The following is a 57,184-nucleotide window of genomic DNA, read 5'->3' as shown; positions in this document are numbered from 1 at the left end:
CTGTACGTCATGTCCGCAGTCTTCAGGCGGGATTGCCGTAGGTCTACTTAGATCTGCTTCGCCGGATCGTGAAGCCACGCTGAACCGTCCCGGTGCCGTCCCGCATGGACGGGTGACACGGGGGTACCCGGGCACCCCTCATGCGATGTGGACAAGGAAGGTGGTCGGCTGTGGCCGTAGACGGAGAACCCTCGGTCGGCGAGCTGGTCAGGCGGGCCTCGGAGCAGATGTCCGACCTGGTCAGGCTCGAGGTGCGGGCCGCGCGGGCCGAGCTCGCGGAGAAAGGGAGGCGCGCCGGGGTCGGCGGCGGCCTGCTCGGAGGGGCCGGTGTCGTCGCGCATGTCGGCCTCATCGCCCTCGCCGGAACCGCCGTGGCGCTCATCGCGCTGGCGCTGGAGGTGTGGGCCGCCGCCCTGATCGTGACCGGCGCGCTGTTCCTCGTCGCGGGCCTCATGGCGCTGGTCGGGCGCGCCCAGGTGCGGCGGGCGGTGCCTCCGGTGCCGGAACGGGCTCTTGGCGGGGTGCGCGCGGACCTCGACGCGATCAAGGAGGGGGTCCACCGATGACACGGCTGACACGGGCCGACGAACTGCGCCTGGACGCGGTGGCCAAACGGCAGGAACTGGCGAACACCCTGGATCAGCTCGTGGCGAAGGCGGACTGGCGCTCGCACGTCGCCCGGGGGCGCCGGAAGCGGATCGTCCGCGCCACGGCCGCCACCGTGGGCGTCGCCCTGGGCGCGGCGGCCGTCGCCGTCGGGGCGCTGCGGCAGGCCGCGCGGAGCCGTTCCGTCGGGGGCCGGGGTGCCTGGAGGGGAAGGCGCGGGCGGTGACTTGACCTCAAGTTAACTTGAGGTCCAACGATGGAACGTGCCCGGCCGGACCATGGGTTTGCGGCCGGGCGCGACCCGTCGAGGAGGACCCCATGTCCGTATCCCCGCACCCCTGCTCCCGCCCCGGCCCGACCGTTTCCGACGCGGGCATCGTCATCGTCACGACCTGGCGGGTGGGGACCCCCGAGCGCCAGCAGGCGGCGGTCGACGCCATCGCCCGCACCTGGGAGGCCCGGGACTGGCCGGTCGCCGGACTGCTCTCGTACAGCGTCCTCACCGGCGAGGACGGGGACACGCTCCTGCACTACTCGCAGTGGCGCTCGGAGGAGGACTACCACGAGATGGTCCGCACCGAGCGGGCCGCGCGGAACGCCGAGATCGACGCGGCCGTCCCCGGCATCGACCGGGCCACGTTCGCCGTGTACGAGTTGTACCGCGGCGGCGCCCGGGGTGCGGAGGACGCGCGCGTACCGGGCGGTGTCGTCATCGTGGACGTCGAGTTCGACGGGCCCGGCCCGGCGCGGCAGCGGGCCTGGGCGGACGCCTTGTCCGAGGCGCTGGGCGGCGACCGGGAGCAGTGTCCGGGAGTCCTCTCCGGCCACTTCCTCGTCAGCCTGGACGGGACCAGGGCCCTCCACTACGCAGAGTGGGAGAGCGCCCACGCCCACAGGGACGCGGAGGCCGTGCCCGGGAGCGGAACCGGGGCGGACACTCCGTGGGGGCGCCGGGTCCGGCCGTACCCCGGGCTGGTGAGCGGCACCGTGCGGCGCTACACGCCCGCGCTGAGTCTCAGCCCGGGCGTGCAGCGTCCGTCCGGCCCGTGAGGGTTACGGGCGGAAGCGCAGGATCTGCGGGTCGTGGTCGCTGTGCTGGTCCGCGAACTCCGCGTTGATGTGCACGCTGTCGTACTCGAAGCGGCGGATCCCCGGGCTGGTCAGGATCTGGTCCAGCACCTGGCTGTTGCCCTGGTACACGTACGAGTAGCGCTCGGCGGCCGGGAGCGAGGTGATCGCCGGGTGCAGCACACCGCCGTCCGTGAGGAGGCGGGTCGTGTCGGAGAACTCGAAGTCGTTGATGTCGCCGAGGACGACGACCTTCGCGTTCTTCTGGACGGCCAGGATGTCCTTCACGAAGCTGTTGACGGTCTTCGCCTGCTGGTGGCGCTCCACCTCGGAGGAACGATTCGGCGGCTGGCGGTGCGAGACGATCGACTCGTCACCGCCCTTCGAGCCGAAGTGGTTGGCGATGACGATGACCGGCTTGCCGCGGAAGTAGAACTCCCCGGCCAGCGGCTTGCGGCTGTTCTCCCAGGCGGCGTTCGCCGGGTCGATGCGGCCGGGAGACAGGGTCAGGGACGCCTTGCCGTACCGCTTCACGACACCGGTCGCCGTCGTCGCGTCGCCGCCCTTGCGGTCGAAGAACGCCACGCGCTCGGGGTTGAAGAGGAACACCTGGCGGATGTTGCCGCCGGGCTGGCCGCCGTCCTTGAGGTCCTCCGGGTCGATACCCCGCCACTCGTAGGCCGGGCCGCCGGCTGCGACGATCGCGTCCGTGAACTTCTTCAGCGTCTCGTCGGCGGCGACCGTGCCGTCCTTCGTCGGCCCGCTGTTGTCCTGGATCTCCTCCAGGGCGACGATGTCGGGCGAGGCGAGGTTGTCGACGATGCCCTTCGCGAGCGCGTCGAACTGTTCCTGCGGGTCGCCCGGATCGAGGTTCTCCACGTTGTACGTGGCGACCGCCAGCTCCTTCCAGTGCTGGCGGCGCGTCCGCTCCGGCCGCAGGCCCCGGTCCTCGACGGTCAGTGAGGTGCGGGAGACCAGGGTGTAGCCGCCGTACTGGTTGAAGTCCAGAGGGCCCTCGGCGCCGCCGGTCAGCATGTCACCGACGTTCGCGGCCGGGAACGGCTCCTCCTTGAGCGGGATCAGCGACTGGACCTTCAGGCGCCCGCCGTTCTGGGCGTCGTACGCGCCGTAGACGGTGCCGCCGCGCGGGGTGGGGTTCTCGCCCGGCTTCACGGTGACCCACAGCTCGGCGTACCTGGTGCTGGGGCCGACGATCCGCACGTCACCGATACGGGTGTTCATGCCCTCCAGGGACTCGTAGTAGTCCAGGGCGTACGAGGACGGCTGGAGGGGCAGCTTGTTGACGGAGCCGCCGTCCGCCGGGTCACCCTCGGGCGTGTACGCGGCGGGGACGTCGCTGTCGGTGATGACGACCGGCGCGGGGACGTCGTTGCCCGAGGAGACGACGGTCACCGTCGGCTTGGAGATCTGGGTCAGGGACTGGTTGCCGGAGTTGAGGCCGCCCGGGACGTACTCGGTGATCCGCCCGGAGACCGTGACGGCGTCCCCGGCCGAGACGGTCGGGGCCGAGCCTGTGTAGACGAACAGGCCCTCGCTGGTGGCCGCGTCGCCGTCCCCCTCCGCGTCCTGGAACCAGAAACCCTTCGAACCGTAGGTCCGCACGCCCGTGACGATGCCGGGGACGTCCGTGACCTGACGGCCGACGAGCGGGGATATCCGTGTGACGCCCTGGATGTCGTGAATGCGGGTGGTCGCCGCGCCGTACGCCGTGTCGCCGCCGGTCTCGGCGGCGGAGGTGGACGCTCCGGCGAGCAGGCCGGCGGCCAGCGCGGAGGCGACGACGGCCGAGACGGCTGCGGTTCTCGGCAGGGAGGAAGCCATGGGTGAGCTCCAAGAGGTGGTGGGAGGTGAGGTGTTGAGTGGCTGAAACCGATGGGTGGCCGCTCTACGCGCGTCAATCTCTTAAGCGGGAGCCCAACTTGTCAAGGGTTTCCCGGTGTAATGGGCCTGACAGGCAGATGAACCGCCGGAGATGCCCCCGATTGCGTCTACGCTGGGGGCCGCTTGGCTCATGTTTCCGAGGAGAGAGACCCTGATGTCCGAAGACCGCCCGACCCTGCCGCCGGTGCGGCTCCCCTCGGAGGCCGAACTGGCCCGGGACGCGCTCGCCGCGCCGCTCATGTCGCGGGCCGTGCGGCTCGCCCGGTGGGCCGGGCCCGGGACCCGGGTAGGAGCGGGCGGCGAACTCGTCGACGAGCAGCTGCCGGACGCGGCGCGGGAGCTGGGCCTCGAAACGGACGAGGACGGCGAGGCCTACGCGAGCGAGGCGTGGCGGGTCGCCGTCGACACGGGACTGGTGACGGTCCATGACCCCGAGGAGGCCGAGGGCGCCGGGGATGGCACCGGCGACGAGGGCGCCGCGGAGCCCGGGGACCTGCTGCCGCTGGTGACCGGGGGCGCCCCGCAGGACGTGCTCGCGCTGTGGCTGGACGGGCTGGAGACCGTGTGTGCCGACGCGGCCACGCCCGTGGTGGACGACATCGACGCGCTCGTGGGCGAGGACGGCGAGCTCGACCTGTCGGCGCTGGACTGGGACCCCGAGGCCGAGGCCGAGTTCCTCGACAGCGTCCTCGGCAACCTGTACCTGCTCACCGTCGGGGAGGGCGGCGTCGACGACACGCCCGTGCCGCTGCCCGCGCTCGCCGCGTCGGTCGTCGTGCCCGAGGACATGGGGGAGCCCACGGACGCGGTCCTGGAGCAGGTGTCGGAGGTCATGATGCGCCTCGACGACCAGTTCCGGCTGCTGGAGCCGATGGGAGTCGTCGAGTACCGGCCGGTGGACGAATCCCTGCTGGTCGACGACGAGGACGCGGGCGGTGCGGCGGAGCCGGTCGGGGACGACGAGGACGTCTCCCGGTACGGGATGGTGCGGCTGACGCCGCTCGGGCTGTACGGCATCCGCAGCCGGCTGCTGGAGGCCGGGGTCGACGCGCCCGTGGTGGGCGAGCTGGCCGGGCGGGACGCACGGGCGCTGCTCACCGCGGCGGGGCGGTTCCCGCAGGCGGCCGCGCGGGCCGAGACCGAGGCGTGGCTGGCCGTGCGGGAGCCGTCGGAGGCGGCGCGGGAGCTGCTGGCCGCGGCGAAGGGGACCGACGAGGAGTCCCCGCTGCGGCGGCTGCACTGCCAGCAGGCCCTCGCGCTGGCCGGGCCGGCCGCGGAGCCCGCGGTACGGGAGGTGCTGGACGACCCGGAGCTGGGCGGGCTGGCCCGGGTGTGGCTGGCCGAGCAGGGCGCGGCGGATGTGCCGGTGCCGCCGGAGGAGATGGTGTTCTGGCTGGCCGTCGACACGATCGCCGCGCAGCTGGCGGCGGACGGGGATCTGAGTGAACTCCAGGACCTCATCGAGGGGTTGACGGGGCGGCACAGCGGGTTCTTCGAGCAGGCGTGGCGGGTGTCGCATCCGGCGACGGCGGAGGTGCTGGAGGCGGTGGGGCGGCTGCACCGGGACAAGGGCCTGGCCAAGGAGGCCCGCAAGGCGGCCTTCAAGGCCCGGTCCCGCGGATAGGGACTGGCAGGCGGGCCGTGCCGCGTCCGGGACCGGTGCGCTCTCACCCCCGGTGGCCGGTGCCTGCGGATGCCCGACGGCGCGGGTGTCGGCGAAGGCTCCGCCGGTGCGGATGCGCCCCCTGACCGAGTGCGGCCGGGAGCCGGGAGCCGGGAGCCGGCGGAGGGCGCGCCGGTCCTCGCGGCCCGGGCGTGCTCCGCCCGGACGCGACCCGGCCCGCGAGCCGGGGCCTGCGGGGTGCCCCGCGTCGGGCGGGGCGCGGGCACCGCCGTGATGCACGTGCCCGAGCCGGGCGGCAGGTCGGCGGTGCGGGTCACGGCGCGGAGGCACCCGCGGCGGAACCGGTGGTATCGGCCAAGTACGGGTCCCGGTGTTGACGTGTGCTGTTCAACGGCTGTTCAGTCGGGGGCGGGAGCGTGTCGGGGCAATGCCGGGCCAGTAGGGAGCCGTGGGATGCCGCTCAACCGAAGAGAGTTCGCCAGGCAGTCCGCCGTCGTCGGGGGTGGGCTGGCGCTGACCGGGAGCGTGGGGGCGCTGGCCACCGCGCCCGGCGCCGTCGCCGCCCCGCAGGACGCCGCCGCGCGCTGCGGGTACGGACCGCTCGTCGACGACCCCGAGGGCCTGCTGGCCCTGCCCGCCGGGTTCTCGTACCGGGTGCTCACCCACAGCGGGGTCACCCGGCTGGAGAGCGGTGAGTTCACGCCGGGGAGGCACGACGGCACGGCCGCGTTTCCCGGGCCCCGGGGGGTGACCCTGCTCGTCAACAACCATGAGCTGAAGGGCCCTCGGGCCGGCTGGGACCACCCCGTGCCGCTCAGCGAGGGGCTGGTGTACGACCCGGCCGCCTCCGGGGGCTGCACCGTCGTCGAGGTCCAGCGCGACGGGCGCACCGCGGAGTGGGTCGGGATCGCGGGGACGTCCACCAACTGCGCCGGCGGATCCACCCCGTGGGGCACCTGGCTCACCTGTGAGGAGAACTCCGACCGGGCCGGTGAGAACGGGATGACCAAGGACCACGGGTACGTGTTCGAGGTCGACCCGTACGACCGTCGGGCCAACCGGCACCCGAAGCCCGTCAAGGCGTTCGGGCGGTTCGACCACGAGGCCGTCGTCATCGACCCGAAGCGCGGCCACGCCTACCTCACCGAGGACGACTCCCGGCCCAACGGACTCTTCTACCGCTGGGTCCCCCCGCAGGGCTTCCGCCACGGCCGCGGCAGGCTGCGCACCCTGGCCGACGACGCCGGGGTCCTCCAGGCACCCCGCTGCTTCGACTCCGGCGGCCGGTACGTCGACGACCTGTCCCGCGCCACCCGGATCGGCATCGTGTACGGCGTCGACTGGGTCGACGTCCCCGACCGGGACGCCGTCGCCGTCGCCGTACGGGAGCAGTTCGGAGACGGCGAGATCACCCGCGCCCGGAAGCTGGAGGGCATGTGGTGGGCCGACGGCGGGGCGTACATCGTCTCCTCGTACGCCCGTGACGAGAGCCCCGGCGCTCCGCACGACGGGCAGGTCTGGTTCTACGACCCGAGGCGCCGCACCCTCACCCTCAAGGTGCTGCTCGGCGTCAACCGGGACCCCGAACGGGACGGCGCCTTCGACGGGCCCGACAACATCACCGTGTCCCCGTACGGCGGGCTCGTCCTCGCCGAGGACGGCGAGGGCGTACAGCACCTGTTCGGCGCGACGGACAGCGGACGCACCTACCCGATCGCCCGCAACGACCTGAATGACTCCGAGTTCGCCGGAGTCGTCTTCTCGCCCGACGGCAGGACCCTGTACGCGAACATCCAGAAGCCCGGTCTGCTGCTGGCGATCACCGGGCCCTGGCACCGCGCACCGCGCGCCTGAGGCGACGGGCGGGGGCCGAGCCTGCCCCGGGGCGGCCCCCGCCCGCTCTCACAGCGCCTGGGAGGCGGGCTTCACCATGCCGCGGACGGTGCGGGAGTGCACGAAGTCGCCCAGCGCCGTCATCTCCCACTCGCCGGAGAACTGGCGGATGAGCTTGCACATCATGACGCCGGTCTCCGGCTTCGCGCTGGTGAGGTCGAAGCGGACCAGCTCCTCCCCGGTCGCGGCGTCCAGCAGACGGCAGTACGCCTTGGCGACCTCGGTGAACTTCTGCCCGGAGAAGGAGTTCACGGTGAAGACCAGGCCCGTCGCCTCCGCCGGAAGACGGCCCAGATCGACCGTGATGACCTCGTCGTCCCCGGCGCCCTCGCCCGTCAGGTTGTCACCGGAGTGCTTGATCGCGCCGCCCAGGATCGTCAGCTTGCCGAAGTAGCAGCTGTCCAGGTGGTTGCGCTGCGGTCCGTACGCGATGACCGACGCGTCCAGGTCGATGTCCTTGGCCCGGTAGGCGGGCTCCCAGCCGAGGCCCATCCGCACCTGGGAGAGCAGGGGCCGGCCGCCCTTGACCAGGGACACCGTCTGGTTCTTCTGGAGGCTCACCCGGCCCTTGTCCAGGTTGATCTTCCCGGTGGCCGCGGGCGGCGCGGCCGGCACCGGCGGCGGGGCCGCGGGCATCGGAGGCGCGGCGGCCGGCGCCGCGGGGGCGGGAGCGGCGGCCGGTTCCTCCTCCACCGTCACGCCGAAGTCCGTCGCGATCCCGGCCAGTCCGTTCGCATACCCCTGACCCACCGCGCGGGCCTTCCACGCGCCGCCCCGCCGGTAGACCTCCATGACCACCAGCGCCGTCTCGGCGTCGAGACGCGGCGGGGTGAACGTGGCGAGGACGGCGCCCGTGGCGGCGTCGCGCACGGTGGCCGTCGGCTCGATGCCCTGGAACGTCTGGCCCGCCGCGTCCGGGCTGGCGGTGACGACGATCCTCTCGATGTCCGCCGGGACGGCCGCGGTGTCGACGGTGATGGCGTCCGGAGCCGTACCCCCGCCCGACCGGTAGCCGACACCGGGTCCCGACGGCTGGTTGTAGAAGATGAAGTCGCTGTCCGAGCGCACCTTGCCTGCGGCGGTGAGCAGCAGGCCCGACACGTCGAGCCGTACCGGCGCGGCGACGTCCACCGCGACGCGTGCGGCGGACAGGGGGATGTTCGAGCCTGGGGTCATTGCTGTCATGTGAGGCGTAACGAACAGGTCCGCTTTACCGTTCCCTTACCCTGGCGACCCGTGACTGGAAGGACCACTTTTCATACGGGGGACGTGGACGAGGCGCGGCAGGAGATAGCCGCCCGGTTCTACGCCAATTTCATGGACGTCATCGAAGGAGAGGGGGAAGAGGAGGGGCCGCGGGGCGGCGGCCGCGGCGGGACGCGGCGGTTCGCCGCGCGCTTCGAGACGGTCGCCTTCGGGCCGTTCACGGTCGGTGACATGCAATGCGGCGCCGATGTGCGGATGAGATTCGGGGACCTCGGTGCCTACCACGTGAACCTGCCGCTGAGCGGACGGCTGGAGCTGCGGCAGGGCCGCGCGCCCGCCGTGGTGGCGACGCCCGGGCAGGGCAACATCCTGGACCCGTCCGGGGCGGTCGTCGTGGACCGGTGGGCGGGGGACTGCCGGATCGTCGCCGTGAAGATCGCGAAGGCCGCGCTGTGGGAGCACCTGGAGGAGCTGCTGGGGCGCTGTCCGCGCCGCGGGCTGTCCTTCGCACCCGCACTGGACCTGACAGGAGGGCCCGGGCGGGAGTGGGCCGCGCTGCTGCGGCGGGTCGCCGCGGAGATGGGGCAGCCGGAGGGGCTGGCCGGGCATCCGCTGATGGCACGGCCTGTCCAGGACGCGCTGCTGACGGGGCTGCTGCTGGCTGCCGGGCACCCTTACCGGGAGGAGCTCGACCGCCCGGCGGGCCCGCTGCGGCCCGCGCCGGTCAAGCGGGTCATCGACGCGGTACGGGAGCGGCCCGAGCACCCGTTCACCACGACCGAACTGGCGGCGCTGGCCCGGGTGAGCGCCCGGCGGCTCCAGGAGTCGTTCCGGGCCCATGTCGGGACGACGCCGATGGGCTACGTCCGGGACGTGCGGCTGGAGCGGGTACGGGACGAACTGCGGGCGGCGGAGCCGGGCGGCGGGCTCACGGTGAGCGAGGTGGCGTGGCGCTGGGGGTTCACGCACCTGGGGCGGTTCGCGGCCAGCTACCGGGAGCGGTTCGGGGAGGCCCCGTCCCGGACCTTGCAGGCCGGGCCCCCCGCGCGCGGCTGACGCCGGCACGGCCGGCGCCCCGGCCGTGCCGGGCGCCCGGCGGTGCTCCTGTACACCTGACGATGCCTCAGCGGGCCGCGCATTGCGGACCGGGGGCCGCGCGAAGTGGATCACGGACGGCCGCCGAGGCCTCTAGGGTCGCTTGCGGTGCGGACGCGGACGTATCCGTCCCCCGTGGGTGCACCGCCCCCGCACCACAGCTTCCGGCCGGGCCATCCCCCCGTACGGCCCGGCCGGAGCGATGATCTGCCGGGCGTACGCTCCCGGGGCTCACGCCGCGGCCGCCGCCTCCCGCCGTGCGTCCTGCCGCAGCGCCACCCAGGTCGCCAGCGCGCCCAGGCCCTCCCACAGGCCCACACCCAGGAACCCGTCGGGGGCACGCCCCGAGACGACCGCGAGTGTGAACACCGCGCAGGTCAGCAGCCGGAACGGCACCGTCCAGCGGAAGAACGCCCGCCAGTCGGCCAGCGCCGCCAGCAGGTAGTACACGCCCATGTTCACCGCCGCCATGGACGAAGCGGTGAGCAGTGTCGGCGTGGCGTCGACGACGCCGTCCGGTATCGGGCCGAAGCAGGCGAACGGCGAGGGGTCGAAGCCCATGGCCGTCAGCAGCACGCCGGGCGCCAGCAGCCCCACCACCCCCAGCGCGGAGGCCAGGAGCCCGAAGACCGCCATGGTCCAGCCGGACAGGGAGCGGGGGCGGAGCCGGAAACGATCGCGGGCGGGCATGGCGGCGGGACCTCCGGGTGGGGGGAGCGGGGCGGGACGTACGTCTGTCCCTGCCTATCACCCCGGCCGCGGCGAACCTCGACCGGCCCCGGCAGCCGACCCCGGCCCCAACACGGCTTCCGAGGAACCTACTTGAGTGCCGCCTCCATCATCGCCCGCGCCACCGGCGCGGCCAGTCCGTTGCCGCTCACCTCCGAGCGGGCCGCGTCCGAGTCCTCCACGAAGACCGCGACCGCGACCTCCTTCCCGGTCCGGTCGTCCTTCGCGTACGAGGTGAACCAGGCGTAGGGCTTCTCGCTGTTGTCCACCCCGCGCTGGGCCGTACCGGTCTTGCCGCCGACCTCGGCGCCGTCGATGCGGGCGTTGCTGCCCGTCCCGTCCTCGACGACCGTGACCATCGCGGAGCGCAGCTGCCGGGCGGTCGACGCCGACACGATCCGCCGGGTGTCCCCGTCCCCGTACGACTCCAGGGTGTCCCCGTCGGCGTCCACCACCTTCTCCACCAGGTGCGGCGAGGCCAGCAGCCCGTCGTGAGCGAGAGCCGAGGACACCAGCGCCATCTGGAACGGCGTCGCCGTCACATCGAACTGTCCGATGCCCGACAGCGCGGTCTGCGCCTCGTCCATGCCGGCCGGATACACGCTCTCGTACGCCCGCACCGGCATGTCCTGCTGCTCGTCGTTGAAGCCGAACCTCTCGGCCATCGCCCGGACCCGGTCCTGGCCCAGGTCGACGGCCATCTTGCCGAAGACGTTGTTGCAGGAGTACCGCAGCGCGGTGCGGATCGACGCGTTCCGGCAGGGGGCGGACGGGTTCTCGTTCTCCAGGACCCGGGTGGTGCCCGGCATCGTGTACGGCTGCGGGCTGTCCGTCGCCTCGTCCACGGAGCCGTACAGCCCGTCCTCCAGCGCCGCCGCCGCGACGACCAGCTTGAACGTCGACCCCGGCGCCACCGGCTGCCGGATCGCCCGGTTCACCAGAGGCTTGTCCGGGTCCGCCTCCAGCTTCTTCCATGCCTCGCCGCTGCCCGCGCCCGCGATCACCGACGGGTCGTACGACGGGGTGCTGACGACGCCGAGGATCCGCCCCGTCGCCGGGTCGAGGGCGACCGCGGCGCCCTTCTTGCCGCCGAGCGCCTCGAAGCCGGCCTTCTGCACGGTGGGGTCGACGGTGGTGAGGACGGAGCCCGGCTCGGCCCGCTCGCCGGTGAGCGCGTCCAGCGGGTTCTTCAGGCGCGGGTCGGTGCCGTCCAGCACCTCGGCGTAGACGCCCTCCAGCTGCGTCGCCCCGTACACCTGGGAGCTGAACCCGGTGACCGGTGCGTACAGCTCGCCGTCCGGGTACGTCCGCTGGTACGCGAGGTCGCCGCTCCCCGTGCGCGCCGAGCCGGTGACCGGGGTCCCGGCCACGACGATGTCCCCGGGCGGCCGCGCGTACCGGGCGATGGTGTTCCGCCGGTTCTCCTCGTGGTCCGCGAGCGCCTTCGCCTCGTAGCCCTGCAGCCAGGTCGCCCGCAGCAGCAGCGCGAAGACCAGCAGGAGGGAGAAGACCGCGGCTCTTCTGATCGTCTTGTTCATCCCGTACGGGACGACGAACCGCCGCGGCCGGAACGTTCCGCTTCGTGGTGATTCTCAGCGGATCCTCATGTTCGCCCCGCTTCGATGAAGCCCGACTCGTACGCCGCGATCACCGCCTGTGTACGGTCCCGGGTGCCGGTCTTCGCCAGGACCGCCGCCACGTGGGTCTTCGCCGTCGCGGCGCCCACGCCCATTCGCGCCGCGATCTCCGCGTTCGTCAGCCCGGTCGCCAGCAGCCGCAGCACCTCCGCCTCCCGGTCGGTGAGCCGCGCCGCCCAGGGCACCCGGAGGGCGCCGGGCTCCCGGCGGCCGTGCGACGCGGCCAGGGCCCGCACCGCCGCCGGATACAGCAGCGAGTCGCTGCGCGCCACCAGCCGTACCGCCGTCACCAGGTCCTCGGCCGCCGCCCGCTTCAGCAGGAACCCGGCCGCGCCCACCCGCAGCGCCTCGTACACGTACCGGTCGTTCTCGAAAGTGGTGACGACCACGACGCGCGGCGGCGCGGGCATCGACGCGAGCAGCCGCTCGGTGGCGCGGATCCCGTCTACCTCGGGCATCCGGACGTCCATCAGGACGACATCGGGCCGCAGCTCCCGTACGACGGACACCGCCTCCGCCCCGTCCGCCGCCTCGCCCACGACCTCCAGGTCCGGTTCGGCGTCCAGGATGACCTTCAGGGCCGTACGGACCATCCGCTCGTCGTCGGCCAGCACGACACGGACCACCGGCCTGCCCGCGGCCGTCACCGGCCGCCTCCCACCGGGCGCAGCGGCAGCCGCACCGACACCCGCCAGGCCGCCCCGTCCGGCGCGGGACCGGCCGCCGACCGGCCGCCGAGCAGCGCGGCCCGTTCCGCGACGCCGCGCAGCCCCCGGCCGCCGCCGGGCCGTACCACCGACGCGGACGCCCGGCCCTCGTCGCCGGGCAGCGGGTTCTCCATGGTGATCTCCAGTTCGTCGTCCGTCGTCCGCAGCCTCAGCGCCACGGGTGCGCCGCTCCGCCCGTGCCGCAGGGCGTTGCTCAGGCCCTCCTGCACGATCCTGTACGCCTCCCGGGACACCGGCTCCGGCAGCACCGCCGTATCGTCCGCCCGCTCGCAGTCCACTCGCACCCCGCTGTGCGCGAGCAGACCCCCCAGCGCCTCCAGGCCCGGACCGGGCAGTTCCCCCTCGTCCTCACCCTGGCGCAACATCCCCAGTACGGAGTCGAGTTCACCGACCGTGCGGCGGGTCGTCTCCTCGATCGCGGTCAGTGCCTCCCGCACGAACGCCAGGTCCGGCTCCCCGGTGCCGAGGACCCGCCGCGCGGCCCCCGCCTGGAGCGTGACGGCGCTCAGCGCGTGCCCCACCGAATCGTGCAGCTCCCGCGCCAGCCGGTTCCGTGCGGCCAGGTCCGCGGCCCGCCGCTCCGCCGCGGCCAGCCGGTCGGCGGGCGTCGGCCCCAGCAGCAGCGGCGCCTGCCGGGCCAGCAGGGCCCCCGCTCCCGCCGCCGCGGCGGCCAGCGCCAGCAGCATCAGCAGCCCGGCCGGTACGCCGAGGTGCACCAGCCACCGCGCGTCCAGTCCGTAGAGCACGCTCAGCGCCGACTCGCGCAGGCTGCGCGAGAACGGCACCGCCATCGTCGCCACCGCGAACGGCGGCAGTGCCAGCGACGCCCCGCTGACCAGCCCGCCCGCCCCCAGGTGCAGGGTGAACCAGCCCGCCGTCCGTGCCTTCGCGGAACGCGACCGGGCCGGGCCCTCCGCGAACCGCTCCGCCGGGACCCCGCACAGCGCCCGCGCCGCCGCCACCGACATGGGCCGGGTCAGCGGGAACACCGCCGTGACGGCCGCCATCGGCAGCGCCAGCGCGTACGCCGCGAGCTGCGGCGCCAGCGCGCCCCCGATCATGCCACCGCCGGGCACCAGTGGCGCCAGGAGGACGGAGGCGAGCAGCCAGTACGGCATGAGCAGCGCGCCGCCCAGGACCAGGTGCGCCCAGCGCATCAGCGCCCGGCGCCCCAGCAGCACGCCCCCGAGGCGCCTCACGCCGGGCTCCCGGCACGTCCGACGGCCCCCGGACGCCTCACGCCGCGCGCCTCCGCAGGAAGACGGCCACACAGCCGGCCAGTACCGTACCCGTGATCATTTCGCCAGCGTAGGCGAGGAGGAGCAGAGCCGGGGGCTCCATGCCCGAACCGGCCGCCGGCGTCATGGCGGCCAGCAGGATCCACCCGCCCCAGCAGGCCACCGCACCGGCCCCGGCCCACGCGAACCCCAGCGGCAGGGCCACCGGCAGGGACCGTCCGCGCCGGAACGCCAGCGACAGCACACCGGCCACCGCCGTCATCGCGTACAGGGGCCGCAGGGCCTCCTGGACGTTGAGCGTGCCGCCCGTGCCGTCCGTCGTGGAGCCGGGCCCCCCGGCCAGCCCCAGCGCCCAGGCCAGCTGGAGGCCCGCGAGCAGCAGCACGGCGAGCGAGGCCACGGCGGCGGTGACGCGCAGGACGGTCCCCGAGACGGCGGGGGAGAGGTCCCCCACGGTGCCCCGCCACACCCGGCTCCACCGCTTCCCCGCGTACCGCACGAACAGCGTGCCGAGGGCGAGGGCCTGCAGGATGAACCCGCCGTACACGACGGTGAAGACCCACGGGTCCAGGAACGTTTCCGGCGGTCCCGTGGTCACCGGCCCCTCTCCGCCCGTGGCCAGTCCGACGACCGTGTCCACCGGGTACCCGACCACGATCGGCAGGAGCAGCCCCGTCGCGACCCACATCGGGAACACGAGCAGTGCGGCGCGCACCCTCAGTCCCCAGCGCTGGGTGAGCAGCAGCGCCAGCACCACCAAGGCCGCGTCCATCAGCAGCGTCACGGAGTTGGCCACGGCCATCACCCCCGGGCGCTCCAGCAGGACGCTGCCCTCGGGGATCCCGACACGGCTCCCCGCGATCCAGGCCGCCTTGAGCCCCATGTACGGGACGCAGGCGGCGATGGCGAGGGCGCGCAGGGCACGGTCGGCGGGCGTGGGCGCCGGTGCCGGGGCCGGGCGGGGCGTGAGGGGAGTCGTCGTCATGCGTCCCACGCTCCCGCCCCGGACGCCCCGCCACGTCCTGCGCGGCGACGATCCGCCTCCGCCGCGCGGGGGAGGCGGGCCGCCGTCCCGGTGGAGACGGAAGCCGCCCCGGAGCGGCCCGGCCGGGTCTCAGAGGTGACGGGTCACCGGGGTCAGCCGGTCGCGGGCGTCGAACAGGGCCTCCTTGATGCGCTGTTCGTGGGCCTCGGTCAGCCGGGCCACCGGCACCGAGCAGCTCACCGCGTCCCGGGCCGGGACGCGGTAGGGGACGGCGACGGCGAAGCAGCGCAGCCCCAGCGTGTTCTCCTCGCGGTCCACGGCGTACCCCAGCGCCCTTACGGCCGCCAGCTCCTCGATGAGCGCTTCCCGGTCGGTGACCGTGTGCGCGGTGAACGCGGGCAGGGTCTCCGGGAGCATCCGGCGCACCTCGTCGTCGGCGCGCGTGGCGAGCAGCGCCTTGCCGAGCGCGGTCGAGTGGGCGGGCAGCCGCCGCCCGACCCGGGTGGCCGGACGCAGATGGTGCGGGGACCGGCGGGTGGCGAGGTCGACGACGCTGGTGCCGTCGAGGCGGGCCAGCCGGACGGTCTCGGAGGTGTCGTCGGCGAGGAGGTCCAGCGTGGCGCGGGCGGCCGTGACGACCTCGTCGCCGTCCAGGTACGAGGTGCCCACGAGCAGAGCCCGCACCCCGATGCCGTACCGGGTGCCGGTCGGGTCCGTCTCCACCCAGCCCAGCTCGACGAGGGTGCGCAGCAGCATGTACAGGCTGGACTTCGGATAGCCGACCGCCTCCTGCACGGCGGCCAGTGTGTGCATGCCGGGGCTACCGGCGAAGAACTCCAGCAACTCCACCGTCCGCACCGCGGACTTGACCTGCCCGCCGCCGGCTTCGCTCGCAGACATCGCGCTTGACCCCTTCAGACGTACATCCCTAGAGTCCCGAGCGTATGCGTTCAGCATCAGGAACCTCGTTCAGAATACTGAACGAAGAGTCGCCCGAGTCGAGAGGACGCCGCGGTGTCAGCAGCAGAAGTCTGGAGTGTGGACCCCCGAACCGGGGACCGGCGGGAGCGGGTCGCGGCCGAGGCCACCGCCGCCGACGTCGACCGGGCCGTCCGCGCGGCGCACGGCGCCCGCGCCGCGCTGGCCGACCGGGCGGTGCGGGCCGCGTTCCTGCGCACGGCCGCCGACCGGCTGGAGGCCGCCGCGGAGCGCCTCGTGGCGGCCGCCGACGCCGAGACCGCCCTGGGCGCGCCCCGTCTGACCGGCGAACTCGCCCGCACGCGCTACCAGTTGCGCTCCTTCGCGGACATCGTGGACGAGGGTGCGTTCCTGGACGTGATCATCGACCATCCCGACGACTCCGCGACACCCCCGGTCCCGGACCTGCGCCGCTACAAGATCCCGCTGGGCGTCGTCGCCGTCTACGCCGCGTCCAACTTCCCCTTCGCCTTCTCCGTGCCGGGCGGCGACACCGCCAGCGCCCTGGCGGCGGGCTGCCCGGTCGTGGTCAAGGCCCACCCCGACCACCCGGCCACATCCGAGGCGGTCGCCGCCGTGCTGCGCGAGGCGGCGGCCGGCCACGGCCTGCCGGAAGCCGTCGTCGGACTGCTCCACGGCTTCGACGCGGGTGTGGAACTGGTCCGCCACCCGCTGGTGACCGCCGCCGGGTTCACCGGCTCGGTGCGGGGAGGCCGGGCGCTCTTCGACGCGGCGGCGTCCCGCCCGGTTCCCATCCCGTTCCACGGCGAACTGGGCTCGCTCAACCCGGTCGTGGTCACCGGCGGCGCGGTACGCGAGCGGGCCGAGGAGATCGGCGCGGGCCTGGCGGGCTCGATGACGCTCGGCGTGGGGCAGTTCTGCGTGAAGCCCGGTCTGGTGCTGGTGCCGTCGGGTGAGGCGGGCGACCGGCTGGTGTCCTCCCTGGGGGACGCGGTCGGCGCGGTCGCGGACGGCGTCCTCCTCGATCACCGCATGCGGGACGCCTTCGTCAAGGGAGTGGCCGAGCGGGCCGCGCTGCCGGACGTGGCAGCCCCGGTGGCCCCGGGCGCGGGCGGCGACGACCACACCGTGGGCGCGGGCTTCCTGACCGTCCCGGCGTCCCGGCTCGCCGCCGGGGGCCCGCACGACCTGCTCCTGGAGGAGTGCTTCGGCCCGGTCACGGTCGTGGCCCGCTACGCCTCGGACACCGAGGTCACGGCTGTGCTGTCCCGCCTGCCGGGCAACCTCACGGCGACCGTCCACGTGTCGGCGGAGGAGGCCGGGGGCGGCGCCGCGGAGCTGCTGGCCCACCTCACCCCGCTGGCCGGCCGCGTCCTCGTCAACGGCTGGCCCACCGGTGTGGCCGTCGCGCCCGCCCAGCACCACGGGGGCCCGTACCCGGCAACCACGTCGACCTCCACCTCCGTCGGCGGCACCGCCGTCGAACGGTGGCTGCGCCCCGTCACGTACCAGTCCACTCCCGACCCGCTCCTCCCGCCCGAGCTGCGCGACGCCAACCCCCTGGGCCTGCCCCGCCGGGTGGACGGCCGCCGCGAGGTCTGACACACGGCGGGCCGGCCCGGGAATGGCCCGGGCCCCCGGGGTGTTGCAGCGCGGTGGTGCGGGGGCGGTCCCCGCACCGGCGCGCCCGGCCGCGCCCGTGACGACTGGAGAGACACACGACCATGCGCGTCGAGATCTGGGCCGACATCGCCTGCCCCTGGTGCTACGTGGGCAAGGCCAGGTTCCGGGAGGCGCTGGCCGCCTTCCCGGGGCGGGACGATGTCGAGGTGGTGCACCGCTCCTTCGAGCTGGACCCGGGGCGCGCCAAGGGCGACACCGCGCCGGTGATCGACATGCTGGCCCGGAAGTACGGGCGGACGCGTGAGGAGGCGCTGGGCATGGAGGAACACGTCGCCTCCCAGGCCCGCGCACAGGGCCTCGGCTACCTGACCGAGGGCCGGGATCACGGCAGCACCTTCGACCTGCACCGGCTGCTGCACCTCGCCAAGGCGCGCGGGCGGCAGGACGAGCTGCTGGACGGCCTGTACCGGGCCAACTTCGCGCAGGAACGCTCCGTGTTCGACCCCGAGGTGCTCGTACGGCTCGCGGTGGAGGCCGGGCTCGGGGAGGACGAGGCGCGTGAGGTGCTCGCGAACGAGAGCGCGTATGCCGACGACGTCCGTGCCGACGAGCGCGAGGCCGCCGAACTCGGTGCCACCAGCGTCCCGTTCTTCGTCATCGACCGCCGCTACGGTGTGTCCGGAGCCCAGCCCGTCGAGGTCTTCGCCCAGGCTCTCGAACAGGCCAGGCAGGACCGGGAGGGCCGCCAGCCCCAGGATGACGTGCTCGTATAAGTAACGCTTGGGGTTTTGCCGCATATCTCGGCAATTGACGAGAGATCGCGGGTGCTCCAGGGTGGCCCCATGGACACCCTGGAGCCTCTCGCCCCTCTGGGTGGCGACGAGTTCGCGCCCGCGCACACCTACCTGAACACCGCGGCCTGCGGTCTGCTGCCGCGCCGGACCGCCGACGCGGTCCGGCGTTTCACCGACCAGAACGCCGCCGGGGGCCCCGACGGCATCGGCAGCCTCGACTCGATCGACCACGCCCGTGCCCTGTTCGCCCGGCTGGCCGGGGTCGGCCCGGACCGGGTCGCCATCGGTGCGGCCGTGAGCGTCCATGTCGCCCTGATCGCGGGATCGCTGCCGCAGGGGGCCGAAGTGCTGGTCCCGGAGGGGGAGTTCAGCTCGCTGGTCAGCCCCTTCGCGGTGCGGCGCGATCTGAGGACCCGGATGGTGCCGCTGGAGGACCTGGCCGGGGCGATACGGCCCGGTACGGCGCTCGTCGCGTTCTCCGCGGTCCAGTCCGCCGACGGCAGGACCGCCGATCTGGCCGCGATCCGCGAGGCCGCCGCCGCGCACGGCACGCGCACGCTGCTGGACGCCACCCAGTCGGCGGGCTGGCTGCCCCTGGACGCCGGGGCGTACGACTACACGGTGACGGGCACCTACAAGTTCCTGCTCTGCCCGCGCGGCGCCACGTTCCTGACCGTCTCCGAGGAGGCCCAGGAGACGCTGGTCCCGCTGCACGCGGGCTGGTTCGCGGGGGAGGAGGTGTACGACTGCTACGGGCCGGTCCGGCGGTTCCCCCCGACCGCGCGGCGCTTCGACGAGGGTCCCGTCCTGCACGCGTACCAAGGGGCCGAGCAGTCGCTGCAGCTGATCCTGGAGCTGGGCGTGGACGCGATCCATGCCCACGACACGGCGCTGGCGGCGCGGTTCCGGGACGGGCTGGCCGCGCTGGGGCACAAGCCGGTGCCGGCCGACTCCTCGATCGTCGCCGTTCCGGGGCTGGGAGACCGGCGGGCCGCGCTGGCGGAGGCTGGGGTTCTCACGTCGGCACGGGCGGGGAACCTGCGGGCGGCGTTCCACCTGTACAACTCGTCGGCGGATGTGGACCGGGCGCTGCGGGTGCTGGCGGACTGAAAGCGGTCGAGGGGTGCCCCGAGGGGCACCCCTCGACCGCTTCAGGGCCTCACTGCACCGGTGTGAAGTCCCGCGCCCCGATGAACTCCGGGCGGCGGATCGGAGCCGCGAAGGGCTCCACCGCCTCGTTCTCCACACTGTTGAACACGAGGAAGACATTGCTCCGCGCGTACGGAGTGATGTTGTCGCCCGAGCCGTGCATCGCGTTGCAGTCGAACCAGGTCGCGGAGCCCGCCCGGCCGGTGAACAGCCGGATGCCGTGCGCGTCCGCCATCCGCGTCAGCGCCTCGTCCGACGGGGTGCCCGCGTCCTGCATCTGAAGGGACTTCTTGTAGTTGTCCTCCGGCGTCTCACCCGCGCAGCCCAGGAACGTCCGGTGCGAACCCGGCATGATCATCAGGCCGCCGTTGGTGTCCCGGTTCTCGGTCAGCGCGATCGACACGGACACCGTCCGCATCCGCGGCAGCCCGTCCTCCGCGTGCCAGGTCTCGAAGTCCGAGTGCCAGTAGAAGCCCGAGGCCCCGAAACCCGGCTTCACATTGATCCGGGACTGGTGGATGTACACCTCGGACCCGAGGATCCTCCGTGCCATGCCCGCGACCCGCTCGTCCCGCGCCAGCTTGGCGAAGACGTCACTGATCCGGTGCACCTCGAACACCGACCGTACGGCCTGGGACTTCGGCTCGACGATCGACCGCCCGTCGGCCCGCACGTCCGGGTCCGCGACCAGCCGGTCCAGCTCGGCGCGGTAGACCGCGACCTCCTGGTCCGTCAGCAGGTCCTCGACCGCGAGGAAGCCGTCCCGCTCGTACGACTCCAGCTCCGCGTCCAACGGGCCCCAGACCACCGGGTCCCGGCGGGGCGTCGGGACCTCGGTCGCGCCGCGCGTCGGGTACAGGTCCTCCATGTCTCTCAGTCCTCCTCCGTCAGCAGGGGGTACACACCGTTCTCGTCGTGGTCCTCACGGCCCGTCACGGGCGGGTTGAAGACGCACACGCAGCGGAAGTCGGTCTTGGGACGCAGGGTGTGCTTCTCGTGCCCGTCGAGCAGGTACATCGTGCCCGGGGAGATCCAGTGCTTCTCGCCCGTCTCGTCGTCGGTCAGCTCCGCCTCGCCCTCGACGCAGAGCACGGCCTCGACGTGGTTGGCGTACCACATGGACGTCTCCGTGCCCGCGTAGAGCACGGTCTCGTGCAGCGAGAAGCCGACCTTCTCGCGGGCGAGCACGATCCGCTTGCTCTCCCAGGTGCCGGACGCGGAGCGCACATGGCGCTCGGTGTTCTCGATCTCCTTCAGTGATCGGATGATCACAGTGCATGCATCCTTTCGGCAGTGGATCTTCTGTCGCGCCGTCTCGGTGGTCAGGCCGGCCCGGTGGGGACGGCCCGTGGTCAGGCCGTCTCGTGGACCGCGCGGGCCAGCGTGCGCAGCCCCTCGTCCAGCTCCTCGCGCGTGACGGTCAGCGGAGGCAGCAGCTTCACGACCTCGCTGTCCGGGCCCGAGGTCTCCAGCAGCAGCCCCAGCTCGAAGGCGCGTCGGCAGACCTTGGTGGCCCGCGCCTTGTCGGGGAACTCCAGGCCCCACACCAGGCCGCGGCCGCGGTAGTGGGCGCCGTCGGCGGAGTTCTCGTCGCAGACCGTCAGCAGCGCCTGCTCGACCTGTTCGCCGCGGGCCTCGGTCTGCCTCTGCGTGCCGCCGTCGGACCAGTACGCGTCGAGCGCCGCCGTCGCCGTGACGAAGGCCGGGTTGTTGCCCCGGAACGTGCCGTTGTGCTCGCCCGGGCCCCAGACGTCCAGCTCCGGCTTGAACAGGCACAGCGACATCGGCAGGCCGTAGCCGCTGATCGACTTCGACAGCGTCACGATGTCCGGCGTGATGCCCGCCTCCTCGAAGGAGAAGAACGCGCCGGTACGGCCGCAGCCCATCTGGATGTCGTCGACGATCAGCAGCATGTCGCGGCGTCGGCACAGATCCGCCAGGGCCCGCAGCCACTCGGGGCGTGCCACGTTGATGCCGCCCTCGCCCTGCACGGTCTCGACGATCACGGCGGCCGGGTGGTTGAGGCCGGAGCCGCTGTCCTCCAGCAGCCGCTCGAACCACAGGAAGTCCGGCACCTGGCCGTCCAGGTAGTTGTCGAACGGCATGGGCGTGCCGTGCACCAGGGGGATACCGGCGCCGGCCCGCTTGAAGGCGTTGCCGGTCACGGCGAGGGAGCCGAGCGACATCCCGTGGAAGGCGTTGGTGAACGACACGATCGCCTCGCGCCCCTTCACCTTCCGGGCCAGCTTCAGCGCGGCCTCCACCGCGTTGGTGCCCGTCGGGCCCGGGAACATCACCTTGTACGGCAGGTCGCGCGGGCGCAGGATCGCGTTCTGGAACGTCTCCAGGAACGACCGCTTCGCGGTGGTGGCCATGTCCAGGCCGTGGGTGATGCCGTCGCGCTCCAGGTAGTCGATGAGCGCGCGTTTCAGGACGGGGTTGTTGTGGCCGTAGTTGAGCGAGCCGGCGCCGGCGAAGAAGTCCAGGTAGCTGCCGCCGTCCTCGTCGGTGAGACGGGAGCCCTGCGCACGGTCGAAGACGGCGGGCCAGCCGCGGCAGTAGCTGCGCACCTCCGACTCCAGAGTCTCGAAGACGCTGAGGGCGGGCGGGGTGATGGTCACGGCAGGTCACTCCAGAAGGGAGAGAAGAAGGGGGTGAAGTGGTGATGGGTGATGGCAGGGGCGCCGGGGGCGGTGCCGGCTCGGCTCAGGCGCCGGGTGCGCTCCCGACCGGGCTGATCCGGTAGAGCACCTCCGGCTCGTGGGTGCCCTCGGGGAACAGGCCCCCGTCGAAGAGCACCGTGCGCTCCAGAGACGCCGAGTGGCGCTCCGCGAACGAGGTGAAGAGCCGGTCGGAGGGGACGTTGTCCGGAGTGACCGTCGTTTCGACGGCGTGCACGCCTCTCTCGGCCACGCGGGTGGTCAGCTCGTCCAGCAGCAGGGCTGCCAGCCCGCGCCCGCGGTGTCCGTGGTCGACCGCCACCTGCCAGACCACGAGGGTTCCGGGGCGGTCGGGCCGGACGTAGCCGGTGACGAAGGCGATGGGCTCCCCGTCGGCCGACTCCCGGGCGACGAGGGACGTGGCGGCGAAGTCACGGCACCACAGCAGGTAGCTGTACGAGGAGTTGAGGTCCAGGACCTCGGAGTCGCGGGCGATGCGCCAGATCGCGGCTCCGTCCTCCACTCGTGGGCTGTCGATGAGAATGCCGGGGAATTCGCTGGGGGCACGTGCAAGGTCTGCTTGTGCGGCGGTCATGAGTAAGGAACTTACCGAGCATTTTCTTTGATTGCATGGGCGCAAGGCGTTGGGCGCGGGTGGCTTCTGTGCTATCGCGCGTGCGCGAGTTCATGCGTGCAGGAGCCATTCAAGGGTCCGTTTTCCGCGGTTATATCCGGGCAAAAGGTGTGCCGTGTGGGGTGTGTCACACGCTCGTAACGCCCTTGACAAGTAACCGAATTGCCCGTCGAATCGTATCGAAATCTTGGCGTTTAGGATCAGCGGGACCGGGCAGAAGAAGACCGGTAGTCGTATGAATGTAAATGGGAATGCGCGTGAGAAGTCGCTTCTGAAAGCGACATGGTGACCATAGGGGCCGACCGGGCCCCGTGAGTCTCCCGGGTCCTCCCCGCCCCTCCCCGTCCCCCTCCTTCCCCCGCTCCCCGCCTCTCCCCGTCGAGGCCGGTCCGCGTGCCGTTGGGCGGAAAGCGGTCCTCCGCACGTACACATGGGGAAGAACCGGTTGCCGTCCGGCGGTTGACCGGGACGGTACGGATGATGATCAAGGGCGATCAGTGAGGGGCGGGTGACCGTAGTCGTGGAGCTGCGTCAGCTGGAGTACTTCGTCGCCGTCGCCGAGGAGCTCGGTCTCGGGCGGGCGGCCAGGCGACTCCACCGGAGCAGGTTCCTGGTGGAAAGTCAGGTCGAGGCGCTGGAGGCTGAGTTGGGCCTCGGACTCTTCGAGCGCGTGGAGGGGCGCGGGGACGGCGCCTGGACGGGCGGACACCACGGCGGGCGGGACGAGGGTCCCGTACGGCTGACCGCCGCGGGGGAGGGGCTGCTGGCCGAGGCGCGGGCGGCACTCGCCGCGGCCGGGCGGGTCCGCCGGGCCGCCGCCGGGATCGCCGCCGGCACCGAGGGCCTCGTGCGGCTGGGCACCAGCCGGGCCTTCGCGGACCGTGTCTACCGGGCGCTCGGCACGCTCTCCGCCCACCGTCCCCGTCTGCGGGTACGGCTGGAACGCGCCCCGCAGGACGCCCGCCTCGCCGCGGTGCGCTCCGGCACGTTCGACGCAGCCCTGGTCCGCACCGTGCGGCATGCGGACGGGATGGCGCTGCACCCGGTGTGGACCGAGCCCCTGGTGGTCGCCCTGCCCGCCCGGCACCCGCTCGCCGGGCACGGCGACGAGCCGTGCCCGCAGCGGCTGGCCCGGCTGCCGCTGCGGCTCGCCCCGCGCGAGGCCAACCCGGACTTCCATGACCTCGTCACCGACGCCGTGCCCGGCTGGACGCCCGGTCCGCCGTTCACCACGCTGTCCGACACCCTCGCGGAGATCGCGTCGGCCCCTGAGCCGTCCTGGACGGTCTTCTATCCGGTCGGCCCCCTGCCGCAGGACCGGAGGCTGGCTTTCCGTACGCTGCCCGCGCCCCGTGTGCCGGTGTCGCTGGCGGTGCGGGAGGGTGCGCTCACCGCGCCCCTGCAGGCTCTGCTGGAGGCCCTCACCGGCACGGCGCCCGCCATGACGGGGCCGGGGCCCGGGGCCGTGCCGCCGTCCCCGAACGTGCCGCTGCCGCGCGCGGCGGGGGTCACCTCACCCTGACGGCTCGGTCGTACAGCCGTACGGCCGTACAGTGCAGAGCATGAGCGATCGCATGGTGCTGCATGTGAAGGGGCGGGTGCTCGTCGGCCCGGAGGACGTACGGGACGAGCTGTGGGTCGTCGGCGGGCGGGTCACCTTCACCCGGCCCGCCCTCGCGGGTGACGTCCGGACCGTGACCGGCTGGGCGCTGCCCGGTCTGGTGGACGCGCACTGTCATGTCGGCCTGGACGCGCACGGCGCGGTGGACGCGGAGACCAGCGAGAAGCAGGCGCTGACCGACCGCGACGCGGGCACCCTGCTGATCCGGGACGCGGGCTCGGCCGCCGACACCCGCTGGATCGACGACCGCGAGGACCTTCCGAAGATCATCCGCGCGGGCCGGCACATCGCCCGCACCCGCCGCTACATCCGCAACTACGCGCACGAGATCGAGCCGTCCGACCTGGTCGCGTATGTGGGTCGGGAGGCCCGCCGCGGGGACGGCTGGGTGAAGCTGGTCGGTGACTGGATCGACCGCGAGGCGGGCGACCTCACCTCCTGCTGGCCGCGCGCCGAGGTGGAGGCGGCCATCGCGGAGGCGCACCGGCTGGGGGCGCGGGTGACCGCGCACTGCTTCGCGGAGGACTCGCTGCGGGATCTGGTGGAGGCGGGCATCGACTGCATCGAGCACGCGACCGGGCTGACCGAGGACACGATCCCGCTGTTCGCGGAGCGCGGTGTCGCGATCGTGCCGACGCTCGTCAACATCGCGACGTTCCCCGGGCTCGCGGCCGGCGGAGAAGGGAAGTTCCCGCGCTGGGCGGACCACATGCGGCGGCTGCACGCCCGCCGTTACGACACGGTCCGGGCCGCGTACGACGCGGGGATCCCGGTCTTCGTGGGCACGGACGCGGGCGGGTCTCTGGCCCACGGTCTGGTCGCGGACGAGGTCGCGGAGCTGGTCGCGGCCGGCATCCCGCCGGTGGCCGCGCTGTCCGCGACGAGCTGGGCGGCCCGGACGTGGCTGGGCCGTCCCGGACTGGAGGAGGGCGCCCCGGCGGACCTGGTCGTGTACGAGGACGACCCCCGTGCGGACGTCCGGGTGCTGGCGGCACCCCGGAGGGTGATCGTGAACGGACGGGTGATCGAGTGAGAAGCAGGACGGGCCGGGGCGTGCGAACTCCAGCGCGACAAAACCCCTTTGGAGTGAACTAGCCCCAGCTGTCACACCGTTCACCCCTCCGGGGGGTCAGGATTCCCGTGTCCCGGGTCACCGCCGCACACATGTCCCTGTGAGCGCCTGTTCGGTGACTTCTGTCCTGCTGTGGGGGATCCACCATGACCAGCACCACTTTCCGTACGTCCGTCACCTCGGCCGCCGTTCTCGCACTGCTCGCCGCCGCTCCCGCTGCCCATGCCACGGGCGGCGGGGGCGACGGGAGCGGCAGGGCGAGCGCGGCGGTGCTGCGTGCCGGGCTCGACGTCTCCCTGCTCGACAAGGGCGTGCAGGTCCCGGTCCGCGCGGCCCTCAACGAGGTCCAGGCCCCGGCGACGGCCGGGAGGACGGCGCTCACCGTCGAGGTCGACGGCGCCGAGCGGGGCAAGCCGGTCAGCCTGCTGCGGGCCGACGTGGCGAACGCGACGGCCGAGGCGGACGAGCGGCGCGCCGAGGGCACCGCGAAGCTCGCCGGGGCCAGGGTGCACCTCCCCGGGCTGCCCCTGCTGTCCCTCGTCGAGGTCGAGTCGGTGACCGCCCGGGCGGTCTGCGCGGCGGGCGCGCGGCCGGTGGCCGAGGCGAACCTGCTGGGCCGGGTCACCGTGCTCGGGAAGCGGGTCACGGTCACGCCCGGGGAGAGCAGCACGGTGCGGGTGCCGGGGGTGGGCGAGGTCGTCCTGGACTTCTCGGAACGCACGGCCACCTCCGGCACGGCCGCCGCGACCGCCCTGCGCCTGAAGGTCGCGGTGAACCCGCTGAACCTGAACGTGGCCGATGTCCGGGGCACGGTCACCCTCGCGGAGGCGAGCTGCGCGACGCCGGGGCCCGCGACGCAGTCTCCCGGAGCCGAGCCGGCGGAGTCGGAGGGCCCCGCGGCCGAAGGGCCCGCCGCCGGTCCGGCCGCGACCGGGGCACCCGGCCTCAAGGTCCAGTCGGAGGGTGCGGCCCCGGCCGCCCAGCAGCCCAGGGAGACCTTGGCCGAGACGGGCGCCGACTCCCGGGCCCCGTACATCGCCGGCGGCGCCGCGGCCCTCCTCCTGGCAGGCGCCGCGTCCCTGGTCACCGCCCGCCGCAGGACGGCCCGGGGCCCGCGGGACTGACGGCCCGTGGGGCACCCGGGGAGTGCGGGCGCCCCGTGCCCGCCCGCACTCCCCGGGCGCCACCGCGTCGGCTCGGGCACCGCCCGGCAGCGGGAGGCGCAGCCGTACCGATGCGCACCCGGGCGCCCCGCAACGGTGGTGGTGGCGGGGTGGACGGGGCCGCGGAACGCGGGGCCCGCAGGAGCCGTCGTTGAGGGGCTGACTCCCGGGAGCGCTCCCGGCCCGCGCACGGACGGTGGGCGAAGCAGCCTCCCATGGGGAGCCTCTCAGGTCGGGAGAGGCTGCGGGGCCCCGCAGCGACGGCGGTGAGGTGAGCCGCGGAGCACCGGCGCCCGCAGGAGCCGTCGCGAGGAGCGAGTCTCCTGGGGCGCCCCGCCCGACCACCGGGCAACGGGCCCGGAACCTCGTGGCGAAGCCCCCGCAGCCAGGGCGCCGGCCTGAACCCGCAGTCCTCTGCGGGCCCGCGCGGATCGCGCCCGTCGCGCGGGCGCGTACGCCGCGGAGGCGCGGGAACCGTACCGAACCTCTGGCAGCGGCGTCTCGGGCGGATCCCGGCCGGCGTCTGGGACCGTACGGACCTCGACGTCCTGGCCCTCGCGGACAACGGCCTCGCCGAACTCCCGTCGGCCATAGCCCGGTCACGCCGCCTGCACACCCTGGATCCCGGCCACGACCGGCTCGCGTCCGTGCCGGACGAACCGGGCGGGCTGCCCGCCCTCACCGCACACCTCTGCCTCCACGACAACCGGCTTTGCGAACTCCCCGACACGCTGGGGCGGCTGACCGCGCTCCGGTACCTCAGCGTCGGGGTGAACCGGCCGACCGCTCTCCCCGACATGACCGGACTGGTCGAACTGCGTGTCGAGCACAATAGGCTCGGCGCGCTGCCCGGACGCCTCGGCCGACTGTCACGGCTCCGCGAGCTGTGGCTGCGCGGCAACGCCCTCACGCGGCTCCCGGACAGCGCCGCGGACCTCCGTGAACTCCGCCTGCTCGACCTGCGCGGCAACGCCCTCCCGGAGGTCCCGCCCCCGCTCTCCGGCCTGCCTCTGCTCCGGCGGCCCGACCTGCGGGGCAACCGGGTCCGTACCGTGCCCGGCCGGCTCGCGGAACTCCCCGCGCTGGAGAAGCTGGACCTGCGCTGGAACCGTGCTCCGGACGACGCCGCCCCGCTCACCGCACTCACCCGGCGGGGCTGCGTCGTGCTCACCTGACTGCGACGGTCCGGTCAGTGCCCGGCCATCACCAGGGCCTGGTCCAGGGCCTGGAGGAAGCGATTGGTGGTCGCACGGTCGCGGACGGCCAGCCGCAGCCACTGGCGGCCCAGCCCCGGGAACGTGTCGCCGCGCCGGGCCGCGAAGCCCAGGCCGCGCAGCCGCGACCGCACGACGTCCGCGCCCTCGACCCGGAACAGCACGAACGGCCCCTCGGCCGCCGCCACCGTCCGGATCTCCTCGAACTCCGCCAGCCCGGCCAGCAGATGCGCACGCTCCACCGCCACCCGCCGCGCCGCCTCCTCCGCCTCCGCCAGCGCCTCCCGCGTCATGCACGCCTCGGCCGCCACCAGAGCGGGCGTCGACACCGGCCACAGGGGCTGGACCCGCTCCAGCGCCGCCACCGTCTCCGGCGCCGCCAGCACGTAGCCGATCCGCAGCCCCGCCAGCCCCCACGTCTTCGTGAGGCTTCGCAGCACCACCAGACCCGGCACGTCCGTACGCCCCGCCAGCGCCTCCCGCTCACCCGGCACCGCGTCCATGAACGCCTCGTCCACCACCAGCGTCCGCCCCGGCCGCGCCAGCTCCGCGATCACCGCCGCCGGGTGCAGTACCGACGTCGGGTTCGTCGGATTGCCGACCACCACCAGGTCCGCGTCCTTCGGGACCAGCATCGGATCCAGCCGGAACCCGTCCTCCTCCCGCAGCAGCACCCGCCGCACCTCGTGCCCCGCGTCCCGCAGCGCCGCCTCCGGCTCCGTGAACTGCGGGTGCACGATCACCGGCCGCCGCGCCGGCAGCGCTCGCGCCAGCAGCACGAACGCCTCCGCCGCGCCCGCGGTCAGCAGCACGTTGCGCACCGGCAGCCCGTGCCGCTCGGCCACCGCGGCCCGCGCGGCCCGCCCGTCGGGGTACGCGGCCAGGTCGAAGAGGGACTCCGCGAGGCGCTCCCGCAGCCAGTCCGGCGGTGTGTGCGTACGGACGTTGACGGCGAGATCCGTCAGTTTCTCGTCCCGGACCTCCACGTCGCCGTGATGCCGCAGATCGTACGACTGGACGTCGCCGGAGCCGGGGAAATGTCTGTCTCTTTCCGGATGGGTGTACATGGCCGCCTGTGGGGGTGAGGGACAGTGGGGGGTGAATGACGGGCCGACGGCGTCGGCGGCCCGCCGTGCAGGTTCCAAGTCCACTGAGGGGGACAGGACTTGGAAGAGACCATGGTGCGGGAACCAGCGGATCAGGGCCGCGCCGGTAACCCGGACGCGGCGTCCCCACCGGTGTACCCGGGCCCCCGCACCGGCAACCGCGCCCCCTCGGGGGCCACTCCGAATACGGCCGCCCCGTGGTCCGCCACCGTACGACGGGCCACCGCGCACGTCACCCGCGCTCCCGCCCCCGCTTCCTGCTTCCGCTTCGGTACGAGGAGAACGCCCCCGCCCGCCAGCGCCGCCGCCTCCGCCACCGAAGGCGTCCCGGCAGCCGCCCGCACCGCCTCCGACGGGTGCGGCACCACCACCCGCGCCAACTCCGCCGCCGGATGGGCCCGCAGCGGCACCCCGAGACGTGCGGCCGCCTCCACCAGCCCCGGCTCGCCCGCCCTGGATTCGGCCGTCGCCAGCTCCGCGACCCCGTCGCAGGGCAGCCCGGCCTCCCGCAGCACGGCTCCGACCAGCGCCAGCACCTCCTCCGCCGGCACCCCCCGCCGGGCCCCGACCCCCACCACGAGCGACCTGTCCGCCACGGCCGTCACACCCGGCAGTGCCGCACGAACCGCCGTGCCGCCCCGGGCGTCGCCGCCCAGTGCGTGTGCAGATAGCTGGCGTGCACCCCGCCCCGTACGAACCCCTCCACACGCTTCTCCGGCACGTGCATCCCCCAGGCGGGCGACGGCCCCGCGCCCGGTTCCAGCACCGTCCGGTGGAACTCGTGGCCACGCATCCGCGTCCCCGCCGCCGCGACGGGGCTGTCGCTCAACGCCACCGCGTCACGGTAGCCCAGCGTCAGCCGCTGCGACATCCGCGCGTCGGCGTCGAGCACCCCGCACATCGGCTTCCCGTCCAGCGACCGCGCCAGATACAGCAGCCCCGCACACTCCGCCGCCACCGGCGCCCCCGACCGCGCCAACGCGGCCACAGCCTCCCGCAGCGCCTCGTTCGCGGACAGCTCCGGCGCGTACACCTCGGGAAACCCGCCCCCGATCACGAGCCCCCGAGTCCCCTCCGGGAGTTTCTCGTCCCGCAGCGGATCGAACGGCACGACATCCGCTCCGGCAGCGGCGAGCAACTCCGCCTGCTCGGCGTACGAGAACGTGAACGCGGCGCCTCCGGCGACGGCGACGACAGGGCGGGCCCCGCCGCTGCCGTAGACGCCGTCGGACAGCCGCACCGCCTCCTCGGCCGACCACGGCTCCGCACCCAGCGGCGGAGCCGACCGCGCGAGGGCCAGCAGCGCGTCCAGATCGCACCCCTCCCGCACCCGCGCCCCCTGCGCCTCCACCGCCTCCACCGCGTCCCCGCGCCGCTCCGCCACCGGCACCAACCCCAGGTGCCGCGACGGCGTCGCCACCGCCTCCGCCCGCCGCAGCACCCCCAGCACCGGCACCCCCGACCCGCCCAGCGCCTCCCGCAGCAGCGCCTCGTGCCGGTCGGACGCGACCTTGTTGAGGATCACGCCCCCGATCCGCACCTCCGGGTCCCAGGACGCGAAACCATGGACCAGCGCCGCCACCGACCGCGACTGCGACGACGCGTCCACCACCAGCACCACCGGCGCCTTCAGCAGCTTCGCCGCCTGTGCCGTCGACGCCAGCTCGCCCTGCCCCGACGCCCCGTCGAACAGGCCCATCACGCCCTCGACGACCGCCAGGTCACACCCCCGCGACCCGTTTGCGAACAGCGGGGCCACCAGCCCCGTACCGCACATGAAGGCGTCCAGGTTCCGGCCCGGTCGGCCGGTCGCCAGCGCGTGGTAGCCCGGGTCGATGTAGTCCGGGCCCACCTTGTGCGGCGACACGGCGAGCCCCCGCGACGCGAACGCGGCCATCAGCCCCGTCGCGACGGTGGTCTTGCCTGCCCCCGACGAGGGCGCGGCGATGACGAGACGGGGAACGTCCCCGCGTGGAACCGCTACCACTCGATGCCCCGCTGGCCCTTCTGACCCGCGTCCATCGGGTGCTTGACCTTCGACATGTCGGTGACGAGATCCGCGAAGTCCGTCAGCTCCCGCGGCGCGTTCCGCCCGGTGATCACCACATGCTGCTGACCGGGACGGTCACGCAGGACCTCGATCACCTCGGCCGTGTCCACCCACCCCCAGTGCAGCAGGTAGGCGAACTCGTCCAGCACATAGAACCGGTACGTCTCGGCGGCCAGGTCCCGCTTGACCTGCTCCCAGCCCTCCCGGGCCTTCTCCTCGTGCGACGGCTCGCCGTCCTTGGGGTCGCGCTGGATCCACGACCAGCCCTCGCCCATCTTGTTCCAGGTGACGGTCCCGCCCTTGCCGGTCTCCCCGAGGGCCTTCAGCGCGTTCTCCTCGCCCACCCGCCACTTCGCGGACTTGACGAACTGGAACACCCCGACCGGCCAGCCCTGGTTCCAGGCGCGCAGCGCCATCCCGAAGGCGGCCGTCGACTTCCCCTTGCCGACGCCCGTGTGCACCATCACCAGCGGACGGTTACGGCGCTGGCGGGTGGTGAGCCCGTCGTTCGGCACGACGGTCGGCTGTCCCTGCGGCACTATGCGGCCCTCCCGGTAGTACGAACATCCTTGACCAGCCCGGCGATCGCGTCCGCCCGCAGCTCGTCCAGCGTGACGGCGGTCCCGCCCAGGTTCCGCGCCAGTTCGGCCGCCAGTCCGAGCCGCACCGGGCCCGTCTCGCAGTCGACCACGACCGACGCCGTGCCCTCGGCCGCGTGCAGTCCCGCCGCCCGCGCGGCCACCTTCAGCGGCTCCACGCCGCCCGTGGCCCGGCCGTCCGTGACGACCACCAGCAAGGGCCGCCGCGCCGGATCCCGCAGCCGCTCGACCCGCAGCACGTCATGAGCCTTCAGCAGTCCCGCCGCCAGCGGCGTGCGGCCGCCCGTCGGAAGCTGCCCGAGCCGCGCCGCCGCCGCGTCCACCGACGAGGTCGGCGGCAGCGCCAGCTCGGCGTCCCGGCCCCGGAACGTCACCAGGCCCACCTTGTCCCGCCGTTGGTAGGCGTCCAGCAGCAGCGACAGCACGGCGCCCTTCACCGCGCCCATCCGCTGCCGGGCCGCCATGGAACCGGACGCGTCCACCACGAACAGCACCAGGTTGCCCTCGCGACCCTCCCGCACCGCCTGGCGCAGATCGTCGCGGCGTACGACGAGCCCCGGGCCCGACCGGCCGCGCGCCCGCTGGTGCGGGGCCGCCGCCTGCACGGTCGCCGCCAGGTGGAGCTTCGTCAGGGCGCCCCGGGGACGGCGGGCCCCGGTCGTCCGCCCCTGCTCGGTACGGGCCCGGGAGCGGCGCCCGGCCGCGCCGTCACCGAGACCGGGGACGGTGAGCACCTTCGTACGGAACGGGTCGGCGGCCTCGGCGGGTGCCTGCTCGGGGGCGGGACCGGAGGAGGGGGCGGCGCCGGGTGAGGGCGCTGCCTCCGGCTGCTCCCCGGCCGGCTCGGCGCCGGCGCCCGTGTCGGGCCCGTGCGTCTGCGGGGGGACCCCGCCGCCGTCCGGCCCGCCACCGGGACCGTCACCGGGCCCGTCGGGATCCGGCTCGGGCTCGTCGTCCCCGCCGCCGCACTCCTCAAGTGTCCGGTCCAGTTTGTCCTCGTCGAGCCCCGGCGCGTCGAACGGATTCCGCCGCCGCCGGTGCGGCAGCGCCAGCAGCGCGGCCTGCCGTACGTCGTCCACGGTCACATCGGTCCGCCCCGCCCACGCGGCCAGCGCCGTCGCGGTCCGGGCCATCACGATGTCGGCGCGCATACCGTCCACCTCGAACGCGGCGCATGTGGCGGCGATCTGGCGCAGCGCGTCATCTCCCAGCACCACCTGCGGCACCAGCGCCCGCGCGGCGACGATCCGCTCCCGCAGCGCGGCCTCCTCGGCGGCCCAGCGCGCCGTGAAGCCCGCCGGGTCGTCGTCGTACGCCAGCCGTCGCCGCACGACCTCGACCCGCTGCTCCGGGTCCCGTGAGGCGGCGACCTCGACGGTGAGCCCGAACCGGTCGAGGAGCTGGGGCCGCAGCTCACCCTCCTCGGGATTCATGGTCCCGACGAGCAGGAACCGGGCGGCATGCCGGACGGAGACGCCTTCACGCTCGACGTGGGAGGCCCCCATGGCGGCGGCGTCGAGCAAGTGGTCCACGAGGTGGTCGTTCAGCAGATTGACCTCGTCGACGTAGAGGATCCCCCGGTGCGCCTGAGCCAGCAGTCCCGGCTCGAAGGCCTTCACGCCCTCGGACAGCGCCCGCTCGATGTCCAGTGCGCCGACCAGCCGGTCCTCGGAGGCTCCGACGGGCAGTTCGACCAGCCGCGTCGGGCGCGAGACGCCGGCCCCGGGCTCGTGCGGCCCGTCGGGGCACTCCCGGTCGGGCGCTCCGGGCGCGCAGGAGAAGCGGCAGCCCGGTACGACGTCCATGTCGGGGAGCAGGGCTGTCAGGCTGCGCACGACCGTGGACTTGGCGGTGCCCTTCTCGCCCCGGACGAGCACACCGCCGATGCCCGGCGCGATCGCGTTGAGCAGCAGGCTCAACCGCATGTCGTCCATGCCGACGACGGCGGTGAACGGGTAGGGAGCCGAGGCCATTAACGGATACCCCTTTCGAGGGAACTGCTGCGGTCGGAAGTGTCTGCGGAGCCGGGGCGGAACCCGGTGGCGCGGCGTTCCCCGCACACGCGGGGGCGGTCCCGCCGAATGTCCGCCGGCGGGCGGGGTCCGGGTGCGGTCCCCGCGCCCGCGGAGCGGGAAGCGGAGCCGTTCACGGCGCCCCCGGCGGGACGAAGGGCAATCCGCCCGGCCGGCCCGACTCGATGAGCTTCCACAGCGCGTCCGTGTCCGCGTGCTGCTCGATCAGGTCGCCCAGCCGGTCCAGCTGCTCCTCCCGCAGGGCGGCGAAGGAAGTGCCGGGCGCGGGTACGAACCGCCGCCCGGCGGCACGGGCGACCTCCCGCAGGAACGCCCGCCGGAACCCGTCGCTCTCCAGCGACCCGTGCCAGTGCGTGCCCCACACCGCGCCGACCCGGCACCCGTCCAGGAACGGCTCCCCGCCCCGTACATCCGCGACGCCATGGTGGATCTCGTACCCGTCCACGCGCTCGCCCAGTGCCTCACCCGCCGGCCGCGTCAAGGTCTTCTCCACCGCGAACCGCACCGCCACCGGCAGCAGCCCCAGCCCGTCGACCTCACCGGCCCGGGACTCGACCTCGTCCTCGATCCGCTCGCCCAGCGCCTGGAACCCGCCGCAGATCCCCAGCACCGGCCGCCCCTCGGCAGCCCGCCGCACCAGCGCCTCCGCCAGCCCCCGCTCCCGCAGCCAGGCCAGAGCCCTCACCGTGCCGCGTGTGCCCGGCACGACCACCAGGTCCGCGTCGGCCAGCTCCTCCGGCCGGTCCACGAACCGCACGACCACACCGGGCTCGGCCGCCAGCGCGTCCACGTCGGTGAAGTTCGACATCAGCGGCACCGCGCACACCGCGACCCGCAGCACGTCCTCACCCACCGGCGGGGCCACGACCGACTCCCGTACCGCGCCCCGCAGGGACACCCTCAGCCCGTCCTCCTCGTCGATGCCGAGCCCGTGGGCGTACGGCAGCACCCCGAAGGTCCGACGGCCCGTCAGGCCGTACAGCATGTCGAGCCCGGGCTCCAGCAGCGTCACGTCGCCCCGGAACTTGTTGACGAGGTACCCCGCGACCAGCTCCTGGTCCTCCGCCGCCAGCAGTGCCGTCGTGCCGAAGAACTGCGCGAAGACCCCGCCGCGGTCGATGTCCCCGACCACGAGCACCGGGAAGCGGGCGGCGCGCGCGATGCCCATGTTCACGATGTCGTTCCGCCGCAGGTTGATCTCGGCGGGGCTTCCGGCGCCCTCGCAGATCACCGCGTCGTGCGTGGCCCGCAGCTCCTCCAGGCACTCCACGACCGTGCCGAGCAGCGCCTGCTGCCGGCCCCCGTGGTAGCCGCGCGCGCTCAGCTCACCGACCGGTCTGCCCATCAGCACGACCTGGCTGGACCGGTCGCTCCCGGGCTTCAGCAGCACCGGGTTCATCAGCGCGCTCGGCTCCAGCCGGGCGGCCTGGGCCTGCATGGCCTGGGCCCGCCCGATCTCGGCGCCCTCGCGCGTCACGTACGAGTTGAGGGACATGTTCTGCCCCTTGAAGGGCGCGACCTTCACGCCCTGCCGGACCAGCCAGCGGCAGATGCCGGCCGTCACGACGCTCTTGCCCGCGTCGGAGGTCGTCCCGGCGACGAGCAGCCCCCCACCCCTCATGAAGCCCTCCGCTTCCCGGCCCTGAAGGCCCCGTACGCGAGCCGCCCGCCGACGCACACCGCGAGCGCCAGACCGCTCACCCGGCGCGACAGCCGCACCGCACGTTCGATGTCGGCCACCCCTGCGTCCCGCCCCTCTCCGTTCAGGACCGGCCGGTGCTCGACCCGCCCCCCGTACGAGAGGCTGCCCCCGAGCCGTACGCCCAAGGCCCCCGCGAACGCCGCCTCCACCCGCCCCGCGTTCGGGCTCGGGTGCCGGTGCGCGTCGTCCCGCCACGCCCGTACGGAACCACGCCGGTCACCGCCGCAGACAACCGCCAGAGCGGCGGTCAGCCGGGCGCCCGGCCAGCCCGCCAGGTCGTCGAGCCGCGCCGACGCCCAGCCGAAGCGGCGGTAGCGAGGCGACCGGTGGCCGACCATGGCGTCCAGGGTGTTGACCGCCCGGAAGGCCACGAGTCCCGGAACCCCGGCCACCGCACCCCACACCAGGGCGCCCACCACGGCGTCGGACGTGTTCTCCGCGACGGACTCCACGACCGCCCGCGCCATGGCGGGCCCGTCCAGGGACTGCGGGTCGCGCCCGCACAGATGTGGCAGCCGTTCCCGGGCCACGTCCAGGTCTCCGGCCTCCAGAGCGCCGCCGACGGCACGGGCCTCGCGTCCCAGGGTCGTACCGCCGACGACGGCCCAGACGGCGGCGGCGGTCAGCGCGACGGCAGCCGGTTCCCGGTGCCGCACGGCGCGCGCGGCGAACGCGGCCCCTGCGGCGGCGCCCCCGGCGCACACGGCAGTGTGGAGCGCCCCCCAGCCGCGGTGGTCGTTCCACAGCGCCCGCTCCACGGCCCCCGCGGCGCGCCCGAAGGCGGCGACGGGGTGGCCCCGGCGGGGATCCCCGAGCAGCAGGTCGGCAAGCAGCCCGGCAGCGGCGCCGTACGCAAAAACGCGGTGTTCTCGATCAGCGCGCATCAGCTCAGCAGCCCGGTACGCCTCGCTGAGGGCTGGGGGAGGAGGGTCTCTGCGCTGGTGGAAGGGTGCCGGTCATGGCGACATGTCCTCACTCAGGGTCCGCGCCCTGGCTCGACGGAAACCGGCGGTGAGAGTTCCTGGCTCCCGGCCGCGCGTGACGCGCGGGGCCGGTGACAGTGGCGGGACCGCGCCGGATTCTCACCGGCTTCCTCTTCTGCCGCGGTAGCTGGCCCGGGAAGTCCACCACGCTCCGCGAAGGCCCGTCAACTCACCTGTGACCTGCGACGGGACAGTGTGCCCAGCCCCACAGAACAGCGGTCGGCCGCCGCACCCGAAGGGGTACGGCGGCCGACCGCAGGGAGAAGCGATCCGGCCGTCAGGCCACGATCAGATAGATGCCCCAGGCGATGGCGGCGGCGCACAGCGCGAAGCAGGCGTACGCGCCGGTGCGCGCCAGTGCGGCGGCGCCGCCCTGTGCGGCGGCGGCCTGCTGCTTCTGCTTCGAGAGGCCGACGAGGCCCAGGCTGAACAGGGCGACGAGCCCGACGGTGACGACGAGGCCCACGCCGAAGACGGAGCCGAGGGCTGCCCAGTCGATTTTCATAGCGTTTCCGTTGCCGATCTTTCGTTACACCGTGGCCGTGGGCGCCGCGTCGGAAGCCGACGAGGACGCCGTGGCCGGTGCCGGAATGGTGGTCTTGAGGGCGCTGTCCGCGTCGACGATCTCGCCGGCGGGCGGCGGGCTGACGGCGGCGATGGCGGTGGTGACGACACCGGCGGGCTCGGTGGCGTTGGCCTCGGAACCCTGGGGCCGGTCGTCGCCGTCCGCGTCGTTGACGTTGGTGTGGTCGATGACCTGGCGGCGGGAGAAGAGCCAGATGCCGGCGCAGGATGCGACGAGGAACAGGGCCACGACGGTGACGCCCCAGTCGCCCTGACGGGCGACCAGCTCGGCCAGCGCGGCGACCAGTCCGGCGGCCGGCAGGGTCAGGCCCCACGCGACGAACATCCGGGTGGCGGTGGACCAGCGGACCACGCCGCCCTTGCGGCCCAGGCCCGCGCCCATCACGGCGCCGGAGCAGACGTGCGTGGTGGAGAGCGAGAAGCCCAGGTGGGAGGAGGCGAGGATGACGGTCGCCGCACCGGTCTGGGCGGAGAAGCCCTGCTGCGGCTGGAGGTCGGTGAGCCCCTTGCCCATGGTGCGGATGATGCGCCAGCCGCCCAGGTAGGTGCCGAGCGCGATGGCCAGACCGGCCGAGACGATGACCCAGAGCGGGGGGTTGGAGCCCGGCGCGAGGACGCCGCCGGTGACCAGGGCGAGGGTGATGATGCCCATGGTCTTCTGAGCGTCGTTGGTGCCGTGGGCGAGGGAGACCAGGCCCGCCGAGGCGATCTGGCCGGCCTTGTAGCCCTTGCGGCCGGTCTCGGCGTCGACCTGCTTGTCCACCTTGTAGGTGAAGCGGGTGGCGAACATCGCGGCCAGGCCGGCGACCACCGGGGCGGCGACGGCCGGGATCAGCACCTTGGTGAGGACGACGCCGCCGTTGACGCCGCTGAAGCCGATCGAGGCGACGGTGGCGCCGACCAGACCGCCCATGAGGGCGTGGGACGAGCTGGACGGCAGACCGACCAGCCAGGTCACGAGGTTCCAGAGGATGGCGCCGACGAGTGCGGCGAGGATGACTTCAGGCTGGATCCCGGTCTCGTCGACAAGTCCCTTGGAGATCGTCTTGGCGACCTCCACGGACAGGAACGCGCCCACCAGGTTGAGAACGGCCGACATGGCCACCGCGGCCTTGGGTCGCATCGCACCGGTCGAGATGGTGGTGGCCATCGCGTTGGCGGTGTCGTGGAAACCGTTTGTGAAATCGAACACGAGGGCTGTCACGATCACAATCGCGAGCAGCAGCGTGATGTGTTCCATTTACCCAGGCAATCGTTCGACGTCAGTAGCCCGCCGAACGTAGGCAACCTGGGTGAACGGAAGGTGAACTGGAGGGGTTCCTGTGGTGTCTCAAGCCGTGGGACGGCCTTCCGTTTGTGTGCGAGCCCCGGTTTTCCGGGCTTCGGGGGTCCGCTGAGGGGGCGAGGATGAGCCAGGAAGAGACGCTCGTCACTTTCGGAGGGATTCGCCCCACGGCATGATCGCCCCATGGCGACCGATGAGAGACCGACGACCGGACCGACTTCCGCATCGCTCGAACAGGCGTGGGACGCCCTCGTGGCCACCGCGCGCAGAACGGTCACCGACGGGCTTGTGGTCGGCACCTCGGGCAACGTCTCCGTACGGGTCGGGGACCTGGTCCTGGTCACCCCCACCGGAGTGCCCTACGAACGCCTGACGCCGTCCGATCTGCTGGCCGTCGACCTGGAGGGCACCCGGGTCCTGGGCACCCTGGCCCCCACCAGCGAGCTCCCCATGCACCTGGCGCTGTACCGGGCGACCGACGCGGGCGCGGTGGTGCACACCCACGCCGTCCACGCCACGGCAGTCTCCACGCTCGTCGACGAGCTGCCGCCCATCCACTACATGACGGGAGCCCTCGGCGGCCCTGTCCGTGTCGCCCCCTACGCCCTGTACGGCACCGGGGAACTGGCCGACGGCATGCTCGCCGCCCTGTCCGGCGGCCGCACCGGCTGCCTGCTCCGCAACCACGGCACGATCACCTACGGCTCGACCCTGGCCCAGGCCTACGACCGCACGGCCCAACTGGAGTGGATGGCCCGCCTCTGGCTCACCGCGACGGCGGCGCCGGGCCGGACCCCGACACTGCTGACGGAGCGGGAACTGGCGGAGGCCACGAGCAAGCTGAGCGGCTACGGCCAGTCAGGCCCGTCCGGGAGCGCCTCCGGGGGAGCGTGAGGACGAGCGGCGAAGCCGCGACACGGATCCGGGCGGAGCCCCCACGCGCCGGGGCCGAGCACCGGCGCAGACGGGAGGGGCGGGGCCGGGAAGGAGCCGAACGGGGGTCACCCGCCCACCCGCCTCCACTGGCACCGCCCCCGACCGGCACCGACACTGAACCCGTGCGTCCGGCAACCGCGGCGACGACCGCCGCCACCACCGTCGTGGCCCTTGGCGCGGCCACCCTCGCCGCCGCCCGCTACGCCGGGGGCGCCGCGCTCAGACCGCGCCCCAACAACCCCCTTCCCGGCGAGCCCCGGCTCACCGTCCACGCCACCGGCCCCGGCCGCGTCACCCTCAGCCGCACGCTCGCGTCCCTGCGGCCCGGCGTGTACGGCCTGGAGGCCCCGGGCCTCCACGCCGTCGTCGGCCCCGTCCTGGACGACGTGCCGCATGCCCCCGACAGCGTCGTACGCCGACTGGAGCGGGTCCAGCACGGACTCCTCGACGCCGGCTGCCGGGTCAGACTCACCCCCCGGCTGCACACCGGAACCCCGTCCTCCGCGCTCGGCCTGGCCCATCAGAGCGTGGACGTGCCCGGCGAGCTGGGTCCGCTCCCGGCCTGGTACGTGCCGGGCGCCCGAACCACCTGGGTGATCACTGTCCACGGCCTCGGCACCACCCGCGAGCACCCGCTGAACCTGCTCGGCTTCCTGGCCGCCCACCGGCTGCCGGTCCTCGACGTCGCGTACCGCGGCGACCCGGGCGCGCCCCGCCCGGCGGACGGCCTGGGCCACCTCGGGGACTCGGAGTGGCGTGACCTGGACGCCGCCCTCCGGTACGCCGTGCTGCACGGGGCGCGGAGGGTCATCCTGTACGGCTGGTCCACGGGCGCCGCCATGGCCCTGCACGCGGCCTCCCGCAGCGGACACCGCGACGTGGTCTGCGGCCTCGTCCTCGACTCGCCGGTGCTTGACTGGGAGGCCACGGTGCGCGCCCTGGCGACCGCCCGGCGGGTGCCCGCCGGGCTCCTGCCCCTGGCCGTGCGCGCCGCCCGGGGCAGGACCGGGCGTCACGCGGACCTGCTGGCCGAGGCGGCCCACCCGGACGCGTTGCGCGTACCCGCGCTGATCTACCACGGGCCGGACGACCACATCGCGCCCTGGGACACCTCCCGCGCCCTGGCGGACCGCCGCCCCGACCTGGTGACTCTCCGCCCGGTCAGCCGCGCCCCGCACGCGGCGATGTGGAACGCCGACCCGGACCGCTACGAGGAGTCGCTGCGCCGCTTCCTCGTCCCCCTGGTCTGAAGCGGCCCCACACCGGCCTCCGGCGCGGCCCTGCCCACGTCGTGTCTCCGCTCAGCCGCCACCGGGCCGCCCGCCCGGTGTGGCCCGGGTCGGTCTTGCGCCCGTCCGCCCCGCCCTCCTGCCGGGCCGGTGTCCGGGTCCTGGCCGCCCGGCGGGGCCCGGCCCGTGTCCGCTGGCCGTTCCGGATTCGCCGCCCGGCCCGCACCCCGCACCCGTCCGGTCGGCCCGCGGCCGTCCCCCCGGCCGGTGTCCGGGCCCTGGCTACCCGGTGCGGCCCGGTCCGCGCCGGACGTCCGCCCGGTCCGGCCCTCGTCCTCCGCCCCGGCCGGTGTCCGGGCCCCGGTGCCCGGCCCGGAGCGCGTCGGCGGCCCGCCCGCGTACCCTCCGTCCGGCCCGCCACAGGCCTCCTCCCTGGCTCTTTGTCACCGCGTCCGTCTCATTCCGTTTGGGCTTTCGGGCCGTCAGCGGGAAGACTGCCCCCGTGACGTCTCGAAAGCCTGATGAGCAACCGGCGCGCAATTCCGGACTCCGTCTCGTCCGTGCGAGGCCGCTGGCCGCGGCCCGCCGGGCCGTCGCCACCCGGCGTACCCGCCCGGCGCCCCGGCCCCCGGAGGGCACACCGCCCCGGGCGGAGCTGGCCCGTCAGGCCCGGCGGGTCCTCGCGGACGCCGTACGCGTCGCACACTGGGCCGCGGAGCACCGCGGCCGCGTCACCGAACCCACCTCCGCCACCGAGCGTGAACGGGCCGCCGCCGCACTCGGCCTGACGCCGGCCCGGGTGCGGGTCGCCTGGGACCGGGCCCGGCTGGCCGGGCTGGTCGAACTGCACGGCGACACCGCTCGCCCCGGCTGGCGGCTGCGCGCCTGGGACAGCGACGACTCCGCGGCGCTGCGCGGCTGGGTCGCGCTGCTGGACGCCTGGTCGCTGGCCCATCCCGTGCCCGGAGACGCCGAGCCCGCGGAGGTCGCGGAGGTCGTGGAGGCCGTCCCCCAGGTGCTCTCCCTGCTGCACCTGTCGGCCGGCCCCGTCCTCGTACCGGCCCTGCTCGACCTGCTCCGGCAACGGGTCGCGGAACTCCGCGAGGAACGCTGCGAGGTCCCGTACGGCTCGGGGGACACCGCGCCCGGTGCCGCGCCGAGCGGCATGCCCGGTCCGGCCGCACCGGGCATGCCCGGTGGCGAGCCCCCGCTGGCCCGGCTGCTCGGGTGGGCGCTCGACGGGCTGGCCGCCGTCGGTGCGCTGACGCTGGGCGACGGGGACGCCACCCTCACGCCGCTCGGCAACTGGGCGGTGTGGGTCAAGCTCGAGCAGATCTGCGTCGCCGCGCAGAGCCCCGCCGGGCACATCGAGCAGTCCGCCGAGGACATGCTGCGCGGCTGTGCCCGGCTCACCCCGGGACCGGCCCGCGCCGAGTACCGCGCCTGGCTCGCCGCCCGGCCCGTGAGCAGTGCCGTCACCGAGCTGCTCGCCGTCGCCCGCGGCGACGACGCCCTGCTGCGCGGCCTCGCCTTCGAGGCGCTCCGGGCCGTCGGCGCCGCCGCCGAGCCCGAGGTACGGGCCGTCGCCGGGGAACCCGCGCTGCGGCCGTACGCCCTGATCTGGCTGGCCGAGCACGAGGGCGCCGACCCCGACGACGCCCCCGAGGTGCTCACCCGGGACGAGGCGACCTGGCTGTGGGTGGACACCGCGGCGGCCGTCACCGACCACGGTGAGAGCGATCTGCTGGTCCGCCACCTGGAGTCCGCCGTGCAGGGAACCGTCCCCGCCCTGCTCGAAGAGGTCCGCGCGGTCGGTCACCCCCGCACCGTCCAGGTCCTGGTCGCCCTGGCCGCCGCCCATCCGGACCCGGCCCTCGCCAAGGCGCTGCGCCGCGCGGCCTTCCAGGTCCACACCGGCGGCGCCGCCTGACCGCCCGGCCCCGGTTCGCCGGGGTGCGCCTCACCCGGGCGAGTGCCGCGGGGCGCGGGCGCCGAAGCCCCGGAGGGTCACCCTCGGCGTCCCGCGCGAGACGGCCCCGCGAGCCGTGGAACCGGTCCGTGGACAGGGTCCACGGACCGTGCTCCGAGGCTCCCGCGTGGTGCACGTCGACCTCGTCCGCCATGACGCAGACCCCCGTCGGCAGGCGTCCGTCACGACCCGGGGCCGACAAACCGTCGCCCCCCGTCCGGGCCCGGCATCACCACGCCGTGTCCGCGCGGCGCGGCCGCGTGCAGGACAGCGCCGCACTCCGTGTCGTACCGGCCATTCCGCCGGAATCAGAACGGCTGCACCGGGGTCCTGATCGTGCCCCGCGCCCGCGGGACAGGTGCACCGCGGGCCGTCCTCGCCGCGCCCGCTCCGGATCTCCGGCCCCATGCCAGTCACCCTCTGTGATGTGACGCGGATCTCACTGGCTGCCGGTCCCGTGGTCACAGCCGACATCACGGCCCCGGCAGGGCAGTTGGGTGCGGAAAAGTGCTTGCACGTGACCGTTAGAATGGCCCGTATGGCCATTCTCCCCGCGCATTAGACGGCACTGGAACCACAGCAGCCACCGCACCCGAGCGCTCCGCGCACCCTGCCGTCCTTCCGCCGTACGAACCGCCCTGGAGTCTGACCGTGATCACCGCCACCGGCCTTGAGCTGCGCGCCGGCGCCCGAGTACTCATCGAGAACGCGTCCTTCCGCATCGCCAGGGGTGACCGCGTCGGCCTCGTCGGCCGCAACGGCGCCGGCAAGACGACGCTCACCAAGTGCCTCGCGGGCGAGGGCATCCCGGCTGCCGGCACCATCGCCCGCTCCGGCCAGGTCGGCTATCTCCCGCAGGACCCGCGCACCGGCGACCTCGACGTGCTCGCCCGCGACCGCATCCTCTCCGCCCGCGGTCTCGACGTCCTGATCCGCAAGATGCGGCAGAACGAGGACCGTATCGCGACCGGCAAGGGCTCCACCCGCGAGAAGGCGCTCAAGCAGTACGAGCGTCAGGAGACCGAGTTCCTCACCAAGGGCGGGTACGCCGCCGAGGCCGAGGCCTCGACGATCGCGGCCGCGCTGGGGCTGCCCGACCGCGTGCTGGGCCAGCCGCTGCACACCCTCTCCGGCGGTCAGCGCCGCCGTATCGAGCTGGCCCGCATCCTCTTCTCCGACGCGGACACCCTGCTCCTCGACGAGCCGACCAACCACCTGGACGCCGACTCGATCGCCTGGCTGCGCGACTACCTGAAGACGTACCGGGGCGGCTTCATCGTCATCTCCCATGACGTCGACCTCGTCGAGACGGTCGTCAACAAGGTCTTCTACCTGGACGCCAACCGCTCCGCGATCGACGTCTACAACATGGGCTGGAAGCTCTACCAGCGCCAGCGCGAGGACGACGAGAAGCGCCGCAAGCGCGAGCGGCAGAACGCCGAGAAGAAGGCCGCCGCCCTCAACGCGCAGGCCGACAAGATGCGGGCCAAGGCCACCAAGACGGTCGCCGCGCAGAACATGGCCCGCCGCGCCGAGAAGCTCCTCTCCGGCCTGGAGGAGGCCCGCCAGTCCGACAAGGTCGCGAAGCTGCGCTTCCCGGACCCCGCGCCCTGCGGCAAGACCCCGCTCATGGCCCAGGGCCTGTCCAAGTCGTACGGCTCGCTGGAGATCTTCACCGACGTGGACCTGGCCATCGACAAGGGCTCCCGCGTCGTCATCCTCGGGCTCAACGGCGCCGGCAAGACGACCCTGCTGCGTCTGCTCGCCGGGGTCGAGAAGCCGGACACCGGCCAGGTCGACCCGGGCCACGGCCTCAAGCTCGGCTACTACGCGCAGGAGCACGAGACTCTCGACCCGGACCGCACCGTCCTGGAGAACATGCGCTCCGCCGCACCCGACCTCGACCTCGTCGAGGTGCGCAAGGTGCTCGGCTCGTTCCTCTTCTCCGGCGACGACGTCGACAAGCCCGCCGGGGTGCTGTCCGGCGGTGAGAAGACCCGGCTGGCCCTGGCCACCCTGGTCGTCTCCTCCGCCAACGTCCTCCTCCTCGACGAGCCGACCAACAACCTGGACCCGGCCAGCCGGGAGGAGATCCTCGGCGCGCTGCGCACCTACAAGGGCGCGGTCGTGCTCGTCACACACGACGAGGGTGCCGTCGACGCGCTCCAGCCGGAGCGGATCATCCTGCTCCCGGACGGAGTCGAGGACCTGTGGGGCGCCGACTACGCCGACCTCGTGGCCCTCGCCTGACCCTCCGGACCCCGCCCGGAAGACGTTGATCGTCTCCGTCTGGATCATTCGGCGGAGCCGTGATCCATCATCTGAGTGAGGCGATCTCATATCGCGGCGTGGCGTCCTGCGGTTTCTCCGCTCCCGGGGCCGCGCCGCGCCGGTCTTGCCGGATCACCCCTGACCTGGCACTTCTTCCCCGCGCAGACGCGGTTCACGGCTGTACGGACGGGCCGGACGTGCCGCGGCTCGGTGTTCTTGTGTCACAGACCTCGTCGAATGGCTGGCCATGTGGACGCGGAGGGGTGATCATGAGAAGACCAGAGCGCACTTCCCATGAGGAGGCACGGGTGGCCGAGACTCTGAAGAAGGGCAGCCGGGTGACCGGCGCCGCGCGCGAAAAGCTCGCGGCAGACCTGAAGAAGAAGTACGACGCCGGTGTGAGTATCCGGGCCCTGGCCGAGGAGACCGGCCGGTCCTACGGATTCGTCCACCGGATGCTCACCGAATCCGGAGTCACGCTGCGTGGACGCGGCGGAGCGACGCGAGGCAAGAAGGCCACTTCGGCCTGACCTGGCGAGCGCGGCTCGTACGGCGCCCACTGGTTCCGGCGGTGCCCGTCCGGTCGGCCGCGGCCGTCGGACCCTGGAGGTCTGACGGCCGACCGGTCGACCGGATGGTTACTGTGCAGTAATTTGTCGGTCGGGGCGGCAGACGCACGACATGTGCGCGCGTATCCACGCGCGTACAGCGCTGCCCTCCGACCGATCTGCACCGGACCCGGAGGCCCGTATGACCTCGCTCGACTCTGCCCTCGACCTGCTCGACAAGGACGGTGTAAGGCTCACCGTCGAGGACGCCGTCGCCACGGTGTCCCTCACCAACCCGGACAAGCGCAACGCCCAGTCGCCCGCTCTGTGGCGGGCACTCGCAGAGGCGGGGCGGATGCTGCCGGGCAGCGTGCGTGTGGTCGTGCTGCGCGGCGAGGGCAAGTCCTTCTCCGCCGGGCTCGACCGGCAGGCGTTCACCCCCGAGGGTTTCGACGGCGAACCGTCCTTCCTCGACCTGGCGCGCGGCGATGACGCCGAGCTGGACGCCGTCATCGCGGAGTACCAGGAGGCGTTCACCTGGTGGCGCCGCAACGACATCGTGTCGATCGCCGCCGTTCAGGGGCACGCCATCGGGGCCGGCTTCCAGCTCGCCCTCGCCTGCGACCTGCGCATCGCCGCCCAGGACGCCCAGTTCGCCATGCGTGAGACCAGCCTGGGTCTGGTGCCCGATCTGACGGGCACGCAGCCGCTCGTCACCGCCGTCGGCTACGCCCGTGCGCTGGAGATCTGCGCCACGGGCCGCTTCGTGTACGCGGACGAGGCCGAGCGCATCGGTCTGGCCAACCTCGTCGTGCCCGGAGGGGAGCTCGACGGCGCCGCACGCGACCTGGCCGCCGCGCTGCTCGCCGCCCCGCGTGACGCCGTCGTCGAGACCAAGGCCCTGCTGAGGGGTGCGGCGGAGCGGACCTACGAGGAGCAGCGCGTCGCGGAGCGCGCCGCCCAGGCGCGTCGGCTGCGGGACCTCGCGGGCCTCGCGGACTGACTCCGTTCCCGACCCGTACGCCCCCGGCCGGACGTCGGCCGGGGGCGTACGCGTTGTCCCGCGCTTAGGGTGGTCACCGGACACCGAACCCGCGCAAAAGGGGCAAGCCGTGACCGACGCCGAGGAAGCACGCGAACAGAGCACCGGCCAGGAGGGTTCTCTCGGCCGGACCAGCATCGCGGACGGCGTCGTCGAGAAGATCGCCGCGCTCGCCGCCCGCGATGTGGACGGCGTGCACGACCTCGGCAGCGGCCTGTCCCGCACCTTCGGCGCGATGCGCGACCGGGTGCCGGGCGGCAGCAGGTCGGGCCGCGGGGTGAAGGCCGAGGTCGGAGAGGTGCAGGCGGCTCTCGACCTGGAGATCGTCGTCGACTACGGCGTGCACATCGCGGACGTGGCCCGGGCCGTACGGGAGAACGTCATCGCGGCCGTGGAGCGGATGACCGGTCTGGAGGTCGTGGAGGCCAACATCGCCGTGACGGACGTGAAGCTGCCGGAGGACGACAACGACGAGGAGGCGCCGGACACCCGCGTCCAGTGACGACAGCCACGGGGGCGGAAGGGAGCGCAGCACGATGGGAAGCATGGCGCCGCTCGGCCTCGTGGCCGGGATGGCCCTCGGCTTCGCCGGCTACTTCGGCGGATTCGGGGCGTTTCTGCTGGTCGCCGCGTTGGGCGCGATCGGGTTCGTGGCGGGCAGACTGCTCGACGGCGACCTCGAACCCGGCGACTTCTTCCGCAGCCGCGACCGCTACCGCGACGACCGGCGGCGGTGAGCGCCGTGCCGTCGGGCAACCCGGTGCCGCCCGCCGACCGCGGGGCGACCACTCTCACGGACCGCGCCGTCGCGAGGATCGCCACCCAGGCCGCCCGTGAGGCGCTCCGCACCGCCCCCGCGCCCGGGCAGGCCCGCCGCCCGCAGGCCTCGGCCGTCGTCCACCGGGACAGCGCCCGGGTCCGGGTCGTGCTGGAACTCGCTTACCCCACCGACCTCGGAGCCCAGTGCGCGGCCGTCCGCCGGCAGGTCGTCCGGCGGATCGAGTCCCTCACCGGGCTCGCCGTCCCGGAGGCGGCCGTGCACGTGGAACGGCTGCACCCGACCCACGCCGGGCTCGGCGAGACCGCCCACGGGGTGACCGGATGAGCGGGCATCAGACGGCCGGGCCCGGCCCGCACCCCCGGCACCGCTTCTGGTCGGCCCGTCGTGTGCCCGCGGCCCTCGTCGCGCTGGCCGTCGCCGCCGGCGCGGGACTGTTCCTCTACGACATCGCGGCCGTACGGCTGGACCGGCCCGCCATGCGCTGGCGGCGGGCCCTCGCCGACGAGCTGGCCGTCCGCCCGCTGGACGACCCGTGGCTGCTGGCCGGGGCAGCCGTAGCCGTACTGCTCGGCGGCTGGCTGCTGGTGCTCGCCGCGACTCCCGGGCTGCGCGGGGTCCTGCCGATGCGGCACGGGACCGGCTCGGTGAGGGCGGGGCTGCACCGGGACGCGGTGGCGCTCGTCCTGCGCGAGCGGGCCATGGAGGTGACGGGTGTCTGGTCGGTACGGGTCCGGGTACGGCGCGGTACGGCGCTGGTCCGGGCGCAGTCCCACTTCAGGGACCTGGAGGAGGTACGGCACGACCTGGACGCGGCGCTCGCGGCGGGCGTGGCGGAGCTGGACCTGACCCACCCGCCGACCGTGACCGTGCGGGTCACCCGGCTGGACGGGGGCCACGCGTGACGGCCGGGCCGCGCGGCGGCAACCGCGCGCTGATCGCGCTGGCCGGGCTGCTGCTGCTCGGCGCGGGCGGCGCGGTCCTGGTGGCCGGACTGGGCGCGGCGCCGGACGCGGTGCTGCTGAGCGAGGCGACGCGGGAGCGGTGGCAGGACCGGGCCTGGTGGTGGCCGGCCGTCATGGCCGCGCTCGCCGTGCTCGTGGTGCTGGCCCTGATGTGGCTGGCCGCCCAGCTACGGCGGCCCCGGGCGCCCGAGGTACTGGTGGACACCCACGACGGCGGCGCCGCGACGCTGAGGGGGCGTGCCCTGGAGGCGGCGCTGGAGGCCGAGGCGGAGGCGGTCGACGGCGTGGCCCGCGCCCGTGTCCGGCTGACCGGGGCCGGGGCGGCGCCGGAGGCGTACGTGTCCCTGTACGTGGAGCCCGACGCGGACCCGGCGTTCATGCTCACCGCGCTGACGGACACGGTCCTGCACCACGCCCGCGCCACGACCGGCCTCCCGGTGCTGCCGGTCGAGGTCCACGTCAGGGCGGCCGGCCGCAGGGTGGGCCGGGTCACGTGACGGGCAGTGCCCCGGGGCGCCCCCCGTCACGGCCCCACCCCAAGGACGGAACGTCAGAACCCGTGCCGCGCCCCGCCGTCCACCGGGACCATGACCCCTGTCACATACGACGCCGCAGGTGACAGCAGGAACGCCGCCGCACGGCCGAACTCCTCCGGCGCCCCGTACCGCCGCAGCGGAATCCGGGCCTCCGACCCGGCCCGCGCCGCCGCCGGGTCGCCGGACAGTGTGTCCAGCTCCCGTACCCGGTCCGTGTCGATCCGGCCCGGCAGCAGGCCCACCACCCGGATGCCCTGCGGCCCCACCTCGTTCGCCAGCGACTTGGCGAATCCCGCGAGCCCGGGCCGCAGCCCGTTGGAGATGGTCAGGCCGGGGATCGGCTCGTGCACCGAACCCGACAGGACGAAGCCGATCACCCCGCCCTCCGGCAGCGCTGCCGCCGCCGCCCTGGCCATCCGCACCGCGCCGAGGAACACCGACTCGAACGCCGTCCGCCACTGCTCGTCCGTGTTGTCCGCCGCCCAGCCAGGCGCCGGGCCGCCCACGCTGACCAGGACGCCGTCGAAGCCGCCGAAGTGCGCGCGGGCCGCCGCGATCAGCATGTCCGGAGCGGTCGGGTCCGCGTTGTCCGCCGCCACCCCGACCGCCTGCGGACCCAGTTCGACCGCCGCGTCCTCGGCCGCCTTCGCGTCCCGCGAGGAGACGACGACCTTCGCGCCCTCCGCGACCAGCGCCTTCGCCGAGGCGTGGCCGAGCCCCCGCGAGGCGCCCGTCACCACGTACACCCGGTCCTTCAGTCCAAGATCCATGTGCCTATCCTGCCGCGTCCTCCTCGGCCAGCGCGACCGCCGCGACCACCAGGGCGACATGGCTGAACGCCTGCGGGAAGTTGCCGAGCTGGCGGCCCGCCGCCGGGTCGTACTCCTCCGCCAGCAGCCCCACGTCGTTGCGCAGCCGCAGCAGCCGCGCGAACAGCTCCCGCGCCTCCTCCCGCCGCCCGATCGACCGCAGCGCGTCCACCAGCCAGAACGAGCAGGCCAGAAACGTTCCCTCGCCACCCGGCAGCCCGTCCACCGACGGCCCGTCCACGCTGTAGCGGCGCACCAGACCGCCCACCCCCAGTTCTTCCCGTACCGCGTCGACCGTGCCCACCACCCGGGGGTCGTCCGGCGGCAGGAAGCCCACCCGGGGGATCAGCAGCGCGGCCGCGTCCAGCTCCCTGGAGCCGTACGACTGTGTGAACGTGTTGCGCGCCGGGTCGTACCCCCGTGCGCACACCTCCCGGTGCACCTCGTCCCGCATCGCCCGCCAGCGGGCCGGATCGCCCGGCAGTGCCGGGTCGGCCTCCAGGGTGCGCACCGCGCGGTCCGCCGCCGCCCACGCCATGATCTTCGAGTGCACGAAGTGCCGCCGCCCTCCGCGCACCTCCCACAGCCCCTCGTCCGGCTGACGCCAGGTCGACTCCAGGAACCCGAGCAGGCTCAGCTGCAGGGCCCACGCGTGCCGCTCCGGCGGCATCCCCGCCTCCCGCGCCAGGTGCAGCGCGTCCAGCACCTCCCCGTACACGTCCAGCTGGAGCTGGCTCACCGCCTCGTTCCCGATCCGCACCGGCCGCGCGCCCCCGTAGCCGCGCAGCCAGGGCACCTCCAGCTCCGGCAGCCGCCGCTCGCCCGCCAGCCCGTACATGATCTGGAGGTCAGCCGGGTCGCCGGCCACCGCCCGCAGCAGCCAGTCGCGCCAGGCCGCGGCCTCCTCCCCGTACCCGGCCGACACCAGGGCCTGCAGGGTGAGTGTGGCGTCCCGCAGCCAGCAGAAGCGGTAGTCCCAGTTCCGTACGCCCCCCATCTCCTCCGGCAGGGACGTCGTCGGCGCGGCCACGATGCCGCCCGTCGGCGCGTAGGTGAGGGCCTTCAGCGTGATCAGCGACCGCATCACCGCCTCCCGGTGCGGGCCCTCGTAGGCGCACCGGGAAGCCCAGGACTTCCAGTCCTCCAGGGTGTGCGCCAGGGCCTCCCGCGGATCGACCAGCGGCGGGCGCGGCTCGTGCGACGGATGCCAGGTGAGGCAGAACGCCACCTGTTCCCCGGCGCCGACCGTGAAGGACGACCAGGTGCTGTACTGCTGACCCCACGTCTTGACCTGTGGCTCACACCGCAGCCATACGGCGTCCGGCCCGGCGACCGCGACCCGTTGACCGTCCGCGCGGCGCACCCACGGCACGATCGACCCGTAGTCGAACCGCAGCCGCAGCACCGCCGACATCTCGACCCGGCCACTCAGCCCCTCCACGATCCGCATCAGATCGGGGGTGCGGTCGCGCTGCGGCATGAAGTCCACGACCCGGACCGTGCCGGTGCGGGTCTCCCACACGGACTCCAGGACCAGGGAGTCACCCATATAGCCGCGCCGGGTGCAGGTACGCGCCCCGGAGGGGGCGATCCGCCAGTGGCCGTTGTTCTCGTCGCCCAGCAGCGCGGCGAAGCATGCCCCCGAGTCGAAGCGGGGAAGACAGAGCCAGTCGACGGATCCGTCCCGGCCGATCAGCGCGGCGGTCTGCAGATCCCCGATGAGGGCATAGTCCTCGATACGTTGGGTCACGCTTTGGCGTGTTCCCGCGCCGACGAAACCCCAATCAGCCCTGCCATGCGCCCCGAGGGCGGTCGCTAGTCGACGGGCTCCGGCACCCGGTCCGCGCCCGCCGCGGCCGCCGCCCGGTCCCGCCGCTCCCGCCGGACCAGGATCACCCACCCCACGGGCACCCCCGCCGCGAACAGCCACCACTGAACCGCATACGCCATGTGCGCACCGATCGAGTCGTGATCCGGCTCGGGAACCGGCTCCGGTGACCCGCCCGACGGCTCGGGCGCCGTCATGTCCAGGTAGCCGCCCAGCACCGTACGCCCCAGCAGCTCCGCCTGCTGCTCGCTGTTGATCAGCATGACCTGCCGGGGCGGCAGCCCCTGCAGGTCCTTGATGCCGCTGCTGTGCGTGGTCTGGTCGGCCATCAGCCGCCCGGTCACCGTGATCCGCCCCTCCGGCGGGGGCGGGACCTCCGGGAACGCCCGCTGGTCGGGCCCGGCCGGCACCCAGCCACGGTTCACCAGGACGGTCCGCCCGTCGTCGAGGACCAGCGGAGTCAGCACGTGGAAGCCGACGCGGTCGTCCGCGTTCGTCCGGCGGCGGACCACGACCTCGTCCCCGGTGTCGAAGGTGCCGGTGGCCGTCACATGCCGCCAGTAGTCCCCACGGGGAACCGTGTGGCCGGGCGAGGTGAGTTCGGTCACGGGCACCGGCTCCACCGTCAGGTTGTCCTCGATCAGGGCGTTCTGGGCGACCCGGCGTTCGTGCCGGTGGAACTGCCAGAAGCCCAGCTCGACCATCACGGGGATGAGGACGAGGGCGACGAGGGTGAGGATCACCCACTGCCGGGACAACAGGAAGCGGTACACCCCATGACCGTACCTCCGCCCCCGGGAGGAGCCGCCCCCGCCCCCGGTCGTCGCACACCGGCGCCCACCGGGGGCATGCGGCATCGCTGCTCCGCTCCGGCCCGCTGGATCCGGCCCGGCGGGGCCCGGCGCGGTGAGGGGCGGACACGGGTGCGAGCGAGGATCTGCCCGTCGGCGGCGTCGCTACGCCGACCAGGGGGAACCCGAGGCCGGCGTGGCGATGTCAGCTTGCGAGCGTTCCCTCCGCCCCCGACGATGCGGCCTATGACACGTTGCGAAGTGTGTGGGAACGACTACGAGCTGGCCTTCACCGTCGAGACCCGGGACGGGGCACGCCACGTCTTCGATTCGTTCGCCTGCGCGATCCACCGCATGGCCCCCATCTGCGAGCACTGCCGGGTACAGATCATCGGCCAGGGCGTCGAGGCGGACGGGCACTGGTACTGCGGCGCGCACTGCGCCCGTGCGGAGGGCAAGGCCGGCATCGTGGACAAGGTCGGCTCCGCGGTGTAGCCGACGGCCCCTTCGGCACCCCGCTCTCCCGGCTCGGACCCCGCCGTGGGGCAGCGGGAGAGCGGCCTTCGCGCCGTCAGGCAGCCCGCGTGGTACCCGCGTCCTTCGGCTGGAACGCCGCACGGCTCAGGAAGTCCTCACCCAGCCGTTCCCGGGTGCAGAGGGCCGGGGCCGGGTCACCCGGGTGGAAGCCGCCGTCGCCGCTCGGGCCGCACGGCGCCCGCGCGCCGGGAGGGCACGCCCGGCGGTCACCCGTTCGCGGGCCGCACCGGAGGGTCTGCCGGTGCGACGTCCCGCAGCAGCTGGGTGAAGGCGGCCTCGTCGACGACCGGCGTGCCGTAGGCCCTTGCCTTGGCCACCTTGGACGTGCCGGCGTCCGGGTCGTTGGTGACGAGCAGGCTGGTAAGCCGGGACACGCTGGTCGCCACGTGCAGGCCCGCCTCGGTCGTGCGGTCCTCCAGCAGCTCCCGCTCGACGGAGGTGTCGCCGGAGAACGCCACCCGCATGCCCTGCTTGAGAGGCTCGTCCGGTTCGTAGCGGCCGGGGTTGGGGTACGGGCACGCCGGGCGCTTGCGTGAGGGCCGCCACCCGTACGACGCCTGACGGCCGATCCGGGGCGTGGCCCCCGACGGCGACGCGGGCGCGGGCGAGGTCCACTCGACGAGCGGCCGGCATTCCAGCAACGGCAGCCGCACGCCCTGCTCCGCCGCAGTGTGCAGGCTCGGCCGGAACGCCTCCGCCAGCACGCGCGCGTCGTCCAGCGCGTTGTGCGCCTGGCGCTGTACGACTCCGAAGTGCGCGGCCAGCGACTCCAGCTTCATGTTCGGCAGCGGCAGCCGCAGCTCCCGGGCCAGCGCGATGGTGCACAGACGCTGCCGCACGGGCGCGGTGCGCTCGGCCCGCGCGTACTCGCGGGAGATCATCGACCAGTCGAAGAACGCGTTGTGCGCGACCAGCACCCGGTCCTGGAGCCGCGCGGAGAACTCCGCCGCCACGTCGGGGAAGACCGGCGCCGACGCCAGCATGTCCGCCGTCAGCCCGTGGATCCACACCGGGCCGGGATCCCGCTCCGGGTTGACCAGCGTGTACCAGTGGTCCTCGACCTCGCCCCGCGCGTCGAGCCGGTAGACGGCAGCCGACACTATCCGGTCGTGCGAGGAGAGCCCGGTGGTCTCCACGTCGACCACCGCATATCCCTGCGGGTAGGCGGTCGGCCACGCTGCTGCTGTCGTCGGGTCGTCGAGCATGGTCAACGAGAATAGAGCCCGCCACCGACACTCTCCGAACCGGGCGCCCCGTCCGCAGCCGCCGTCGACACGGGCCGGAGCGCGAACGGAGCACCCGCCGCTCCCCGCACACCGGTTGGGCGCCCCCGTCGCGAAGGCCGTGCCGACGCGCACCCGGGCCCCGGTGGCCGCCCGCCGCCTCAGCCGAGCTCCGCCACGAGGTCCCCGGCCGCCGCCTGGGCCAGGCCGCAGCCGTCCACCGCCCCCGGCAGCAGCCGGTACACGGTCCCCGACGCCCCCTCCGGGGCCACGTCCCCGTCCACCAGCGCCAGCAGCACCCGCTTGTGCGAAGCGGCCCGCCCGGCCTCCGCCGCCGGGGAGTCCGCCTGCCGCAGCAGGTCCGGCTCTCCGCCCGTGCGGATGCGCCGGGCGAAGCCGCCGAGCGTCTCGCCCAGCCGCCGCGTGTAATGCAGCAGTTCACCGTCCCGTACGACGACGGTCTCCTCCGCGCGGGCGGCGGCATGCCACACCGCCACGTCCCACAGTGTCGTACGGCCGGAGGCGAAGTACCCGGACAGGTCCTCGCCGATCCGCCCCAGGCCGGTCCGGTGGCGCCCCACGCTGTGGTGGCCGCCGGAGGACGACAGGTGCACATCGGTCCACAGGAACGTCCGCTCCTCCAGGTCGGCCAGCAGCGGCACCTGTACGCGTGACTCGCCTGCCAGGTCGTACCGCTGGCGCACGGTCCTCGGGTCGTAGGCGGAGCCGCGCCCGCCGCGGGAGGACAGGCTCATGAAGCCGGCGAAGACGTCCGGGAGCTGATCGAACGGGATGTCGTCGAAGCTGAGGACGGTGGGCACGACGAACCGCACTCCCGCCTCGCGGAGCGCCGCGAGGTCCAGGTCCACGTACTCGGTCGCCCCGTCCGGCGCGGGCGCGGAGGTCAGGTCGCCGGAGTGGACGGCAGCCCGTTTCCCGTACACGAGCCGGGTGTAGTCGCAGAGCCCCCGGTACGACCAGTCGGCGCCGTACAGCGCGGCCGACAGGTCCAGGTCGACGCGGGTGCGCGGCGGCTGCGTCCAGTGCAGGAACAGCCGCAGCACCTCGCCCGGCGGCAGCGGCAGTGTGCTGCCGCGCGGCACCGAGACCGCCGCCTTCGCCGTCCCGCTCTGGGCCGACGGCACGGCGACCCCGGCCAGGCCCGTGTCCAGTACGGCCAGCCGGTAGCGGTCCGCCCTGTCCTGCGGGACCAGCCGGCGCAGCGCCTCCGCCTCCAGCAGCCCGCACACCCGCCGGGTGACGGCGGCGGGCAGCGGCGGACGGGTGTCGTCGACCGCGTACGACCGGGCCACCTGGCCGCGTGGGAAGAACACCCGGCGGTGTCCGGGCAGATGGCGCGCCCGCAGCCGCCCGTACGCCGCGAGCAGCGGCCCCGCCCCGGCATGCGGAATGTGCAGGGCGATCCGCCGCAGGGCCTCGGGGCCCGGCCCCGCCTCCCCGTACAGCCGCAGCAGCTGGTCGAGTCGCCGCAGCAGTTCACCCGGCCGCTCGGCCAGCGGCAGCAGCGCGCCGTCGGGGTCGCCGCCGCTCAGCGCCGCCTCGACCCGGCCGCCCCAGGTGCGCGCCCGCAGCCGCGTGCCCTCGATCCGCACGGCCGCCGGGTGCTCGGCGGCGGTTGCCCGCAGCGCGTCCCCGAACGACACGGAGTCCAGGTCGGTGCCCCGGACCAGCGCGAACGCCAGCGCCGCCCTGGGGTGACGGGCATGCCACTCGAACGGATGAAGGCTCTCGCCCGCGCGTTTCCACAGGACGGGGTGGCGCAGCAGGTCCTCCACGAGCGAGTCGACCGGCAGCCCGTCGAGCACGCGGAGCAGTGTGCGGCGCAGACCGCGGCGGGGCGTCCGGAACCGGGGCGGCGCCAGCAGATCCGCTTCCCCGCCCGACAGCACGGCCAGCAGCCGCAGTACGTCGGTCGCCGTGGTCAGCTGCTCGGGCAGCAGCGCCGTCACGGCGTCCCGGGTGCGCGGCGCGAGCAGCAGCCGCCCCAGGACCAGCGCTTTCGACTCCCGTACGGGAACGTCCCGCGGCAGCCAGTCGAGCGCGGCGGGCGCGTGTCCCACGAGCAGCTTCAGGTCGTCCCTGTCCTGCGGCGACAGCGGCGTCCGGCGGGCGAGCAGCACGCCGAGCGTCCGCGCGGCGTCGGCGGCCGGGCCGGCCGACCCCAGGTCGAGCGGCTGAAGCGGCCGGGCCGGAACCTCCGGTGACCGCGTGACCGGCGACGGCTTCAGAAAGGGGTCGGCACCGTCGATCCGCCGATGGCACAGCGGGCAGCCGGAGTAGTCACCCCCGTCCCAGCAGCCACGGCACACCAGATGCGCGCAGGGCGTGACGGGCCGCACCGACCCCACCGTCCCGCACAGCACGCACGGCTGGTCGGGCGCCTGGAGCAGCAGGGTGAACACCCGGTCCACGTACAGCTGGAACGTGTCGTCCGGGACGGAGTGCGGAAAGCCCCGGAACAGCGGTGTGTGCGTCCGGTCGGCGCCCAGCTCCGCGTCGAGCAGGACCAGCAGCCGCTTCCCGGCCTCGGCCAGCCCCGCGGGGCCCAGCCGGGCGAGCGCGTCCCGCAGCCGTCTGCCGGGCGCGAAGCCCCGGTCGAGCAGCTCGGCCTCCAGGGCGGCCAGCCCCTCGGCGGTCGACGGGTCGCCGGGGCGGGGCGCGGCGGCGTCGACGTAGACGGTGCGCAGCCGCCGGAGCAGCACGGCCTCCAGCAGGGGCCCGGGAACGGACAAGCAGATCCCCCCAGCAGAGAAGAAACGGAGAAGCGGGGACGGAGAGTGGACGCGCTGTGGATCCACCTGAAGGGTTGGAGAAGGAAGCACGTCGGCGGAGCCGTCCCCGCACGCGGGGAGTCTAGGGAACGCGCGTGCGACACGGCCACGCATTAAACGGCCGCGTGAGGCGTGCCGTTGGTACCGGCGCGGCGAGGCTGGTGGGACGCTCTGTTCCGTGACGGAACCGATCCCGGCCGAGGCCCCGCACGAACCGCACGACAGCGGGTTCGGCACACGTCTGAACTGGCTGCGTGCCGCGGTGCTCGGCGCCAACGACGGCATCGTGTCCACCGCGGGCCTGGTCGTCGGTGTCGCGGGCGCCACGACCGACCGCGCGACGCTGCTGACGGCCGGCCTCGCGGGCCTGCTGGCCGGCTCCCTGTCCATGGCGGTGGGGGAGTACGTCTCGGTCTCGACGCAACGCGACTCCGAGAAGGCCGCGCTGGCCCTGGAGCGCCGGGAGCTCCGCGAGCAGCCGGCGGCGGAACTGGACGAGCTGACCGACCTGCTGGCCGCACGCGGACTGACGCGTGCCGTGGCCCGCGAGGCCGCCGAGCAGCTCACCGAACGGGACGCGCTGCGTGCCCACGCCCGGGTGGAGCTGGGCATCGACCCGGACGCCCTGACCAACCCCTGGCATGCGGCGGGCGCCAGTTTCCTCGCCTTCACCGTGGGCGCGCTGCTCCCCCTCCTGGCGATGGTCCTGCCCCCGGCCTCCGCCCGCGTCTGGGTCACCGTCCTGTCGGTGCTGGCCGCCCTCACCCTCACCGGCTGGTGGAGCTCCCGCCTGGGCGTCGCCCCCGCCCGCCCGGCCGTCGTGCGGGTGGTGGGCGGCGGAGCACTGGCGATGGGCGTGACCTACGCGGTGGGTTCGCTGCTGGGAGCGGTGGGCGTGTAGCGCGCCCGTGCCGGTACGGCAGGGCCCCGGTGAGCGCCCCTTGGGTTCCAGGGGTCGTCGCAACACCACTTGGTTTCAGGTGGTGAGTAGATCACGTAGACGCTCG

General features: G+C 74.0%; 53 protein-coding genes and 1 riboswitch (1 of these 54 cut by a window edge). Of the genes, 26 read left to right on the top strand and 27 right to left on the bottom strand.

What is annotated here, in order from left to right:
- Window positions 1-11 carry the beginning of a 4-hydroxy-tetrahydrodipicolinate synthase gene (gene dapA, locus I3F58_RS08535; protein ID WP_240107661.1) on the bottom strand. It extends 907 nt beyond the left edge of the window, so only the first 11 of its 918 coding nucleotides appear in the window; its start codon is at window positions 9-11; its stop codon lies off the left edge, out of view.
- 159 nt (window positions 12-170) lie between these two features.
- On the opposite strand from dapA, the gene I3F58_RS08530 reads away from it, so the two are divergent.
- From I3F58_RS08530 to I3F58_RS08520, 3 genes are all read left to right on the top strand, one after another.
- On the top strand, window positions 171-566 hold the full coding sequence (locus I3F58_RS08530; RefSeq protein WP_308354969.1) for a phage holin family protein: 396 nt from the start codon (window positions 171-173) through the stop codon (window positions 564-566).
- Window positions 563-832 (top strand): hypothetical protein, encoded by a 270-nt coding sequence (locus tag I3F58_RS08525; RefSeq protein WP_240107660.1) that lies wholly within the window; start codon window positions 563-565, stop codon window positions 830-832. The genes I3F58_RS08530 and I3F58_RS08525 overlap by 4 nt, the downstream gene beginning before the upstream one ends.
- Window positions 833-924: 92 nt before the next feature.
- Complete coding sequence (locus I3F58_RS08520) at window positions 925-1,656, top strand: antibiotic biosynthesis monooxygenase (RefSeq protein WP_240107659.1); 732 nt, start codon at window positions 925-927, stop codon at window positions 1,654-1,656.
- A gap of 3 nt (window positions 1,657-1,659) precedes the next feature.
- Here the strand turns inward: I3F58_RS08520 and I3F58_RS08515 are convergent, their stop codons facing one another.
- Window positions 1,660-3,516: an endonuclease/exonuclease/phosphatase family protein gene (locus I3F58_RS08515; protein WP_240107658.1), complete on the bottom strand. Its 1,857-nt coding sequence runs from the start codon at window positions 3,514-3,516 to the stop codon at window positions 1,660-1,662.
- Window positions 3,517-3,730: 214 nt separating this feature from the next.
- Here I3F58_RS08515 and I3F58_RS08510 point away from each other — a divergent pair, with 214 nt between their 5' ends.
- On the top strand, window positions 3,731-5,200 hold the full coding sequence (locus I3F58_RS08510; protein ID WP_240107657.1) for a hypothetical protein: 1,470 nt from the start codon (window positions 3,731-3,733) through the stop codon (window positions 5,198-5,200).
- 453 nt (window positions 5,201-5,653) lie between these two features.
- Window positions 5,654-7,054 carry an alkaline phosphatase PhoX gene (locus I3F58_RS08505; RefSeq protein ID WP_240107656.1) on the top strand — a complete coding sequence of 467 codons (1,401 nt, stop codon included), beginning with the start codon at window positions 5,654-5,656 and terminating at the stop codon, window positions 7,052-7,054.
- 48 nt (window positions 7,055-7,102) lie between these two features.
- On the opposite strand, the gene I3F58_RS08500 is transcribed toward I3F58_RS08505, so the two are convergent.
- Complete coding sequence (locus I3F58_RS08500) at window positions 7,103-8,269, bottom strand: TerD family protein (protein WP_240107655.1); 1,167 nt, start codon at window positions 8,267-8,269, stop codon at window positions 7,103-7,105.
- Window positions 8,270-8,329: 60 nt separating this feature from the next.
- Between I3F58_RS08500 and I3F58_RS08495 the strand changes: the two genes are divergently transcribed.
- Window positions 8,330-9,355: an AraC family transcriptional regulator gene (locus I3F58_RS08495; RefSeq protein ID WP_240107654.1), complete on the top strand. Its 1,026-nt coding sequence runs from the start codon at window positions 8,330-8,332 to the stop codon at window positions 9,353-9,355.
- A 270-nt stretch (window positions 9,356-9,625) separates the two neighbouring features.
- Here the strand turns inward: I3F58_RS08495 and I3F58_RS08490 are convergent, their stop codons facing one another.
- The 6 genes from I3F58_RS08490 to I3F58_RS08465 form a co-directional block, all read right to left on the bottom strand.
- A complete protein-coding gene (locus I3F58_RS08490) occupies window positions 9,626-10,084 on the bottom strand; it encodes a hypothetical protein (RefSeq protein WP_240107653.1) in 459 nt (152 codons plus the stop codon).
- A gap of 128 nt (window positions 10,085-10,212) precedes the next feature.
- Complete coding sequence (locus I3F58_RS08485) at window positions 10,213-11,661, bottom strand: penicillin-binding transpeptidase domain-containing protein (RefSeq protein WP_240107652.1); 1,449 nt, start codon at window positions 11,659-11,661, stop codon at window positions 10,213-10,215.
- A gap of 65 nt (window positions 11,662-11,726) precedes the next feature.
- Window positions 11,727-12,407, bottom strand: a complete 681-nt coding sequence (locus tag I3F58_RS08480; RefSeq protein WP_308354968.1) for a response regulator transcription factor — start codon at window positions 12,405-12,407, stop codon at window positions 11,727-11,729.
- Window positions 12,404-13,645, bottom strand: coding sequence for a sensor histidine kinase (locus tag I3F58_RS08475; protein ID WP_240107715.1), 1,242 nt, complete (start codon window positions 13,643-13,645; stop codon window positions 12,404-12,406). Before I3F58_RS08475 ends, I3F58_RS08480 begins: the two co-directional genes overlap by 4 nt.
- 79 nt (window positions 13,646-13,724) lie before the next feature.
- Window positions 13,725-14,711 (bottom strand): hypothetical protein, encoded by a 987-nt coding sequence (locus I3F58_RS08470; protein ID WP_240107651.1) that lies wholly within the window; start codon window positions 14,709-14,711, stop codon window positions 13,725-13,727.
- Window positions 14,712-14,840: 129 nt separating this feature from the next.
- Window positions 14,841-15,611: an IclR family transcriptional regulator gene (locus I3F58_RS08465; protein WP_240107650.1), complete on the bottom strand. Its 771-nt coding sequence runs from the start codon at window positions 15,609-15,611 to the stop codon at window positions 14,841-14,843.
- Window positions 15,612-15,725: 114 nt separating this feature from the next.
- On the opposite strand from I3F58_RS08465, the gene I3F58_RS08460 reads away from it, so the two are divergent.
- The 3 genes from I3F58_RS08460 to I3F58_RS08450 all read left to right on the top strand — a co-directional run bounded on the left by I3F58_RS08460 (window position 15,726) and on the right by I3F58_RS08450 (window position 19,177).
- Window positions 15,726-17,252: an aldehyde dehydrogenase (NADP(+)) gene (locus tag I3F58_RS08460; protein ID WP_240107649.1), complete on the top strand. Its 1,527-nt coding sequence runs from the start codon at window positions 15,726-15,728 to the stop codon at window positions 17,250-17,252.
- A gap of 122 nt (window positions 17,253-17,374) precedes the next feature.
- Window positions 17,375-18,046 carry a DsbA family oxidoreductase gene (locus I3F58_RS08455; RefSeq protein WP_240107648.1) on the top strand — a complete coding sequence of 224 codons (672 nt, stop codon included), beginning with the start codon at window positions 17,375-17,377 and terminating at the stop codon, window positions 18,044-18,046.
- Window positions 18,047-18,115: 69 nt separating this feature from the next.
- Window positions 18,116-19,177 (top strand): aminotransferase class V-fold PLP-dependent enzyme, encoded by a 1,062-nt coding sequence (locus I3F58_RS08450; RefSeq protein ID WP_240107647.1) that lies wholly within the window; start codon window positions 18,116-18,118, stop codon window positions 19,175-19,177.
- Window positions 19,178-19,226: 49 nt separating this feature from the next.
- On the opposite strand, the gene thpD is transcribed toward I3F58_RS08450, so the two are convergent.
- The 4 genes from thpD to ectA form a co-directional block, all read right to left on the bottom strand.
- Window positions 19,227-20,084: an ectoine hydroxylase gene (thpD, locus tag I3F58_RS08445; RefSeq protein WP_240107646.1), complete on the bottom strand. Its 858-nt coding sequence runs from the start codon at window positions 20,082-20,084 to the stop codon at window positions 19,227-19,229.
- 5 nt (window positions 20,085-20,089) lie between these two features.
- Window positions 20,090-20,488 (bottom strand): ectoine synthase, encoded by a 399-nt coding sequence (locus I3F58_RS08440; protein WP_240107645.1) that lies wholly within the window; start codon window positions 20,486-20,488, stop codon window positions 20,090-20,092.
- Between the two features lie 80 nt (window positions 20,489-20,568).
- Entirely contained in the window at window positions 20,569-21,837 is a 1,269-nt protein-coding gene (ectB, locus tag I3F58_RS08435; RefSeq protein WP_240107644.1) for a diaminobutyrate--2-oxoglutarate transaminase, read from the bottom strand.
- Between the two features lie 85 nt (window positions 21,838-21,922).
- The gene (gene ectA / locus I3F58_RS08430; protein WP_240107643.1) at window positions 21,923-22,471 is read right to left on the bottom strand and encodes a diaminobutyrate acetyltransferase; all 549 of its coding nucleotides are present in this window, start codon (window positions 22,469-22,471) and stop codon (window positions 21,923-21,925) included.
- Between the two features lie 547 nt (window positions 22,472-23,018).
- Here ectA and I3F58_RS08425 point away from each other — a divergent pair.
- The 4 genes from I3F58_RS08425 (at window position 23,019) to I3F58_RS08410 (ending at window position 27,541) form a co-directional block, all read left to right on the top strand.
- A complete protein-coding gene (locus tag I3F58_RS08425; protein WP_240107642.1) occupies window positions 23,019-24,032 on the top strand; it encodes a LysR substrate-binding domain-containing protein in 1,014 nt (337 codons plus the stop codon).
- Between the two features lie 40 nt (window positions 24,033-24,072).
- Window positions 24,073-25,164, top strand: coding sequence for an amidohydrolase family protein (locus I3F58_RS08420; RefSeq protein ID WP_240107641.1), 1,092 nt, complete (start codon window positions 24,073-24,075; stop codon window positions 25,162-25,164).
- Window positions 25,165-25,349: 185 nt separating this feature from the next.
- Entirely contained in the window at window positions 25,350-26,327 is a 978-nt protein-coding gene (locus I3F58_RS08415) for an SCO1860 family LAETG-anchored protein (protein WP_240107640.1), read from the top strand.
- 686 nt (window positions 26,328-27,013) lie between these two features.
- Entirely contained in the window at window positions 27,014-27,541 is a 528-nt protein-coding gene (locus I3F58_RS08410) for a leucine-rich repeat domain-containing protein (RefSeq protein WP_308354967.1), read from the top strand.
- A 14-nt stretch (window positions 27,542-27,555) separates the two neighbouring features.
- On the opposite strand, the gene cobC is transcribed toward I3F58_RS08410, so the two are convergent.
- From cobC to I3F58_RS08365, 9 genes are all read right to left on the bottom strand, one after another.
- Window positions 27,556-28,647 (bottom strand): Rv2231c family pyridoxal phosphate-dependent protein CobC, encoded by a 1,092-nt coding sequence (cobC, locus tag I3F58_RS08405; RefSeq protein WP_240107639.1) that lies wholly within the window; start codon window positions 28,645-28,647, stop codon window positions 27,556-27,558.
- Window positions 28,648-28,778: 131 nt separating this feature from the next.
- Window positions 28,779-29,282 (bottom strand): cobalamin biosynthesis protein, encoded by a 504-nt coding sequence (locus I3F58_RS08400; RefSeq protein WP_374207926.1) that lies wholly within the window; start codon window positions 29,280-29,282, stop codon window positions 28,779-28,781.
- A 5-nt stretch (window positions 29,283-29,287) separates the two neighbouring features.
- Window positions 29,288-30,673, bottom strand: a complete 1,386-nt coding sequence (locus I3F58_RS08395; RefSeq protein ID WP_240107638.1) for a cobyrinate a,c-diamide synthase — start codon at window positions 30,671-30,673, stop codon at window positions 29,288-29,290.
- Entirely contained in the window at window positions 30,667-31,275 is a 609-nt protein-coding gene (gene cobO, locus I3F58_RS08390; RefSeq protein WP_240107637.1) for a cob(I)yrinic acid a,c-diamide adenosyltransferase, read from the bottom strand. The genes I3F58_RS08395 and cobO overlap by 7 nt, the downstream gene beginning before the upstream one ends.
- Complete coding sequence (locus I3F58_RS08385) at window positions 31,275-33,308, bottom strand: putative cobaltochelatase (RefSeq protein ID WP_240107636.1); 2,034 nt, start codon at window positions 33,306-33,308, stop codon at window positions 31,275-31,277. The genes cobO and I3F58_RS08385 overlap by 1 nt, the downstream gene beginning before the upstream one ends.
- 172 nt (window positions 33,309-33,480) lie before the next feature.
- A complete protein-coding gene (locus tag I3F58_RS08380; RefSeq protein WP_240107635.1) occupies window positions 33,481-34,989 on the bottom strand; it encodes a cobyric acid synthase in 1,509 nt (502 codons plus the stop codon).
- Window positions 34,986-35,954, bottom strand: a complete 969-nt coding sequence (locus I3F58_RS08375; RefSeq protein ID WP_240107634.1) for a cobalamin biosynthesis protein — start codon at window positions 35,952-35,954, stop codon at window positions 34,986-34,988. The genes I3F58_RS08380 and I3F58_RS08375 overlap by 4 nt, the downstream gene beginning before the upstream one ends.
- 131 nt (window positions 35,955-36,085) lie before the next feature.
- A riboswitch (cobalamin riboswitch) is annotated at window positions 36,086-36,168 on the bottom strand.
- Window positions 36,169-36,330: 162 nt separating this feature from the next.
- Complete coding sequence (locus I3F58_RS08370; RefSeq protein WP_240107633.1) at window positions 36,331-36,558, bottom strand: hypothetical protein; 228 nt, start codon at window positions 36,556-36,558, stop codon at window positions 36,331-36,333.
- A gap of 24 nt (window positions 36,559-36,582) precedes the next feature.
- Window positions 36,583-37,878: an inorganic phosphate transporter gene (locus I3F58_RS08365; protein WP_240107632.1), complete on the bottom strand. Its 1,296-nt coding sequence runs from the start codon at window positions 37,876-37,878 to the stop codon at window positions 36,583-36,585.
- Window positions 37,879-38,106: 228 nt separating this feature from the next.
- On the opposite strand from I3F58_RS08365, the gene I3F58_RS08360 reads away from it, so the two are divergent.
- The 11 genes from I3F58_RS08360 (at window position 38,107) to amaP (ending at window position 48,158) form a co-directional block, all read left to right on the top strand.
- Window positions 38,107-38,817 carry a class II aldolase/adducin family protein gene (locus tag I3F58_RS08360; protein ID WP_240107631.1) on the top strand — a complete coding sequence of 237 codons (711 nt, stop codon included), beginning with the start codon at window positions 38,107-38,109 and terminating at the stop codon, window positions 38,815-38,817.
- Window positions 38,818-38,981: 164 nt separating this feature from the next.
- Window positions 38,982-40,109, top strand: a complete 1,128-nt coding sequence (locus I3F58_RS08355; protein WP_240107630.1) for an alpha/beta fold hydrolase — start codon at window positions 38,982-38,984, stop codon at window positions 40,107-40,109.
- 481 nt (window positions 40,110-40,590) lie between these two features.
- Window positions 40,591-42,018 carry a hypothetical protein gene (locus I3F58_RS08350; RefSeq protein ID WP_374207925.1) on the top strand — a complete coding sequence of 476 codons (1,428 nt, stop codon included), beginning with the start codon at window positions 40,591-40,593 and terminating at the stop codon, window positions 42,016-42,018.
- 690 nt (window positions 42,019-42,708) lie between these two features.
- A complete protein-coding gene (locus I3F58_RS08345; protein ID WP_240107629.1) occupies window positions 42,709-44,307 on the top strand; it encodes an ABC-F family ATP-binding cassette domain-containing protein in 1,599 nt (532 codons plus the stop codon).
- Between the two features lie 329 nt (window positions 44,308-44,636).
- Complete coding sequence (locus tag I3F58_RS08340) at window positions 44,637-44,858, top strand: helix-turn-helix domain-containing protein (protein WP_240107628.1); 222 nt, start codon at window positions 44,637-44,639, stop codon at window positions 44,856-44,858.
- A gap of 220 nt (window positions 44,859-45,078) precedes the next feature.
- Window positions 45,079-45,879, top strand: a complete 801-nt coding sequence (locus I3F58_RS08335; RefSeq protein ID WP_240107627.1) for an enoyl-CoA hydratase/isomerase family protein — start codon at window positions 45,079-45,081, stop codon at window positions 45,877-45,879.
- 109 nt (window positions 45,880-45,988) lie between these two features.
- The gene (locus I3F58_RS08330; protein ID WP_240107626.1) at window positions 45,989-46,420 is read left to right on the top strand and encodes an Asp23/Gls24 family envelope stress response protein; all 432 of its coding nucleotides are present in this window, start codon (window positions 45,989-45,991) and stop codon (window positions 46,418-46,420) included.
- A 34-nt stretch (window positions 46,421-46,454) separates the two neighbouring features.
- Window positions 46,455-46,655, top strand: a complete 201-nt coding sequence (locus I3F58_RS08325) for a hypothetical protein (protein ID WP_240107625.1) — start codon at window positions 46,455-46,457, stop codon at window positions 46,653-46,655.
- A 5-nt stretch (window positions 46,656-46,660) separates the two neighbouring features.
- Entirely contained in the window at window positions 46,661-47,023 is a 363-nt protein-coding gene (locus I3F58_RS08320) for an alkaline shock response membrane anchor protein AmaP (protein WP_240107712.1), read from the top strand.
- Window positions 47,020-47,601: a DUF6286 domain-containing protein gene (locus I3F58_RS08315; RefSeq protein WP_240107624.1), complete on the top strand. Its 582-nt coding sequence runs from the start codon at window positions 47,020-47,022 to the stop codon at window positions 47,599-47,601. Before I3F58_RS08320 ends, I3F58_RS08315 begins: the two co-directional genes overlap by 4 nt.
- Entirely contained in the window at window positions 47,598-48,158 is a 561-nt protein-coding gene (gene amaP, locus I3F58_RS08310) for an alkaline shock response membrane anchor protein AmaP (RefSeq protein ID WP_240107623.1), read from the top strand. The genes I3F58_RS08315 and amaP overlap by 4 nt, the downstream gene beginning before the upstream one ends.
- Window positions 48,159-48,211: 53 nt before the next feature.
- Here the strand turns inward: amaP and I3F58_RS08305 are convergent, their stop codons facing one another.
- The 3 genes from I3F58_RS08305 to I3F58_RS08295 all read right to left on the bottom strand — a co-directional run bounded on the left by I3F58_RS08305 (window position 48,212) and on the right by I3F58_RS08295 (window position 51,607).
- Entirely contained in the window at window positions 48,212-48,967 is a 756-nt protein-coding gene (locus I3F58_RS08305) for an SDR family oxidoreductase (protein ID WP_240107622.1), read from the bottom strand.
- 4 nt (window positions 48,968-48,971) lie between these two features.
- Window positions 48,972-50,756, bottom strand: a complete 1,785-nt coding sequence (locus I3F58_RS08300; protein ID WP_240107621.1) for a glycoside hydrolase family 15 protein — start codon at window positions 50,754-50,756, stop codon at window positions 48,972-48,974.
- Between the two features lie 65 nt (window positions 50,757-50,821).
- The gene (locus tag I3F58_RS08295; protein ID WP_240107620.1) at window positions 50,822-51,607 is read right to left on the bottom strand and encodes an SURF1 family protein; all 786 of its coding nucleotides are present in this window, start codon (window positions 51,605-51,607) and stop codon (window positions 50,822-50,824) included.
- Window positions 51,608-51,871: 264 nt separating this feature from the next.
- Here I3F58_RS08295 and I3F58_RS08290 point away from each other — a divergent pair, with 264 nt between their 5' ends.
- The gene (locus I3F58_RS08290; RefSeq protein WP_240107619.1) at window positions 51,872-52,120 is read left to right on the top strand and encodes a hypothetical protein; all 249 of its coding nucleotides are present in this window, start codon (window positions 51,872-51,874) and stop codon (window positions 52,118-52,120) included.
- A gap of 248 nt (window positions 52,121-52,368) precedes the next feature.
- Here I3F58_RS08290 and I3F58_RS08285 read toward each other — a convergent pair whose 3' ends face one another.
- Together I3F58_RS08285 and I3F58_RS08280 are read right to left on the bottom strand one after the other, a co-directional pair.
- On the bottom strand, window positions 52,369-53,373 hold the full coding sequence (locus I3F58_RS08285) for a DEDDh family exonuclease (protein WP_240107618.1): 1,005 nt from the start codon (window positions 53,371-53,373) through the stop codon (window positions 52,369-52,371).
- A gap of 173 nt (window positions 53,374-53,546) precedes the next feature.
- On the bottom strand, window positions 53,547-56,138 hold the full coding sequence (locus I3F58_RS08280; protein WP_240107617.1) for an MXAN_6230/SCO0854 family RING domain-containing protein: 2,592 nt from the start codon (window positions 56,136-56,138) through the stop codon (window positions 53,547-53,549).
- A 217-nt stretch (window positions 56,139-56,355) separates the two neighbouring features.
- On the opposite strand from I3F58_RS08280, the gene I3F58_RS08275 reads away from it, so the two are divergent.
- Window positions 56,356-57,078 carry a VIT family protein gene (locus I3F58_RS08275; RefSeq protein WP_240107616.1) on the top strand — a complete coding sequence of 241 codons (723 nt, stop codon included), beginning with the start codon at window positions 56,356-56,358 and terminating at the stop codon, window positions 57,076-57,078.
- Window positions 57,079-57,184 lie beyond the last annotated feature (106 nt).

The sequence above is a fragment of the Streptomyces sp. MUM 203J genome, assembly GCF_022414595.1.
Taxonomy (GTDB): domain Bacteria; phylum Actinomycetota; class Actinomycetes; order Streptomycetales; family Streptomycetaceae; genus Streptomyces.
The sequence above is the reverse complement of the archived record's forward strand: the minus strand, read 5'-3'. Positions and strand labels throughout refer to the sequence as shown.

Coding starts and splice junctions, on each gene's coding strand:
- I3F58_RS08315 (WP_240107624.1), top strand. CDS start 47,020: ATGAGCGGGCATCAGACGGCCGGGCCCGGCCCGCACCCCCGGCACCGC.
- thpD (WP_240107646.1), bottom strand. CDS start 20,084: ATGGAGGACCTGTACCCGACGCGCGGCGCGACCGAGGTCCCGACGCCC.
- I3F58_RS08525 (WP_240107660.1), top strand. CDS start 563: ATGACACGGCTGACACGGGCCGACGAACTGCGCCTGGACGCGGTGGCC.
- I3F58_RS08465 (WP_240107650.1), bottom strand. CDS start 15,611: ATGTCTGCGAGCGAAGCCGGCGGCGGGCAGGTCAAGTCCGCGGTGCGG.
- I3F58_RS08515 (WP_240107658.1), bottom strand. CDS start 3,516: ATGGCTTCCTCCCTGCCGAGAACCGCAGCCGTCTCGGCCGTCGTCGCC.
- I3F58_RS08450 (WP_240107647.1), top strand. CDS start 18,116: ATGGACACCCTGGAGCCTCTCGCCCCTCTGGGTGGCGACGAGTTCGCG.
- I3F58_RS08505 (WP_240107656.1), top strand. CDS start 5,654: ATGCCGCTCAACCGAAGAGAGTTCGCCAGGCAGTCCGCCGTCGTCGGG.
- I3F58_RS08385 (WP_240107636.1), bottom strand. CDS start 33,308: ATGGCCTCGGCTCCCTACCCGTTCACCGCCGTCGTCGGCATGGACGAC.
- I3F58_RS08470 (WP_240107651.1), bottom strand. CDS start 14,711: ATGACGACGACTCCCCTCACGCCCCGCCCGGCCCCGGCACCGGCGCCC.
- I3F58_RS08290 (WP_240107619.1), top strand. CDS start 51,872: ATGACACGTTGCGAAGTGTGTGGGAACGACTACGAGCTGGCCTTCACC.
- ectA (WP_240107643.1), bottom strand. CDS start 22,471: ATGACCGCCGCACAAGCAGACCTTGCACGTGCCCCCAGCGAATTCCCC.
- I3F58_RS08305 (WP_240107622.1), bottom strand. CDS start 48,967: ATGGATCTTGGACTGAAGGACCGGGTGTACGTGGTGACGGGCGCCTCG.
- I3F58_RS08500 (WP_240107655.1), bottom strand. CDS start 8,269: ATGACCCCAGGCTCGAACATCCCCCTGTCCGCCGCACGCGTCGCGGTG.
- I3F58_RS08370 (WP_240107633.1), bottom strand. CDS start 36,558: ATGAAAATCGACTGGGCAGCCCTCGGCTCCGTCTTCGGCGTGGGCCTC.
- I3F58_RS08325 (WP_240107625.1), top strand. CDS start 46,455: ATGGGAAGCATGGCGCCGCTCGGCCTCGTGGCCGGGATGGCCCTCGGC.
- I3F58_RS08375 (WP_240107634.1), bottom strand. CDS start 35,954: ATGCGCGCTGATCGAGAACACCGCGTTTTTGCGTACGGCGCCGCTGCC.
- I3F58_RS08485 (WP_240107652.1), bottom strand. CDS start 11,661: ATGAACAAGACGATCAGAAGAGCCGCGGTCTTCTCCCTCCTGCTGGTC.
- I3F58_RS08335 (WP_240107627.1), top strand. CDS start 45,079: ATGACCTCGCTCGACTCTGCCCTCGACCTGCTCGACAAGGACGGTGTA.
- I3F58_RS08380 (WP_240107635.1), bottom strand. CDS start 34,989: ATGAGGGGTGGGGGGCTGCTCGTCGCCGGGACGACCTCCGACGCGGGC.
- I3F58_RS08415 (WP_240107640.1), top strand. CDS start 25,350: ATGACCAGCACCACTTTCCGTACGTCCGTCACCTCGGCCGCCGTTCTC.
- I3F58_RS08490 (WP_240107653.1), bottom strand. CDS start 10,084: ATGCCCGCCCGCGATCGTTTCCGGCTCCGCCCCCGCTCCCTGTCCGGC.
- I3F58_RS08475 (WP_240107715.1), bottom strand. CDS start 13,645: ATGCGCTGGGCGCACCTGGTCCTGGGCGGCGCGCTGCTCATGCCGTAC.
- I3F58_RS08365 (WP_240107632.1), bottom strand. CDS start 37,878: ATGGAACACATCACGCTGCTGCTCGCGATTGTGATCGTGACAGCCCTC.
- I3F58_RS08510 (WP_240107657.1), top strand. CDS start 3,731: ATGTCCGAAGACCGCCCGACCCTGCCGCCGGTGCGGCTCCCCTCGGAG.
- I3F58_RS08360 (WP_240107631.1), top strand. CDS start 38,107: ATGGCGACCGATGAGAGACCGACGACCGGACCGACTTCCGCATCGCTC.
- I3F58_RS08520 (WP_240107659.1), top strand. CDS start 925: ATGTCCGTATCCCCGCACCCCTGCTCCCGCCCCGGCCCGACCGTTTCC.
- cobC (WP_240107639.1), bottom strand. CDS start 28,647: ATGTACACCCATCCGGAAAGAGACAGACATTTCCCCGGCTCCGGCGAC.
- I3F58_RS08455 (WP_240107648.1), top strand. CDS start 17,375: ATGCGCGTCGAGATCTGGGCCGACATCGCCTGCCCCTGGTGCTACGTG.
- I3F58_RS08420 (WP_240107641.1), top strand. CDS start 24,073: ATGAGCGATCGCATGGTGCTGCATGTGAAGGGGCGGGTGCTCGTCGGC.